53 protein-coding genes, 1 tRNA gene and 1 other annotated feature (1 of these 55 running past the window's edge) are annotated in these 57,671 nt (G+C 26.7%); of the genes, 12 read left to right on the forward strand and 42 right to left on the reverse strand.

The genetic code is table 11. The annotated features are described in order from the left end of the window. The 9 genes from H8923_RS00005 to H8923_RS00045 all read right to left on the reverse strand — a co-directional run. On the reverse strand, positions 1 to 200 hold a 200-nt coding region (locus H8923_RS00005), incomplete at its 3' end, for a rubredoxin-like domain-containing protein (protein ID WP_408639055.1). A 168-nt stretch (positions 201 to 368) separates the two neighbouring features. Continuing rightward, positions 369 to 902: a (Fe-S)-binding protein gene (locus tag H8923_RS00010; RefSeq protein ID WP_153973045.1), complete on the reverse strand. Its 534-nt coding sequence runs from the start codon at positions 900 to 902 to the stop codon at positions 369 to 371. A gap of 13 nt (positions 903 to 915) precedes the next feature. Beyond that, complete coding sequence (locus H8923_RS00015; protein WP_153973044.1) at positions 916 to 2,058, reverse strand: aminotransferase class V-fold PLP-dependent enzyme; 1,143 nt, start codon at positions 2,056 to 2,058, stop codon at positions 916 to 918. 130 nt (positions 2,059 to 2,188) lie between these two features. Continuing rightward, on the reverse strand, positions 2,189 to 2,428 hold the full coding sequence (locus H8923_RS00020; protein WP_153973043.1) for a hypothetical protein: 240 nt from the start codon (positions 2,426 to 2,428) through the stop codon (positions 2,189 to 2,191). Between the two features lie 118 nt (positions 2,429 to 2,546). Further along, positions 2,547 to 3,479 carry a DMT family transporter gene (locus tag H8923_RS00025; protein WP_153973042.1) on the reverse strand — a complete coding sequence of 311 codons (933 nt, stop codon included), beginning with the start codon at positions 3,477 to 3,479 and terminating at the stop codon, positions 2,547 to 2,549. A 182-nt stretch (positions 3,480 to 3,661) separates the two neighbouring features. Continuing rightward, a complete protein-coding gene (locus H8923_RS00030; protein WP_153973041.1) occupies positions 3,662 to 3,946 on the reverse strand; it encodes a BMC domain-containing protein in 285 nt (94 codons plus the stop codon). Between the two features lie 283 nt (positions 3,947 to 4,229). After that, positions 4,230 to 5,510 (reverse strand): conjugated bile salt MFS transporter, encoded by a 1,281-nt coding sequence (locus H8923_RS00035; protein WP_153973040.1) that lies wholly within the window; start codon positions 5,508 to 5,510, stop codon positions 4,230 to 4,232. A 139-nt stretch (positions 5,511 to 5,649) separates the two neighbouring features. Next, entirely contained in the window at positions 5,650 to 6,819 is a 1,170-nt protein-coding gene (locus tag H8923_RS00040) for a PucR family transcriptional regulator (RefSeq protein ID WP_172976759.1), read from the reverse strand. Positions 6,820 to 7,065: 246 nt separating this feature from the next. Next, positions 7,066 to 7,752, reverse strand: a complete 687-nt coding sequence (locus tag H8923_RS00045; protein WP_243139999.1) for a YczE/YyaS/YitT family protein — start codon at positions 7,750 to 7,752, stop codon at positions 7,066 to 7,068. A 415-nt stretch (positions 7,753 to 8,167) separates the two neighbouring features. Here H8923_RS00045 and H8923_RS00050 point away from each other — a divergent pair, with 415 nt between their 5' ends. The 3 genes from H8923_RS00050 to H8923_RS00060 all read left to right on the forward strand — a co-directional run bounded on the left by H8923_RS00050 (position 8,168) and on the right by H8923_RS00060 (position 10,885). Next, positions 8,168 to 10,099, forward strand: coding sequence for an OPT family oligopeptide transporter (locus tag H8923_RS00050; RefSeq protein ID WP_153973038.1), 1,932 nt, complete (start codon positions 8,168 to 8,170; stop codon positions 10,097 to 10,099). Between the two features lie 93 nt (positions 10,100 to 10,192). Continuing rightward, a complete protein-coding gene (locus H8923_RS00055; RefSeq protein WP_153973037.1) occupies positions 10,193 to 10,549 on the forward strand; it encodes a PqqD family protein in 357 nt (118 codons plus the stop codon). 6 nt (positions 10,550 to 10,555) lie between these two features. Continuing rightward, entirely contained in the window at positions 10,556 to 10,885 is a 330-nt protein-coding gene (locus tag H8923_RS00060) for a hypothetical protein (protein WP_153973036.1), read from the forward strand. A 44-nt stretch (positions 10,886 to 10,929) separates the two neighbouring features. On the opposite strand, the gene H8923_RS00065 is transcribed toward H8923_RS00060, so the two are convergent. From H8923_RS00065 to H8923_RS00075, 3 genes are all read right to left on the reverse strand, one after another. After that, positions 10,930 to 12,390, reverse strand: coding sequence for an MFS transporter (locus H8923_RS00065; RefSeq protein ID WP_153973035.1), 1,461 nt, complete (start codon positions 12,388 to 12,390; stop codon positions 10,930 to 10,932). Positions 12,391 to 12,715: 325 nt separating this feature from the next. Then, the gene (gene tyrS / locus H8923_RS00070) at positions 12,716 to 13,921 is read right to left on the reverse strand and encodes a tyrosine--tRNA ligase (protein WP_153973034.1); all 1,206 of its coding nucleotides are present in this window, start codon (positions 13,919 to 13,921) and stop codon (positions 12,716 to 12,718) included. Between the two features lie 62 nt (positions 13,922 to 13,983). Next, positions 13,984 to 14,237 (reverse strand) — a binding site (T-box leader). 117 nt (positions 14,238 to 14,354) lie between these two features. After that, complete coding sequence (locus H8923_RS00075; protein ID WP_153973033.1) at positions 14,355 to 15,323, reverse strand: DUF2232 domain-containing protein; 969 nt, start codon at positions 15,321 to 15,323, stop codon at positions 14,355 to 14,357. A 172-nt stretch (positions 15,324 to 15,495) separates the two neighbouring features. Here H8923_RS00075 and H8923_RS00080 point away from each other — a divergent pair, with 172 nt between their 5' ends. After that, complete coding sequence (locus H8923_RS00080) at positions 15,496 to 15,936, forward strand: GNAT family N-acetyltransferase (protein WP_187127791.1); 441 nt, start codon at positions 15,496 to 15,498, stop codon at positions 15,934 to 15,936. A 136-nt stretch (positions 15,937 to 16,072) separates the two neighbouring features. Here H8923_RS00080 and H8923_RS00085 read toward each other — a convergent pair whose 3' ends face one another. Further along, positions 16,073 to 17,539 carry a UDP-N-acetylmuramoyl-L-alanyl-D-glutamate--2,6-diaminopimelate ligase gene (locus H8923_RS00085; RefSeq protein WP_153973032.1) on the reverse strand — a complete coding sequence of 489 codons (1,467 nt, stop codon included), beginning with the start codon at positions 17,537 to 17,539 and terminating at the stop codon, positions 16,073 to 16,075. 137 nt (positions 17,540 to 17,676) lie between these two features. Beyond that, on the reverse strand, positions 17,677 to 18,135 hold the full coding sequence (locus H8923_RS00090; protein WP_153973031.1) for a metal-dependent transcriptional regulator: 459 nt from the start codon (positions 18,133 to 18,135) through the stop codon (positions 17,677 to 17,679). 152 nt (positions 18,136 to 18,287) lie between these two features. Between H8923_RS00090 and H8923_RS00095 the strand changes: the two genes are divergently transcribed. Then, positions 18,288 to 18,515: a FeoA family protein gene (locus tag H8923_RS00095; protein ID WP_147542599.1), complete on the forward strand. Its 228-nt coding sequence runs from the start codon at positions 18,288 to 18,290 to the stop codon at positions 18,513 to 18,515. Between the two features lie 34 nt (positions 18,516 to 18,549). Next, positions 18,550 to 20,667: a ferrous iron transport protein B gene (gene feoB, locus H8923_RS00100; RefSeq protein WP_153973030.1), complete on the forward strand. Its 2,118-nt coding sequence runs from the start codon at positions 18,550 to 18,552 to the stop codon at positions 20,665 to 20,667. A 57-nt stretch (positions 20,668 to 20,724) separates the two neighbouring features. Here the strand turns inward: feoB and H8923_RS00105 are convergent, their stop codons facing one another. The 3 genes from H8923_RS00105 to H8923_RS00115 form a co-directional block, all read right to left on the reverse strand. Beyond that, positions 20,725 to 22,350: an amidohydrolase gene (locus H8923_RS00105; RefSeq protein ID WP_153973029.1), complete on the reverse strand. Its 1,626-nt coding sequence runs from the start codon at positions 22,348 to 22,350 to the stop codon at positions 20,725 to 20,727. A gap of 133 nt (positions 22,351 to 22,483) precedes the next feature. After that, on the reverse strand, positions 22,484 to 24,001 hold the full coding sequence (locus H8923_RS00110) for a hypothetical protein (protein ID WP_153973028.1): 1,518 nt from the start codon (positions 23,999 to 24,001) through the stop codon (positions 22,484 to 22,486). Positions 24,002 to 24,186: 185 nt separating this feature from the next. Continuing rightward, a complete protein-coding gene (locus tag H8923_RS00115; RefSeq protein WP_153973027.1) occupies positions 24,187 to 24,723 on the reverse strand; it encodes a hypothetical protein in 537 nt (178 codons plus the stop codon). Positions 24,724 to 25,015: 292 nt separating this feature from the next. Between H8923_RS00115 and H8923_RS00120 the strand changes: the two genes are divergently transcribed. Continuing rightward, complete coding sequence (locus H8923_RS00120; RefSeq protein WP_187127792.1) at positions 25,016 to 25,255, forward strand: hypothetical protein; 240 nt, start codon at positions 25,016 to 25,018, stop codon at positions 25,253 to 25,255. A 37-nt stretch (positions 25,256 to 25,292) separates the two neighbouring features. On the opposite strand, the gene H8923_RS00125 is transcribed toward H8923_RS00120, so the two are convergent. From H8923_RS00125 to H8923_RS00145, 5 genes are all read right to left on the reverse strand, one after another. Then, positions 25,293 to 26,366, reverse strand: a complete 1,074-nt coding sequence (locus H8923_RS00125) for a glycosyltransferase (RefSeq protein WP_153973025.1) — start codon at positions 26,364 to 26,366, stop codon at positions 25,293 to 25,295. A gap of 73 nt (positions 26,367 to 26,439) precedes the next feature. Continuing rightward, complete coding sequence (locus tag H8923_RS00130; protein ID WP_153973024.1) at positions 26,440 to 28,128, reverse strand: dynamin family protein; 1,689 nt, start codon at positions 28,126 to 28,128, stop codon at positions 26,440 to 26,442. Positions 28,129 to 28,132: 4 nt separating this feature from the next. Beyond that, positions 28,133 to 29,881 carry a dynamin family protein gene (locus H8923_RS00135; RefSeq protein WP_172976758.1) on the reverse strand — a complete coding sequence of 583 codons (1,749 nt, stop codon included), beginning with the start codon at positions 29,879 to 29,881 and terminating at the stop codon, positions 28,133 to 28,135. A gap of 282 nt (positions 29,882 to 30,163) precedes the next feature. Beyond that, positions 30,164 to 31,048 (reverse strand): sigma-70 family RNA polymerase sigma factor, encoded by an 885-nt coding sequence (locus H8923_RS00140; RefSeq protein WP_153973022.1) that lies wholly within the window; start codon positions 31,046 to 31,048, stop codon positions 30,164 to 30,166. Between the two features lie 530 nt (positions 31,049 to 31,578). Then, on the reverse strand, positions 31,579 to 32,163 hold the full coding sequence (locus tag H8923_RS00145) for a type I restriction enzyme HsdR N-terminal domain-containing protein (RefSeq protein WP_153973021.1): 585 nt from the start codon (positions 32,161 to 32,163) through the stop codon (positions 31,579 to 31,581). 640 nt (positions 32,164 to 32,803) lie between these two features. On the opposite strand from H8923_RS00145, the gene H8923_RS00150 reads away from it, so the two are divergent. Continuing rightward, positions 32,804 to 33,685, forward strand: a complete 882-nt coding sequence (locus H8923_RS00150; RefSeq protein ID WP_243139998.1) for a CAP domain-containing protein — start codon at positions 32,804 to 32,806, stop codon at positions 33,683 to 33,685. Positions 33,686 to 33,780: 95 nt separating this feature from the next. Here H8923_RS00150 and mprF read toward each other — a convergent pair whose 3' ends face one another. The 5 genes from mprF to H8923_RS17790 form a co-directional block, all read right to left on the reverse strand. Continuing rightward, positions 33,781 to 36,303 carry a bifunctional lysylphosphatidylglycerol flippase/synthetase MprF gene (gene mprF, locus H8923_RS00155; protein WP_153973019.1) on the reverse strand — a complete coding sequence of 841 codons (2,523 nt, stop codon included), beginning with the start codon at positions 36,301 to 36,303 and terminating at the stop codon, positions 33,781 to 33,783. Positions 36,304 to 36,576: 273 nt separating this feature from the next. Next, entirely contained in the window at positions 36,577 to 37,284 is a 708-nt protein-coding gene (deoD, locus tag H8923_RS00160; protein WP_187127793.1) for a purine-nucleoside phosphorylase, read from the reverse strand. A 52-nt stretch (positions 37,285 to 37,336) separates the two neighbouring features. After that, positions 37,337 to 38,359: a BMP family lipoprotein gene (locus H8923_RS00165; RefSeq protein ID WP_153973210.1), complete on the reverse strand. Its 1,023-nt coding sequence runs from the start codon at positions 38,357 to 38,359 to the stop codon at positions 37,337 to 37,339. A gap of 250 nt (positions 38,360 to 38,609) precedes the next feature. Then, the gene (gene deoD / locus H8923_RS00170) at positions 38,610 to 39,317 is read right to left on the reverse strand and encodes a purine-nucleoside phosphorylase (protein WP_187127794.1); all 708 of its coding nucleotides are present in this window, start codon (positions 39,315 to 39,317) and stop codon (positions 38,610 to 38,612) included. Between the two features lie 79 nt (positions 39,318 to 39,396). Beyond that, positions 39,397 to 39,594 carry a BMP family ABC transporter substrate-binding protein gene (locus H8923_RS17790; protein WP_187127822.1) on the reverse strand — a complete coding sequence of 66 codons (198 nt, stop codon included), beginning with the start codon at positions 39,592 to 39,594 and terminating at the stop codon, positions 39,397 to 39,399. A gap of 206 nt (positions 39,595 to 39,800) precedes the next feature. Between H8923_RS17790 and H8923_RS00180 the strand changes: the two genes are divergently transcribed. Next, positions 39,801 to 41,162 carry an amidohydrolase gene (locus H8923_RS00180; protein ID WP_153972865.1) on the forward strand — a complete coding sequence of 454 codons (1,362 nt, stop codon included), beginning with the start codon at positions 39,801 to 39,803 and terminating at the stop codon, positions 41,160 to 41,162. A gap of 91 nt (positions 41,163 to 41,253) precedes the next feature. On the opposite strand, the gene H8923_RS00185 is transcribed toward H8923_RS00180, so the two are convergent. From H8923_RS00185 to H8923_RS00195, 3 genes are all read right to left on the reverse strand, one after another. Further along, positions 41,254 to 41,916, reverse strand: a complete 663-nt coding sequence (locus H8923_RS00185; RefSeq protein WP_153972866.1) for a nitrite/sulfite reductase domain-containing protein — start codon at positions 41,914 to 41,916, stop codon at positions 41,254 to 41,256. Between the two features lie 49 nt (positions 41,917 to 41,965). Continuing rightward, positions 41,966 to 42,751 (reverse strand): CPBP family intramembrane glutamic endopeptidase, encoded by a 786-nt coding sequence (locus H8923_RS00190; RefSeq protein ID WP_153972867.1) that lies wholly within the window; start codon positions 42,749 to 42,751, stop codon positions 41,966 to 41,968. A 135-nt stretch (positions 42,752 to 42,886) separates the two neighbouring features. Beyond that, entirely contained in the window at positions 42,887 to 43,738 is an 852-nt protein-coding gene (locus tag H8923_RS00195) for a patatin-like phospholipase family protein (protein WP_153972868.1), read from the reverse strand. A gap of 497 nt (positions 43,739 to 44,235) precedes the next feature. On the opposite strand from H8923_RS00195, the gene H8923_RS00200 reads away from it, so the two are divergent. Next, entirely contained in the window at positions 44,236 to 46,107 is a 1,872-nt protein-coding gene (locus H8923_RS00200; protein ID WP_153972869.1) for an LTA synthase family protein, read from the forward strand. Positions 46,108 to 46,209: 102 nt separating this feature from the next. Here the strand turns inward: H8923_RS00200 and H8923_RS00205 are convergent, their stop codons facing one another. Together H8923_RS00205 and H8923_RS00210 are read right to left on the reverse strand one after the other, a co-directional pair. Then, on the reverse strand, positions 46,210 to 47,163 hold the full coding sequence (locus H8923_RS00205; RefSeq protein ID WP_153972870.1) for an alpha/beta hydrolase: 954 nt from the start codon (positions 47,161 to 47,163) through the stop codon (positions 46,210 to 46,212). 111 nt (positions 47,164 to 47,274) lie between these two features. Further along, the gene (locus tag H8923_RS00210) at positions 47,275 to 48,096 is read right to left on the reverse strand and encodes a hypothetical protein (protein WP_153972871.1); all 822 of its coding nucleotides are present in this window, start codon (positions 48,094 to 48,096) and stop codon (positions 47,275 to 47,277) included. Positions 48,097 to 48,265: 169 nt separating this feature from the next. Between H8923_RS00210 and H8923_RS00215 the strand changes: the two genes are divergently transcribed. Further along, positions 48,266 to 49,678 (forward strand): MFS transporter, encoded by a 1,413-nt coding sequence (locus H8923_RS00215; RefSeq protein WP_153972872.1) that lies wholly within the window; start codon positions 48,266 to 48,268, stop codon positions 49,676 to 49,678. A 74-nt stretch (positions 49,679 to 49,752) separates the two neighbouring features. Here H8923_RS00215 and H8923_RS00220 read toward each other — a convergent pair whose 3' ends face one another. Together H8923_RS00220 and sstT are read right to left on the reverse strand one after the other, a co-directional pair. Then, positions 49,753 to 50,133 (reverse strand): VOC family protein, encoded by a 381-nt coding sequence (locus H8923_RS00220; protein WP_153972873.1) that lies wholly within the window; start codon positions 50,131 to 50,133, stop codon positions 49,753 to 49,755. Between the two features lie 93 nt (positions 50,134 to 50,226). After that, on the reverse strand, positions 50,227 to 51,471 hold the full coding sequence (sstT, locus tag H8923_RS00225) for a serine/threonine transporter SstT (protein WP_153972874.1): 1,245 nt from the start codon (positions 51,469 to 51,471) through the stop codon (positions 50,227 to 50,229). Between the two features lie 221 nt (positions 51,472 to 51,692). On the opposite strand from sstT, the gene H8923_RS00230 reads away from it, so the two are divergent. Continuing rightward, positions 51,693 to 52,418, forward strand: coding sequence for a YwaF family protein (locus tag H8923_RS00230; RefSeq protein ID WP_153972875.1), 726 nt, complete (start codon positions 51,693 to 51,695; stop codon positions 52,416 to 52,418). 140 nt (positions 52,419 to 52,558) lie between these two features. Here H8923_RS00230 and H8923_RS00235 read toward each other — a convergent pair whose 3' ends face one another. The 8 genes from H8923_RS00235 to zupT all read right to left on the reverse strand — a co-directional run. Further along, positions 52,559 to 53,917 carry an MATE family efflux transporter gene (locus H8923_RS00235; RefSeq protein ID WP_153972876.1) on the reverse strand — a complete coding sequence of 453 codons (1,359 nt, stop codon included), beginning with the start codon at positions 53,915 to 53,917 and terminating at the stop codon, positions 52,559 to 52,561. Positions 53,918 to 54,100: 183 nt separating this feature from the next. Then, a tRNA-Asn gene (locus H8923_RS00240) sits at positions 54,101 to 54,175 on the reverse strand. Between the two features lie 142 nt (positions 54,176 to 54,317). After that, positions 54,318 to 54,815 carry a C40 family peptidase gene (locus H8923_RS00245; RefSeq protein WP_153972877.1) on the reverse strand — a complete coding sequence of 166 codons (498 nt, stop codon included), beginning with the start codon at positions 54,813 to 54,815 and terminating at the stop codon, positions 54,318 to 54,320. A 202-nt stretch (positions 54,816 to 55,017) separates the two neighbouring features. Continuing rightward, the gene (locus H8923_RS00250) at positions 55,018 to 55,365 is read right to left on the reverse strand and encodes a dihydrofolate reductase family protein (RefSeq protein WP_330596570.1); all 348 of its coding nucleotides are present in this window, start codon (positions 55,363 to 55,365) and stop codon (positions 55,018 to 55,020) included. Continuing rightward, on the reverse strand, positions 55,295 to 55,543 hold the full coding sequence (locus H8923_RS17675; RefSeq protein ID WP_330596571.1) for a dihydrofolate reductase family protein: 249 nt from the start codon (positions 55,541 to 55,543) through the stop codon (positions 55,295 to 55,297). The genes H8923_RS00250 and H8923_RS17675 overlap by 71 nt, the downstream gene beginning before the upstream one ends. Positions 55,544 to 55,679: 136 nt before the next feature. Further along, entirely contained in the window at positions 55,680 to 56,213 is a 534-nt protein-coding gene (locus tag H8923_RS00255; protein ID WP_153972878.1) for a GNAT family N-acetyltransferase, read from the reverse strand. Between the two features lie 142 nt (positions 56,214 to 56,355). Further along, on the reverse strand, positions 56,356 to 56,982 hold the full coding sequence (locus tag H8923_RS00260; protein ID WP_153972879.1) for a hypothetical protein: 627 nt from the start codon (positions 56,980 to 56,982) through the stop codon (positions 56,356 to 56,358). 282 nt (positions 56,983 to 57,264) lie between these two features. After that, on the reverse strand, positions 57,265 to 57,671 hold the 3' portion of the coding sequence (gene zupT / locus H8923_RS00265) for a zinc transporter ZupT (protein ID WP_153972880.1). Its footprint extends 430 nt past the window's final position; only the last 407 of its 837 coding nucleotides appear in the window; its start codon lies beyond the right edge, outside the window; the stop codon is at positions 57,265 to 57,267.

Below are 57,671 nucleotides of genomic sequence, written 5' to 3' on the forward strand. Positions count from 1 at the left end.
ACGAAGTTTGCTCTTAATCCTTCTATTACTTCTTCATCTACACCTTGTGCTACACCTATTCTGTGCTCATCTGCCCAGTTTAATTCTCCTGACATTTCTTCAAACTTGTCAGCCCCTACTTTACATACTGGACATACAACACCTTCTATAGTTTCTCCTTCGTGGATGTATCCACATACTGTACATACGAATTTTTTCATATTCTTTCTCCTCCAATGATAATATATATTTTGATTATAAATTTTATTTACTTTGTTATGATATCATATATACCCCCAGTTTTTGGATTTAAACATAAAAAGTAAATTTTTATAATCACTAAGTCAAATTTATTTTACCATTTTTTTCATAGAATTATCAATATACTTTTAAATATCATTTCCTAACATTAAACATATAGTTTCTATTTTATCTTTATTATTCTCATTACCTTTTTCATACAAATGAAGACATCTCCTAGGCTTAGTTTCATTTTTTATTAACTTTGTGGCAAAAGCTAAACAAGTTGATTCCTGACATTTCCCGCAATTTAATTTAGGAAGATATGTATAAACTTCTAATGGACTTGGCAATTTTCTCATTTCTTCTGATGGCTCAATCTCATTTCTTTTTTCGTCTACATTGTTTATTAGTTCTTTTATATAATCTAAAGTTTCAAATGCATCAGTTTCATTAAGCAATTTAGACACATTTATTGCTTCTGGATACATAATAATAATTTTAGGTCCTTTGTTGAAAGTAAAAGTATTTGCTTTTTTGTTATATATCCCTGACTTTAAATAAGTGTTTAAAAATGGAAATAAATCACTTATATTTCTTGAAGTTATTGCTTTTATTCTTATCCTTAATGAATCTGTCGTACAAGGTTGAATAAAACTTAAAGTTATTTTATCTAAATACATATTAACTCCCCTTTTAAATTTGAATTTCATTTAAAGCTCTTACTAATATATCTATATCTTCTCTTTCATTAAAATATCCAATTCCTATTCTTAGTGTTCCAATATCTTTTGTTCCTATTAAATCATGAGCACTCGGTGCACAGTGTAGCCCCGCTCTAACCATAATATTATATTTATTATCAAGAGTATAAGCTATTTCCTCCGCCATAGTATTTTTTATATTAAAAGATATTACACTTACTATTTTATCACTATCTTGTGGACCGTATATTTGTATGTTATTTACAGACTTTAATTTATCTAAAGCATATCTAACTAGTTCTTTTTCTTTATTATGTATATTTATAATCCCCTTATTTTTTATAAATTTTACAGCTTCACCAAGTCCTATAATTCCACTTACATTTAAAGTTCCAGTTTCTAATTTATTAGGATAATAATTTGGCTGATATTCGTAAGCTGAATCACCGCCTGTACCTCCTACTTTTAATGGCTCTATATTATATTCGCAGTTAATCAATAGTCCTCCAGTTCCCATAGGACCTAATAAGCTTTTATGACCTGTAAAAGCTAGTATATCTATATTATCTTCTTTAACATCAATAGGTAGTACACCTGCACTTTGTGCTGCATCAACTAAAAAAGGTATTTTGTATCTTCTTGCAATTGCACCAATATCTTTTATTGGTTGAATAGTACCTAATACATTTGAGGCTTGAGTAAATACTATTAAAGATGTATTATCTTTTATATTTTCTTCTATATCTTTTATATTTGTATATCCTTCTTTGTTTGCATCTATTTTTGTTATACTTATGTTTATTTCTTTTTCTAATGTTTTTAAGCATCTCCATACTGCATTATGCTCTAAACTACTAGTAATAACATGATCCCCTCTCTTCAATATTCCTTTTATTGCCATATTTAAAGCTTCTGTTATATTAGATGTGAAAATTACTTTTTTAGGATCATTAAAGTTAAATAATGATGCTATTTCTTTTCTAGTATTGTAAATTAAAAAATCAGATTCCATTGCCTTTTGATATGAACCTCTACCTGAACTTGTCCCGTTGTTTACCATAAAATTATAAACTGCATCTGCTACTTCCCTTGGCTTTGGATACGATGTAGCAGCATTATCTAAATATATGCTCATATATATCCCCCTTTGATTTTACATCTTAGTCCTAGTTTAATATTAGCATATTTTGTATTATTTTACATGTAACTATAAATAAAAGCTGAACTATAAAATATATAGTTCAGCTTTTATTTAACTTTTATATTTAATCATTTAAATCTTCTTTATACTTTGCTTCATGTCTTTTTTTATAAGCTAATTCTCTTCTCTGATCATGCATTCTTTTAGTTGTATCTTTACTGTATTTGCTTTCTCCTTGTGCTGCTAAATCTACATTTACTTCCGCACCAGTCTCATGATGTACTCCAAGTTCTCTTGCTGCCTCAATTTTCATTGCATCTGGCTTTTTATTATATTTAGGTACTCTATTTGGATGTTTAGGCATATTGTCACTTCCTTTTTAATATTTATTTCATATTTATTATTTAACAAATATATTTATTAAATACTAAAAATTATTACAAACAAAAATTATATATTAAAAGCAACATCTTAAATTTATTTTAGCTTAAATTTATATTCTCATCTTCTTTAATTGCACTAATATTTTTTGTACGTTCTACATCTTTTTTATTTTTTAAGAATGATAATTTAGTTTCTGAAACTATTATAGCTGAAAAAATTAGTAAGCACCCTATAACTAATTTCACAGTAACCAATTCATTAAAAATTATTACTGAAAATATAGTTCCAAATAAAGATTCAGTAGACAATATTATTGCAGTTTTAGTTTCACTAACTCTCTTTTGACATATAGTCTGTAGGAAAAAACCAATAGTCGTACTAAATATACCTAAATATATTACTCCTAAATAAGCAATAGGTCCTACACTTATACTCACTTCTTTGGTTATTACTTGCACAATAAAAGAAAGAATAAAGGCTACGCTAAATTGTATTGCTGTTAAAACTAATGGATTATATTTTTTTGCAAACTCGCTAGTATAAAAAATATGAAATGCAAAGCCAATAGATCCAAGCAAAGTTAGAAAATCACCTAAATTAATTGAAAAATCCTTCTCTAATGATAATATTCCTATTCCAATTATTGCTACTATACTACTAATAAGACCCCATTTGTCAATTTTTCTTCTATATATCAAGTATCCTATGAATGGTACTATAACAACATTTGCAGCAGTTATAAATGCATTTTTAGATGGAGTAGTATAAACTAACCCTACAGTTTGAAGTTCAAAAGCTATAAATAAAAATATTCCCAATATAACTCCAGATATTATTGATTTATTATCTATATACTTTTTTACTTGCTTGAAAAATATTATATTTAATAATAATGCTGCTATAAAAAATCTTATTGTCAAAATTTGTATAGGAGTAAAACCTCCATCTAATGCTAGTTGAGTACCTATAAATCCAGTCCCCCATATTATAGCAGTAATAACCAAACCCATTTCATGTAAATATTTTTTCAACTTAACACCCCTTTCTTAGATAAAATAATATATTCTAAAAAATTATTACATATATAGATTATTATATTAATTTCGCTTTGTAAATAATTGTAAATATATTTTATGAAATCAAAAGGAATGTATCAAAATAACTTTATTGTACTATATAAAGTACTAAAAATTATTTTAATACATTCCTTTTTCTAAATTGAAGTATTATTATTTTTTATTATTTCCAATATCTCATTTGGTATATCTTTTATAATGTTAACTGCATATACTTCTCCTAAGCAACCTGCTGCTTCAGAAGCTATATCAAGTGCATCTTTTACATTTTGTTCTTCTCCACTTATAATTACTGTAATCAAAGCTAGACCTATTTTTTTAAAACCTATTAGCTTCACGTCTGAATACTTTAACATAACCGTTGCCGCTTCTACTGCACTAACCAATCCCTTAGTTTCAATAAATCCGATTGCATTTGACATTTTTATTCCTCCTTATTATATTTTCATTATTCATAAAAAATCCTCAGCCTTTCAATTGTTAATTACTTTTATTTAATTATATTTGCATTTCTCTACTTCTTTAATAACATACTCCTATTTCTAATATTTTATGGATTTTATTAATATAATTGCATATATATTGAAATTTAATAAATTAATTATCTCAATACATATATGTAGTTTTCCCAAATAAAAAATGATAGATGTATTATCTATCATTTTTTATTTATTCTATATAAATATTATTCTAATATCATAGCTATTATATTGTTTCTAAATCCATATTTTGCTCTTTTACTTTCTTTATTGATGTAAGTAATAAAGCATAACCTGTGAATATACACACTAACATTAGTATCCATGCGGCACTAAATCCAAAGTTATCTACTACCATTCCGAATAATGTAGATCCAAATGCAAATCCTAAAGCAAATAATAAACTTATAGTTCCAAGTATTACACTTGATTCTTTTTTACCAAATACATCTGTAGCCATAAATGCTGGTGCAGACATATATGAATATACATTAAGCCCATATGCTATTGAGAAGAAAAATGCTAATCCATGTACTTTTCCTGATAATAATAGTGCCACTACTGCAATTGCCTCAAGCACCATTGATATAGTCATAGTTTTTAAAGTACCTATTTTATCAAATAAAGCACCACCAACAACATTTCCTATTAAACAGAATAATGCAAACACTGATCCTAAAGTCCCTACTAATGTAGCACTTAACCCTAGTTCTCCTGTAAAGTAAGTTGCATATTGAGTACTTAGAGCTGATATAGAAATAGCTATTATTGCATATCCTATAGAGAATATCCAGAAAAACTTATTCTTTCTTACAGCCTTAGCTCCAAGTCCTTCAAATGCATTATTACTTTCATGTTCTTCTGTAACTTCATCTTTTCTTACTGTTTCAACTTCACCTTCCTTAGGTAATCTTATTAAAAATAATATAACTGGTAAACTACATGCTATTGCTATTATTCCAAATAATATATAACTGTAACTCGCACCTTTTGATGCTAACATTTGTGAAGTTATTTGTTGTAAAAATACATTCCCTATAGATCCTCCAGAGAAAGCTATACCAAGAGCTTTACCTCTTCCTTTTTTAGGGAACCAATGGTTTATTACAAAAGGTACTCCTAGGCCAGAGAACATTACGCAACCTATTTGTTGTATAGCTGAATAAATATAAAATTCTGGTAAAGTTTTAGAAAATCCAAATCCTATAAATCCAAGACCTGATAATGTAGCTCCTACAATAAATAAAATTTTTATATTTATTTTACCAAATAGTTTACCTAAAAAAGGTGAACATGCTGCAGAAGCCATAGCCCCGAATGTAAATATTAATGAAAATCCAGCCAAAGAAAATCCAAAATCTTTAATTACATAAGGTATAAATAGCGGCTGTATATTCTGTGCTATACCAAATGGTATTGCTTGCATAAACATACACACGAAAACCATAAAATATTTCTTTTTGTTACTAATATCTTTAGTATTATTTATAATTGCTTGATTGTTCATGATGAACCTCCTTCTATGTTTTTGACAATAAATATATTGCCATTATTTAGAAGTAAGCTCAATGTTATTTCATACATTTATATTTGTGCATATGCACAGTTGATTTTTTTTCAAAACTTAGTATAATGAGAAAGTATGCCTATATAAGATACCTTATCATGAGAGATAAATATATCTTGCTCCTATCTCCTATATCAGAAAGATTTAAATCTAATATTTCTTCTATTTTGTTTATCTTATAGTTTACTGTATTTCTGTGTATATATAAGCTATTTGCTGTCTCATTAACTTTACAATTATTTTCAAAATAATTAATAAGTAATTCTACATAATCAGTATTATTCACTTCATCATAAACTTCTAGATCACCTATAGTCTCATCATGAAATTCTTTCATAATATCTTTATTTTCAATTCCTAATAAAAGCCTGTACAGCCCTAGTTCACTGTATCTAATATGAACATTATTATTTCTTAAAAGCCTATTTATCTTAGCTACATTTCTAGCTTCTTCATATCCCTTGTAGAGCTTTTCTATACTACTCGTGTGTTTTCCTATACCAACATAAAAGTTCATACTCTCAAATTTTTTTTCTAAATTTATGTATAATTTTTTTAAAATCTTATCTATTTCTGAATCTGATTTATTTAGAAACAATATAATTATTGATTGACCCACTTCTACACAGAAAAAATTGCTTCTTATATAATTTAATTCATCTTCAATATATTGCTTTATTTTCGTTATAAAATATTCTGTATCTTCTGTATTAATATTTTTATAATCTACCTCTATTATTGTTAATATATATCTCCAGCTAGATTTGAAGCCTGCTTTTTCTAATGTATTTATATATAGTTCTTCATAGGTTGGTAGAAATATAGCATCTTTTATAGCATTTGATATTTCTAAATATGTTTTTTCAGATTCTAAAATGGTTATTGTTAAGTCTTTCATAATTTCTGCTATTCGTATACCCCAAGGCATTAAGAATAAAGGATATTCATTTTCATTACAATAATCTAGTATATCTTGGCTTATATTTTCTATATATTTACCTGTATTTATTATTATCCCACTACTATTTTGTTCCTTAGTTGTTTTTATTAAATTAAATAAATCACTTTGATTTTTTATTGCTATTCCTGTAGTAAATACAATTTCTTGTCCTTGAAGGAAAGTCGCTATTTCTTCACTTTCTACAATATGAGTCCACCTTACCTTATTTTTTAGTCCCTTTTCTCCTGCTATAAGTTTTACTCCATGTTTTTTTATGTCTCTATATAAGTACATTAATGCTACTGACATAATATTCATCCTCCAAAGTTATAATATCAAGTATATTTATTTTTTCATAATGGTATTTTAGCATATAGATTATAACATATATTTTTCATGATTTTTTAGAATTTCATATTACAATGTTTTCTATAATGTAACTTTAATAAAAAGCATATCGTGGTAGATTTCATAAAATACTCAGTGCTGTAAATATAAAATAAATAAAAAATAACTTAAAATATAAAGGGAGTAGATAATCTACCCCTTTATATTTTAAGTTTCTATATTTTCTATACTCTTATGCTTATATTCTCTTATAAATACTTTAGCTAAAGTGTATGTTTCTTTAATTGACCTATGATTTAATAAGCTTACATCTAAATTAAACTTTTTAAATATAAATTTCATACAATACCCTAAACCTAAAGCTATTATAAATGTACCTATACCTACATAACCACCTAATAAATATCCCACTATTAGTGCTCCTATTTCTATAGCTCCTCTTATAGTGCTCACAGGCCTTTTAGTTATTTTAGTCAAAACAACCATTAGCCCATCCCTAGGACCACATCCTAATTCACAACTTATATAAAAATAAGTGCCTAAACTCATTAATAACATGCCTATTATTATCATTATTAGTCCACTTAAAAAGCTATCACAAACTGGTACTAATTCTGTGAATATTATTAAATCCGTAAATAATCCAATAAAAATCATATTAAGAACAGTTCCTACTCCAATTTTCAATTTAAATAAAGTAGTAGTTCCTATGACAATAAACCCAACGATAATACTAGCTTGACCTATTGTTAAGAATGTATGATTTGATAGTCCCTGATGAAAAACATCCCATGGTCCTGCTCCTAAATTAGAATTAAGCATAAATACAATTCCAAGTGCACAAGTAAAAAATCCACTAAATAATCTCAGTAATAATCCAAATATTTTTTTCATAAAATCTCCTAATTTTTACATTAAAATTCTACTAAATTAAAGTATATCATATAATTTATTTTTATTAAAAACTATTATTAAAAAATTCTTTATTTTTGTATTATTCTTTTATTTTTTTCTAATTTTGTCTTAACTTTTTATTTTACAATATTCTCTTCTACAATAAGCTATGTTGATATATTTAAGTAATATCTATATAATCTATTATATATAATTTTATATATACATATTAATCATCAAATTAGCTATTCTATTTTAATTCTTCATCAGTTTAACATTTCAAATCTATTTATATTTATCTACAATACAATAGGTTAGTTATTAGTTTTAATCATATCTGTATATAATCGCAATTGTGTATTTTTACTAGTTCTACTCTGCATAATAAAATTTATTACTTTTAGGGGGGAAAATAATGAATGATGAAAAGACCTTAACTGGTCAAAAAGAATTTAAACCATTTATACCTGCTGATAGAATTTTACCTGAATTTACTCTTACTTCTATAGTATTAGGTTGTTTTCTAGCTATAATATTTGGTGCAGCAAATGCATACCTAGGACTTAGAGTTGGTATGACTGTAAGTGCTTCTATACCTGCTGCAGTTATATCAATGGGTGTTATCAGGGTTATATTAAGAAGAGATTCTATACTTGAAAATAATATTGTTCAAACTATAGGTTCTGCTGGAGAGTCTCTAGCAGCTGGAGCAATATTTACTTTACCTGCACTATTTATATGGATGAAAGATTGGGGAATGCCTAGTCCTAGTTTATTAAAAATTGCACTTATTGCATTATGTGGTGGATTATTAGGTGTTTTATTTATGATTCCTTTAAGAAAAGCTCTTATTGTTAAGGAGCATGGTGTTCTTCCTTATCCAGAAGGTACTGCATGTGCAGAAGTTCTACTTGCTGGTGAAGAAGGAGGTTCTAAGGCTTCTGTAGTATTTGCTGGGCTTGGAATTGCAGCTGTTTATAAGTTTATTGCTGATGGATTAAAGTTATTCCCTAGTGAAATTGAATGGGAAATTCCAGGATATCAAAATGCAGCTATTGGTATTGATGTTCTTCCTGCACTTTTAGGAGTTGGTTATATCTGTGGATATAAAATCTCTGGTTATATGTTTGCTGGTGCGATCGTTGGATGGATAGCTTTAATTCCATTGATTGGTTTATTCGGTGCTGATGCCACTATTTTCCCGGCTACAGTTCCTATAAGCGAATTAGGATATTGGGGAATTTGGAGTAGTTATATTAAGTATATAGGTGCTGGGGCTGTTGCTTGTGGAGGTATTTTAAGTTTAATTAAATCTTTACCTCTTATTATAGATACATTTGCAAAAGCTATGAAGGATTACTCAAATAGAGAATCTTCTAATAATGCTCTTAGAACTGATGCTGACTTACCTATGAGTATAGTTTTAATCGGCTGTTTATTAGTTGTAATAGCTATATGGTTAATACCTTCTATCCCAGTTAACTTCATAGGTGCTTTACTAATTGCAGTATTTGGTTTCTTCTTTGCTACAGTTTCTTCTAGACTTGTTGGTTTAGTGGGAAGTAGTAACAACCCTGTTTCTGGTATGGCAATAGCTACATTGCTTATATGTACTATGATTTTAAAATCTTCTGGCATGACTGGTCAAGAGGGAATGATGGGTGCTATTGCTATTGGTTCTATTATATGTATAATCGCTGCAATAGCTGGTGATACTTCTCAAGATCTAAAGACAGGTTATATAGTTGGAGCAACTCCTAAAAAGCAACAAATAGGTGAACTTGTTGGTGTTGTAATATCTGCTCTTACAATTGGTGCTGTATTATATTTATTAAATGCTGCTTGGGGATTTGGTTCAAAAGAAATCCCTGCGCCTCAAGCTACTTTGATGCAATTAGTTGTAGAAGGAGTTATGAATGGTAACTTACCTTGGGCATTTATATTCGCTGGTGCTGGAATAGCAATTGCAGTAGAAATAATAGGAATACCAGTTCTTCCATTTGCAGTTGGTTTATATCTTCCTATACATTTAAGTGCCGGTATAATGTCTGGTGGAGTTATAAGACTATTCCTAGAAAAGAGAAAATCTAAATCTGAGGAAATTAGAAAAGAAGAAATTAATAGAGGTATCCTTTATACTTCAGGACTAATTGCTGGTGAAGGTTTGGTAGGAGTTTTATTAGCAATACTTGCTATTATTCCATTTAGAAGTACTACTGTTGCAGGTGCTATTGATTTCTCTTCATTTAGCTTAGGTAAAACTGGTTCTGTAATCGCATTCTTACTTTTAGCTTTGACACTATTTAAAGTAACAATTTGGTATAAAGATAAAAATAAAACCGCTTAATATAAAAATCTAGCTATATATATCCCTTAAAACTAGGAGGCTAAAATCCTCCTAGTTTTAAAATATAATTAGTTATAAATAAGGAGTATCTTAATGAAAAAGACAAATAAAAATAATAAAAACTATTTAGACTTTATACCTATTATAAACCCAAATATAAATTGGTATGTAAATGAGAAAAATCTAGTAATTTTAGAAATCAAAAGGAATAATTTTTTTGATAAGATTGCTCAAAAACTATTTAATACACCACATAAAAGCGATATAAAATTAGACAACCACGGAAGCTTTGTTTGGCAATGCATTAATGGTAATAAATCAGTTTACGATATTTCAAAAGAAGTTAGTAATCACTTTGGAAAAGATGCTGAGCCTTTGTTAGATCGACTAGTCGCTTTTTTTAATATACTTGTAGATAATAAATTTATTACCTTCAATAAAAGGGGATAATATCTTATGGAAACTATTTTTTATATACTCTTATTTGCATTTATTACTGTAATAATTAGCTTATGGGGACTTGTTAAAGAGAAAAATAAAACTAATGATTTACTAAATGTACTATATGATAAAGCTGAGAGAAAAGTTATTAAAGAACTAAAAGTTAATAAAAGTTTATCTAGGAAACAAATAGAAAAAGAACTAATAAATCTAAGAGCTTCTTTATTTTACAGTAAAAATAAATTAGTAGTGCAAGATCCTTCTCATTTTACAAAAATTATTATAGGAAGACTTTTAGAAAAAGAAATTATTATTAAAAATAGCAAAGGTTATACATTAAAATAATAGAGCTATCTAAATTGATAGCTCTATTATTTTAATGTATTTAATTATGCATCTATTTTTTCAGTATCTTTTTTCATTTCAGATATTTTTTCTTGAACTTCAGCCATTTTTCTTTCATCTAATGGATAGAATTTCATAGCTATTAATGAACATATCCATCCTAATATAGGCAGTCCCATAAATAAACCAGTTGTTACCCAGAATAATTCTTGAGTGTAAGCATCTGTTGCTTGCGGCATTGCAGTAGTAAAACCTATTGCTGCTACTGCAAATCCAATTATTGTAGTTGCAAATGATGATACCATTTTATCAACAAAAGAGAATAAAGTCCCCATCATCCCAGGTACATATCTGCCAGTTAAATATGTTTCATAATCAGCGCAATCTGCTATCATAGGTATAACTATTCCACTTGATATTGAAGATATACCTTTTGCCAAAGAGAACGTTCCAATCCATAATGCTGTCATTATGCCAAAGTTTTCTAGAGATATTTGATTTGGATCTCCTAAGAATAATACTAAAAATAATGCTACATATCCTATTATTGATAACCAAGTTGATACAACTAAAGCTTTTTTAGAACCAAATTTACTTGCATATCTAGTACCTAATAATATTATTATAAAACTAGGTATCATTGTTATCATTGACATTTTTCCATAGAGTGCATAATTACCCATAACGATTCCATATAACATAACCATAACTACTGAGTTATTTGCTGTTTGTAATGCTAATTTATCTGTGGATGCCGCAACTATAAGCATTTGCATAGCACGATTGCCCTTTAATACACTCAAATAATCTCTAAACTTAGTTTTTACTGTCTTTCCACCTAATCCAAAATACTCTTCTCTATCTTTTGACCATATTGAAATCACAGCTACAAGGGTACCTATTCCTGCTAAAATTACAAATGTTGTAGAAAACTCTTGCATTGCTTCAGCTGTAAATCCACCATACTTTGGTGATAAGTATGATGATGTATATTGAGCTATAGCTGCAAATAAAAATAAATTAAATATACTATCAAATCTTGTGAATAATGGTCTTTGTGATGGATCATTAGTCAAACATGCTTGAGCAGCTTTTGTACAAGCAGTTTGGAAAGTATATCCTACTATATATAATCCATATGTAACTATAAAGAAAATTAATCTTATATTCTCAGGAACTACATGAGTAAAATTATATAATACTAGTACACTAACTGACATAATAGCATATCCTAATATGATAGATGGTCTAAACTTACCAAATTTAGTACTAGTTTTATCTATTATAAATCCTATTATTGGATCTGTAACTGCATCAAACATACGCATTGATGTTAATAAGGATGAAATAAGTATTACCGATAATCCTGCTACTCCAGTAGCATAAAATGAAACATAAGTCATAAGCATCATAAATAAATTTGTTGCAGTGTTATTTAGAGCAAAACCTGCTATCTGCCAAGTTTTAGCTCTGTTGTAAGTTATTTGGTTTGTATTTGTAAACATGATCTCCCCCTTGAGTTTAATATTTTTAACGAAGGATTTTGTTACTTTTTTGTCATTATTTTTTATAATTGTTATAATTTCTCAACAAATGGATTAATTATTTTTATCTCTAATTCCCTTTTTAATCCCCCTGCTATCGTTTTCCTTCATCTTACTAAGATATTAGCATACTAGTTTTCTAAAAGCAATTAGTTTTTTGATATTTATTTATTCGATAATACAATTTCCATTTGTTAATATTTTGATATAAATAAATCATAATAAAAAACTATCTTATAAGCTAGAATATTTTAGATATACTCTTGATATAAGATAGTTTTTATAATTACTTAACTATTAATTTTATAAACTTTTTCTTCCCTATTTGTATTACTAATTCACCTTCAGCAATCACCTCTTGTAAATTACTAATTTTCTCTTGATTTACCTTAACTCCACCTTGGTTAACTAGTCTTCTTAATTCACTCTTTGATGGAACCATTTTATTATCAACTAAAACACCTGCTATATCTAAATTTTCTTTAGATACCTCTACAGTTAATATGTCTGTTGGTATTTGCCCTTTTTGGAATACAGACTTGAATCTTTCTTCAGCCGCTAATACATCTTCTTCACTATGGTATAATCTTACTATTTCTCTTGCTAATTCCATTTTTATATTTCTTGGATTTTCACCATTTTTTAATCTTTCTACTACTTTAGCTACTTCATCAGGGTGAACATCAGTTACTAAATTGTAGTATTTTATTATTAACTCATCAGGTATTTCCATTGCTTTTTGGTACATTACAGATGCAGCTTCATCTATACCGATGTAGTTTCCTAAACTCTTACTCATTTTATTGACACCATCTAAACCTTCAAGTAATGGCATCATTATAACTACTTGAGATTCTTGTCCAAACTCTCTTTGTAAACTTCTTCCCATAAGTAAGTTAAATCTTTGGTCTGTTCCACCTAATTCTATATCAGCATTTAATGCAACTGAATCATATCCTTGCATTAATGGATAGAAGAATTCATGAACTGATATTGGTTGTTGGTTTTCATATCTTTTCTTAAAGTCTTCTCTTTCTAACATTCTTGCAACAGTTATAGTAGCAGCTAATTTAACAACTTCATCAAATTTTAATTCTCCTAACCACTCACTATTAAATCTTACCTCTGTCTTTTGTGGGTCTAAAACTTTAAATATTTGTTCTTTATAAGTTTGAGCATTTTCTAAAACTTGTTCAGTAGTTAAAGCCTTTCTTGTCGCAGATTTGCCAGTTGGATCTCCTATTTTACCTGTGAAATCTCCAATTAATATTACAACCTTGTGTCCTAAATCTTGTAATTGCTTCATTTTTCTAAGAACAACAGTATGTCCTAAATGTATGTCTGGGGCACTTGGATCTAATCCTAATTTTACTGTTAATTGTCTTCCTTCTTTTTCAGCTTTTTCTAGCTTTTCTTTTAGATCTTTTTCATCTATGATTGAGTCTACACCCTTCATTATTATCTTCATTTGATCTTCAATAGTTTTCTTCATAGTTATACCTCCTATATGTTTAATATCTAACTTTTTTATAAATAAAAAAGCCCTCATCCTATAAAAAGGACGAAAGCTATGCTTACGTGTTACCACCTTAGTTTATTAATACTTCACAGTATTAACCTCTTTAAGTACACAAAATAGTATACTTTAGCACTATAACGTGTGCTACTACGATAAACTCCTACTAGTTGTTATCTTTGGGAGATATAGCTCTGAGATGTATTCAAAAAAACTTGTTTAGCCCCTCTCACCTACCGGGAACTCTCTGTTAAACTACATTAAATTTACTTCTTCTCTTCATTGCTTTATTTAATATAATTGTTAATTCTAATATATGGCGATTTTCAAAATTTGTCAACCTTTTTTATTATTATACACAAGATTTTATATATTATTCAATAGTACGATTTTATTTCTATAAAATAGATTATCTGTAAATTAATTGGTTCACATAGTTGTTAACTAATTTAGTTTGATTTATTCTTATATTTACTTTTTTATCTAAAATAACATTAAAAATTACTAATACTGCTGTAGTTATTTTTAATAAAAATACTAAAGCTACCGCAATTATTATTGAAAAAATTCTTATATATATGTTTTTTTTGTATTTTAGCAAAATATAATTTTGAACTAATACAAATGCATCCCTTATTACAAAATATAAACATATATACTCTGAGGATATTAATATTGTTTTAATATAAGTTTGTTCAAATCTAACTCCTATTAGATTTAATACTTCTATAAATAATATATAAATAACACAAGAATAAAATACTTTTTTCGAAGAGCATATATATCTTCCACAATTCTTAAAGTTTTTCATCATATATAATTTCTTTTTAGAGTTTTCTTTTAATATATTTAACTTCTTACCTAAAATTAGTGATAAGAAATAAATACTAAATATCGTTCCCATAGGAAGCAGTGCTATTAAAATATAATATATTAAGTCTATGTATCTTTTATTTGTAAACATATTTGCATAACCTTGAAACTCACTCATAAAGCTATATCCAATTAATGTGGATGCATAAATATCTACAAATACCATAAGTATAACACCTAGTATTGATCCAAAAATAAAGTCATCTATTATTGTCGTAGATTTTGCAAGCAGTACACCGCAAGTTAATCCAAGTATAATACTTTGAATCATCCATATTGCTGTTCCTATGTTCCCTAAAACTAATGATACTATTAATAATGAACTTACACTTGATAATACTGTATATTTAAAGTCACATTTTAAATATATTATGCAAAAGAATATAGGCACCGCAAAATCCAGATACACTGCATATCCAAAACCAGTACTCACAGAAATTATTGTAATAACTATAAATAAAGATGTTAATAGTGCAGCTTCAGTCATCTTTTTTGTAGAGTTCAATTTTATAACCTCCATCCTCTTATATTGATTTACAGCAATTATATATATTAATCAAAATAATGGAATTTTATTATTTAAATTTAAGTATACCACTTTTTTTAATAATGTATATTCAATAGATTAAAAAATATTATTTTGTTATAATAAATTAAAAAGTTTTTGGAGGTTTGACGTGTTTAAAGTAAAGCATTTTAACGAATTATCAATCAATGAATTGTATGAAATTGCAAAATGTAGATACGAAGTTTTTGCCTGTGAGCAAAAAATATTTAGTGAGAATGATTTTGATGATATAGATAAAAACTGTTTTCACCTTTTTCTTGAAGAAAATGACCATATTATCTCTTATTTAAGGATAATTCCTAAAGAGTTTAGTTCCTATGGAGAGGCTTCTATTGGAAGAGTTTTAGTGATGCAAAGTCATAGAAGAAAAAATCTAGCTAAATCAATGATTATTCATGCTATAGACTTTATCAAAAATAATCTTAATGAAATTCATATAATTTTATCTGCTCAGATGTACATAAAAAATCTTTACTTATCTTGTGGATTTGAAGAAATCTCAGATGTATATGATGAAGCTGGAATCCCTCATATTAAAATGAAATTATAAGTTTCTTTAGTTAAGGCATAAAATTAGTGAGCTAAGTTTAAATACAGTACTTATTATACTAATATATAGTATATTCATATATTAAATATTAATTGATTATGTATTTATACTTATGCTCACTTAATCTTGAGATTTCTTAATTATTTATATTTATTGTATCTATAAATTTTTTAGCAATTTCTCTATCGTCAAAGTCATATTTAACTTTTCCAATTATTTGATAAGTTTCATGTCCTTTTCCTGCAATTAAAACTATGTCATTTTTTTTAGCTATATTTATAGCTTTTTCTATTGCTTTTTTTCTATCTTCTATTACTATGTAGTTATTTATTTTATTATTAATTCCATGTAATATATCATTAATTATTTCTTTTGGATTTTCAGTTCTTGGATTATCTGATGTTATTATAGCTACATCTGAATTTTCCTGTACTATTTTTCCCATTATAGGTCTTTTTTGTTTGTCCCTATCTCCACCACATCCAAAAACAGTTATTATTTTGCCTTTAGAAAATTCTTTTACTGCACTTAAAATATTCTTTAGAGCATCTGGTGTATGTGCATAATCAACGATTATATTATATTCTTTATCATTTTTTACAAGTTCAAATCTTCCTTCTATACCTTCTGAATTTTCAAGTCCTTTTTTTATTGTCTCTATAGGTATATTTAAAACATAGCAAGCACCTATAACCGATAATGTGTTGTATACTGTAAATTTTCCAGGTACTGGCACTCTAATTTTAGCTTCATATGTAGGTGTTACTAATGTGTAATATATTCCATTAGAGTCCATTTCTATGTTTTTCGCCATAAAATCTGCATCTCTTTCTATACCATATGTATAGTATGGTGTATTTAAATCTTTTATATGATTTAAAATAATTCTCCCTGATTCATCATCTATATTTATAATATTTGCTTTACTTGTTTTGTAGAATAATTGTTCTTTTACATTCCTATATTCATCTAAATTCTTATGAAAATCTAAGTGATCTTCTGTTAAGTTAGTAAATATACCGATTTTGATATCAACCCCATCAATTCTATTTAATGCTAGAGAATGAGACGATACCTCCATAGAACAATATTCACATTTATTTTTTGACATATTATAAAGTGATTTTTGTAAATCTAGGGACTCAGGAGTAGTATTTTGAGAAGGTATCTCATAAATTCCATCATATATTTTTATTGTCCCTATCACACCGCACTTATGATCTATATTTAATATTTGACTTAAAAATGTAGTTATACTCGTTTTTCCATTTGTTCCCGTAACCCCTATTATATCTAAATTTTCACTTGGATTATTATAAAAATTACTAGCTATTTTAGCCATTGATTTTTTTATATCCTTTACTTTAATAAAAGTATATCCTTCTACCATATGTACATCTTCACTTATTAAGAATGCTTTTGCCCCATTATCTATAGCTTTATTTATAAACATATGCCCATTAACATTAGCTCCATTTACGCATATAAATAACCCATCATTTTTAACTTTTCTTGAATCAAATTCAACGCTTTTAATATCTATATCAATGTCTCCATATATGTCTAATATATCAACGTTATCTAAAATCTTACCAAGATTCATAATACACCACCCATCCAATTCTTCTATATGATTATAGATATGCCGCTTATTTTCAATCTTGTACTAATTTTTGAAAAAAATCATAGTAGTTTTCATCATTTATTTTTACAATATATTCTAATAGCTCATATCATTAGCTATAAATTTTGATATTCTCTAAATTTCTTCAGTAATGATTCATTTTCTCCAAAGAAATTAATAAGTTCATCAATCCTTAAAAGTGTTTCTATGCTAATAGTATGTTCTATTTTTTCTGTTTCCTCATGAATATATTCCTTTAGACCTATGGTTTCCAAAAAAGAATAGACTACGTTATGTCTATCGAATAGCCTCTTTCCTACTATTTCTCCTATATCAGTCAACTGTATATAATCATATTTTCTATAAATTAATAAGTTTTTACTTTCTAACTTCTTTATCATTTTTGTTACTGAAGGAGGTTTAATATTTAGAGAAGTTGATATTTCTTTTAACTTTATTTTATCTTCATTTAAAGACAATCTATAAATCATCTCTATATAATCCTCTTCACTTGGTGTTAAAGAGTTATATTTCATATACTCATTAAATGTGTAATACTCTTCTCTCTTATTCAAAAAATCACCTCAATATCTACTTATATTAATGTATATTTTAAAAACTTATATTAATTACTATTTTTTAAATTTTAGGTAACAAACCTGTCTAATAATGCATAAATTAAATTAAGAATGTTAGCTTAGGCTAAAATTTAACTTGGAGGTGTGTCATGAAAAACCTTGCTGATATTCAAGCTAAAAATACAGTAAAAGTAGAAGGACTTTTATCTGATGGAAATTTAAGAGAAAGAATGCTTGCACTTGGCTTAACTGAGGGTGCTTTAATAGATGTTGTTAGAAAAGGACCAAAAAATAACTTGACAGTTTATAATATCAGGGGTACTAAAATAGCCCTACGTCGTGAAGAAAGTAGTCTAATATTAGTGTCATCTATTTAATTTTACTATCATTTATTTAAGGGGGATTATAAATATGGGCCTAACTCATCAAAGTACTAAAACAAAATCTTTAAAAGACATGTTTGATATAGAAAAAAAGGAAGATCAATATGTTATAGCTTTGGCTGGAAATCCTAATACAGGAAAAAGTACTGTGTTTAATTATCTAACTGGGCTTAAGCAGCATACAGGTAATTGGCCAGGTAAAACTGTAGCTACAGCTAGAGGAGATTTTAAACATAATAATAAGGATTATGCTTTAATAGACTTACCTGGCACCTATTCTTTATTTGCTTTATCTCAAGAAGAGGTTGTTGCAAGAGATTTCATTTGCTTTGGTAAACCTGATGCAGTTATTGTAGTATGTGATGCTAACTGCTTGGAAAGAAATTTAAACTTAGCATTTCAAGTAATGGAGTTAACTGATAAGGTGATTTTATGCATCAATTTAGTAGATGAAGCAAAAAAGAAAGGTATACAAATTGATAAAACCATACTTGAAAAAGAACTTGGAATTCCAGTCGTTTTAACCGCAGCCCGATCTGGTTACGGTATGAATGATTTGCTTGAAGCTATAGATAAAGTATCATCAGGTAAATATAAATTTAACAATAAACCTATAACATATGGAGAAGAAATAGAAAGTAGTGTTAATTTAATAAAAAATGACTTACATGAGTTAATTCCAGATCTTAATCCTAGGTGGTTAGGTCTTAGATTATTAGATGGGGATAAAAGTATTTTAGAATCTATGAATGAATATATAACATTTGACTATAATGAATCTCTTGAAGAAATAAAACATAAGTTACCAAAGATAAATTCTATTAAAAATATAAGAGATGAATTTACTAAAGTAAACTACGACATTGCTAGTTCATTAAGTAAAAAGTGTACTATGATAAAATCTAAAAATAAAATAGATAGAGATGAAAAAATAGATAAAATACTTACTTCAAAATATTTTGGTATGCCTATAATGCTTATATTACTTGCCTTAATACTTTGGATAACTATAGAAGGAGCTAATTATCCATCTGAGCTGTTAGCAAATTTCTTATTTGGCTTACAACCTCATTTGACAGATGCTTTAAACTCAATAGGGGCTCCAGTTTGGTTAAGTGGTATGTTAGTAGATGGTCTTTATAAAACTTTAGCTTGGGTTATATCTGTAATGCTACCTCCTATGGCAATATTCTTCCCTTTATTTACTTTGCTAGAGGATTTAGGATATCTACCTAGAGTTGCTTTTAATTTGGACCATTTATTTAAAAAAGCATGTTGTCATGGTAAGCAATGTTTAACTATGTGTATGGGATTTGGTTGTAATGCTGCTGGTGTTATTGGTTGTAGAATAATAGACTCTCCTAGAGAAAGACTTATTGCTATACTTACTAATAACTTTGTTCCATGTAATGGTAGATTTCCAACTTTAATTGCTATTTCAACTATATTCTTTACATCTATGATTACTAATTCTGCTTTTGCAAGTGTATCTACTGCTTTATGCATTACCTTATTAATAATACTTGGAGTTATTACAACTTTAATTGTATCTTATATATTATCTAAAACTATGCTTAAAGGGGTTCCATCTACTTTTACTTTAGAGTTACCACCATATAGAACTCCTCAAATAGGTAGAGTAATTTATACTTCTATAGTTGATAGAACTATATTCGTATTAGGTAGAGCCATTACTATTGCAATTCCTGCAGGTATAATTATTTGGATATGTGCAAACATATACATTGGTGATGTTAGTATATTAGTTCATGTCGCAAACTTTTTGGATCCTATAGCTAAAGTAATTGGGCTCGATGGATTTATATTATTAGCATTTATATTAGGATTTCCTGCTAATGAAATTGTTATACCAATTCTTTTAATGGCCTATCTTTCTACAGGCTCTATGATTGAAATGGATAACTTTGCTTTAGGTAGTGTATTAATTGAACATGGTTGGACTTATTTAACAGCTCTTAATGTAATGTTATTTAGCTTACTCCACTGGCCTTGTGCTACAACATTATTAACTATTAAAAGAGAAACTGGTAGTTTAAAATGGACTGTTGTTGGTTTTTTACTTCCTACTTGTCTAGCCTTTATAGTATGTTTCTTAACAACTACTATTTATAATATATTTATATAATAAAAAAAGTCTGGTAATTTCCAGACTTTTTTATTATATTTTATCCTTAAAATATTATTATGCTTTATATATAGTATTTCCTTCTTTTATTGTTTCAAGAACTTTTATATCCTTTATTTCTTCTGGTTTTACTTCTAATATATTTTTATCAAGAATTACAAAGTCAGCATATTTTCCTTCTTCGATGCTTCCCTTTATGTCTTCTTCAAAGTATTCATAGGCACCATTTATCGTTACTGCCTTTAATGCTTCTAAAGGTGATATCTTGTGTTGTTCTCCTAGTACTCTTCCAGACTGAGTTTTTCTGTTAACTGCATTGTGCATACCTAGTATTTGATTTGGTAATTTTACTGGTGGATCTTGGTGTAGAGTAAACTTTAATCCTTCTTCTAATGCCCATCCAAGTGGAGATATATTTTGAGCTCTTTCTGGACCAAATACTGATTCATAGTGATAGTCTCCCCAGAACCAAACATGATCATTGAAAAACGTTGGTATAGCACCTAACTCAGCCGCTTTCTTAACTTGATCTCTTCTCATAGCTTGACAGTGAACTATTACTGGTCTTAACTCTTTTTTACTTCCAGTTAATTCTAAAGCTTTTTCATAACATCTGAAGAATTGATCCATTGCCGCATCACCATTAGCATGTGTATGAACTTGCCAATTATTTTCTATACAAGTTTTGTAGTATTCTATCATAGTTTCATCAGTTTGAGTTCTATATCCACAATAATCTTTTGGTTCCCCTTCTGGAACCTCATAGTAAGGCTTAGTTAACCAAGCAGTTTTACCTTGAGGAGATCCATCTAGCCAAGTTTTTCCCCCTCCTATTTTATAATGATTTTTATACTCTCTTTTTGGAGTTCCTTCGTTTTTCATCATTTTAGCAGTTAGATGTTGTATTGCATATCCTAATATATCTATTTTTAATTTACCCATGCTTCCTGCAGTTGTTAACATTTGGTCATATCCTTCATCTAAGCTAGCATCTTGAGCAGTTGTTATCCCTAATGATGCATATAAATCTTGAGCCTTGACTAAACTATCTAAAACTTGCTCAAATGCAGGTGCAGGTATTATACCTTTTTTTTCTGGAGCCATTATTGCATTTTCTTCTAATATACCATTCGCTTCTTTTGAATTATCACTTACAGTCCTAACAACTCCACCTTCTGGAACTTCATAATCAGTTCCTCCATATCCAAATAAATCTAATCCTAACGTGTTAGCAACAGCTAGATGTCCTGATGCATGCGTAACATAAACGGGTATTTCTGTACTTACTTTATCTAAATCAACTTTAGTTGGATGCTCTTTATCATCAAATTTTGAGTTATCATATCCAAATCCTATTAACCATGATCCTTCAGGTAATGTAGTATTATTCTTGAAATTAATTAATTTTTCTATCATTTCTTCTCTTGAAGTCACTTCTGCTAATTGAACTAGTAGTAATGTTTGAGATATCGCCACTATATGACCATGAGGATCTATAAATCCTGGAACCATAGTTTTTCCTTCTAAGTCTACTAATTTAATATCTTCATCTTTCATGGATAAAACATCATCGTTAGTCCCAACTTTAGCTATTTTACCATTTTCAACTAAAACAGCTTCTGCTATCGTATTTTTATCATCTACTGTTATAATTGTTCCATTAAAATAAATAGTTTTCTGCATTGTGTTTCCTCCTAAGTATCCTTAATAAATCTATAATATATATTCATAGATAGCTATTTACAGACATAGTTTATTTTTATTTTTTACAAGAGTCAACATAGACGTTAACTAAAATTCAAGTTATTCATTAAAATTATTGTTTCATAGATTTCTTAAAATTTTCATTAACTATCTTTGTGTAACTTAAAAACTCTATTATATTTTCTATTATTTCTTCTTTATTATCTAAAGTTACATCATTTCTATTATCCCACATTTCTTCAAACATATTATTGCATATAGATTTAAATTGATTGTCAGCTATCACCGCATATTCATTTATAAAGTTGTTAGAGTTAATTGTTGTTAATTTAACATTCTTAGACAAATACATTGATGGATTTAACTTATCTTTAAATTCATTGATAAAATCTCCTTCAATAAGTTTTATATTTAAATAAGGATTTTCTTTTAATATTTTTACCATGTATTCTATATGTTTTTCTATTTGTTTAAAACTTAACTTAACTGGAGTATTAAAAAATCTAAGTTCTCCAGATGATATATATCTTCTAAGTTCATTTTCATATATCAATACTTTTAATTTCGATTTATATGTCTTATTATTTAAAAATATATTAATCTTCCTTAATTCATCCATTATGTCTTTATTTTCACCAAATATACTCTCTGATATTTCAATAAATAGTTCTTCTGGCATAAATAATTCGTTCATAGATCCAATTAACCACTTCAAGTCATTTCCTAATATATATTGAGCATATATATTATTCTTAATAATAGATGTACTCATTTTCCTTTCATATATAGGCTTACCTTGTAATTTTAATGAATCTTCAATACTATAATACAATTCATCTATAGTCTTTTTTTCTTTTGATAATGTGCTAAATATACATTTACCATCCTTAGTAAATATAGATGAATTTATGATTCTATCCTTAATTATAAAAAACTGAGCATCACTTGTAATCTCGCAATTATATATTTCTAAATTTACTTCAGGATGTGTAGATATCATGTTAATAATTAATATTGAATCCATTATAATATTCTTGCTTTTTCCCATAAAACTAGTTATAAACTTTACTCTAACATTGCTATTGTTTTTCATATTGTGTATAGTTTTTTTCATGTCAGATAAAGATATCTTTTCACTATTATTTAATCTAAATAAATCAGCAACTATTGTAATATCAATATCTTTATTTTCTTTCATATATATATCCATTTCATTTTCTAAATAAAGCTTTCTAAGTTTTGTATTTATACTAGCTAAACTATTATAATTCATTTCTAATTGAGTATCTTTAGGTATTTTATGAACCCTTTTAGTTGGAGTTTTTATATAAGATTCTTTTAATTCTCTGAATATATATTTTGATAAAAATTCCTTATCACATTCGTCTATATTTAATCCAAAGTAGTTTATCATATCTTCATACGATATAGTATCTAAAGACTTAACTATAAAATTCGATATAGACTTACATACCTTGTTTATATTTTTAGATGTTGGCAAGTTCTTTCCCGATATCCATTTACTGATATAAGAGATATCATAACCTAATTCTTTTGCGATAGTGCTCTTTTTCTGATTAGATATATACAATAACTGATCTAATAGTATTCCAAATGTGTCATTATTCAATATGTAATCCTCCCTTAAAAGCTCCTAATTTTTCTAATAAAAAATTATATCATTATAAAAATCATTGTACAAACCTGTTTTTTATATGCAATTATACTTGAATTTTTTTGAATAAATGAGAATTTATATTTTTCATTGCTTATAATATTTTTTTAATAAAAAAAGTCTGGATTTAATCCAGACTTTTATATTACTTTTACTTTTAGTAAAGTGATTATATTGTAATTCAACTTATATGGTATATTTAACATTCTATGAAGTAATTGTTGCCTCTTAATAGTGTTTCTCATAAATTTATTAAAATTATTATAGTGTTTTCTTTTCTTTACAAATTCTATTGTTTCTTTTTCATTCATTAAAAATATATCTGGCCTATAAAAGTACAAAGTTTCTTCTTGCGGTAATCTAAAATGTTTTTTTAGAGAATATACAACTTCCTTTTTATAATTACACACATTTATAAAATACTTATATGATTTTGGATTACGTTTTATATCATCAACTTTTCTAATTCCAAGTTTATATCCATTATCTATTTTCTCTACAATATCTAATTCAAAAAAGTTTGTTATTGAATCAATACCCCCTATGACTGTTATCTCTTTATTTTCTCTTAATTCAAATTGTAAACGAACAGTATTTCCATTTATTTTAGGATTAATTATTATTGTTTCTACTATACTGAAAGAAGGTATCTTCTTTTCTGATGTTTTATTACTCACTTTCTTATCCTCCATTTATTTGGTTAGTCTTAATAAAAACTAACTACTCGTAAATAAAATACTATATTATAGTTTTATCAGTCAATAATATTCTATTTTTTTATACAATAAGTATTATTTTTTATCTTTTTTATCATAAAAAATACTATGTAGTTTGTATTTTTTTGTAATATTTCGTTTTATTTTGTCATTATTGTTAATATTTTATATTTTTTTTTATAGTGATATAAAACAACGAATATAGTAGAATTAAATTAAAGGGAATGTATTTCTGTTCCATTGGGGGGATATTATGGTTATTTTCACTCTTATTAGTTTGTCAATCATTAGTCTTTGCCTAATATATTTTTTATCTATGGTATGTATTCAACTTAATCGAATTATGAGTATAAATTTACTCTTAGGAATGGATGTTACAAAGCTATACTCAGACGAAGATCTTGATAAAGACGAAGATTACATTGACTCATTAATAAAAAGTTGTGCTATGTTTATTTATAAAACTACAAATAAATTTAAAAAACATATTTAAAGCCTAGGAAAATTACCTAGGCCTTTATTTTATGAGTTTAATTTTTTGTTATTATATTTCTAAAAATTTCATCATTTTTTATAACACATTGATTTAAAGGGTTTATTTCTTTACATTTCAGATGATGATAATAAGATTTATTTATACAACCCAATTCAAAATTACATACACATAGACTTAAATTGACATTAAAGTTGAGATAATCTATATTTTCACAGCACATAAACTTTTCACTTTCCTCTAATTTAAGGATAGCTTCATACCATGTTGTTGCTTTTAAATATTCCTTTTGAAGTTCAAATGATTCTGCTATATTATAGAATATATTAATATTTGGGCAAGTATATTCAAAACATTTATAAAAATATTCCCTTGATTTTTTATGATCATTTAAAAATAAATAACATTTACCTATTTTGCATAATGAATCAATTATTTCTTCTACCCATATTGCTTTAGTTGTAAATTCTTCTAATACTTTTATTGCTTCTTCATAATATCTGTTGCAATATAACTCTTTTCCATAATAATATAAATCTCTATCACTTAATTTATTACCAGCTTCTACATTCTTTCTATATAATTTAAGATTTCTATCACTTACACTTTTTACTTTATGGTGTATAATAGCAATATTACTATCTAAAATTTCTCCACTTATATCTATATATTCATGGACAAATCCTATCCATCTAAAATCTTTACCTTTTTTGACTATTCTATTTCTTCTACCTATAAAAGTAATACATGTATTATTACAATCTAACATATTAGTCTCAAAAGTTACTGCATCTATATTATTAGATAAGTTGTTCTTTAATTTAATTAACTTTTCTTGATTTTCCTTGTCAAAATACTCATCTGCATCCATCCATAATATATATTCTTTACTTGCCTTACTAAATGAAAAGTTTCTAGCTTCTGAAAAATCATCTATCCACTTAAAATCATATACTTTTCTTGTATATTCTTTTGCTATTTCTTTTGTTTTGTCAGTTGAACCTGTATCTACAATAATAATTTCATCCACTATATTTATTACGCTATCTAAACATCTTCTTATAACCTCTTCTTCATCTTTAACTATCATACATAGACTTAAGCTTATCATTATGACATTCACCTTACTTTATAGTCGTATTTTAGTATATGATGAAATGTAATCTTTTGTTAAATGAATTTACTTACTCTTTTATATATTGTTTTAATTCTTTAATATATGTCTCAATTTCTTTTATAAATTCCTCCAGTCCATATTTACTCATAGTTATTCCTTTTTCTTTTTTAAATATCTCACTAGCCGTAGTTACTATTTCTTCACTACACTTATAGTAATTTGATTTTAGTTCTGATTTTACAGACTCTTTAAGTTCTCCTATAAATTGTTCTATATCATTTAGTATATTTTTACTTCTATTATTAATTTTAACCTTTTCATATATTAACTTTCCTACTGCTCCACTTATAGTTCCTGCAACTAATAACGGAGGGCAATACACCATAAGCGCTGTCCCTATCGTCATTGAAGCTGCACTAGAACCTACTGCTGCTGCATAAACGGATGCTATTCCTCCTGATGTCACCCCTAAAAGTGCTCCTGTTCCTACTGTAGCTAGTACTTCATTTATATTTATATCTTCTTTATCTACCTTATAATGTGTAGAATTTAAAAATTCATTTTTATAATATACACGCTCTACATTCTTATTAATATTAGTGTTTATTTCATACTCAACTTCATTTAAACACTCTTCCCATTCTTCAAAGAATAATTTATCTAATTCATCTTTCTTTTCATTTATATATTGATTTATATAATTCTCATTTATATAATCACTGGCACTGTCTAGATTTTCTTTTATTTTACCAAGCTGATTACACAAAAAAACTCTATCTATCCAATCGTCAATTTCATAATTCATTTTTGAACTTATATAATCTAATTTATTTCTAAGTATTTTTTCATATTTATTAGTTTCCTCTTCTATCATTAATATACTCTTGAAATAATCGTAATTGCATAACACTTCTTTTTGAATTATCCCTTGAAGGGAGTAATTAATACTTTCATACTTTACTTCTTGCGAATCTCTATATAAATCTTCTATATACTTTATAAAATTTGAGAAATCTTCTTTAAGTTCTTCATAGTTATTTATTATTTTATTTTCATTTTCTTCAACTTTATTAGAATTAAGTTTCTCCTCATACTCTAAATAAGAAGATATTAAGAAAAACTTATCTATATAAATTCCATACTCTTCTTGTATGTAATCCATTAATTCCATTTTATCACTATCTAATAAATCACATTTGTTTATTACTCCAATTATCGGCTTTTTAAAAGATTCTATTAATTCTAAGACATCTATTATATCTTCTTGACCAATATGAGTTGCATCTATTACAAATATTATAAAATCTGCATTTTGTATATAGTTTAATGTCTTATTTTCATTTTTAGTAGTCATACTTCTTAGACCGGGTGTATCAACTATATTTATTCTTTTTAAAATCTCTAAATTTAATGATATATTTATAGCTCCATCTACTATTTTTGATTCATATTCATCTCCATAAGATATTTCTATTATAGATGATGTTGCTTCTAACACATCAATTTCGCTTATATCCTTTTTTAACAATGCATTTACAAGTGTAGATTTACCTGATTTTACTTCTCCTACAACTACTACTTTTAAAGGCTTAGACTCACTTTTATCTAATATTTCAATATTTGTCATATTATCATGTAAATCATTTATAACTAAATTTTTAAAAGGTATTCCCTCTCCTTTTGCTAATTTGTCTCTTAATGGAGATTTTAAAAAATACTCTTTTACTTCATATATACTTTCCTTTACATCTTTCATAATATCACCTCAAACTCTTTAGAATATTGTAAACCATATCTAAATTTTTAATATGCTTTTCTATATTTCTGTAATCCATATACTTTTTTTTAAAACTACTTTCCCTAATCTCCTTAATTATAGTTTCGATTTGACTAAATTTTTCATTTACTTCATTTATAGATTCTTTAATTAATGTATTGAATTTAGCTTGAATTTTGCTTTTTATGAATAGTTCATTATCATATAATATCTTAGAATTGTTTGACTTTCTTGTATCAATAGATTTAATCAATTTCTCTCTTAGAGATTCTTTTTTATATAGATGATTTAAAGACTTTATTAGACTGTAATCTGCTATTAAATTTTTATTTTTAGTCAAGTGGATATTAATAGATAAGTAGTCATCTTCTAGTTGATTTGTAAAATTGGATTGTTTATAAAAGTTTTTCCATAATTTATTTAGTTCATTATTGCAAATTATCTCAATTTCTTTTAATTGTTTTTCTAAATCATTTATATTAATTTCTTTATAATAAGATGTATTTTTCATATCTAATAACAAATGATTCACATATTCTTTACTATAATTTACTTTTTCATTTAATTCTAATTTAGATTTATTATATTTAGATATATCTTTATATAGTTCTCTTTTATAAATTTCTATAGTTTTTATAATTTGATCTGACATTAAACTTAAATTTTTCTTCTTAGATTCTACTTGTTTTTTTTCTGAATTCTCCTTGAAATATTTATTAATTGAATTTATTAAATTATTAATTTTACTTTTATTTATTAAATCTTCATCTTTTATATTTCTTCCTTTTACAGCTTCTTTTGCTGAAATAAAAATTATATCATCAAATTTATCCCTATAAATTTCATTTACTTTTTCTTTTACTTTAGTAACATTATCTTCGTTATTATCTTCAATTATATCCATTTTGTTTACAGCTAAAATCATATTCTTTTTGCAATCGTGCATATTATTTAATTTATTTATATCATTGATAAATTCATTGCTTTTTTTAGAAATAATATTTTGAGCATCTATTACCCAAATAATACCATCTGATTTTTGATAATAATATTCTATTGAATTCAAAATACTTTTATTCAAAATTTGATTTAGACCTGGCGTATCTACAACAATAAAATCTTTAAGTATTCCATTTTTATTAAAGTAATACTTTACTTCAACTATATCAGAAATATATAAATATTTTTCTTTTAAAATATTTTTATATTCCTTTAGTTCTGAAACTGAAGCTTTATTATTATCCTTATACTCTTTAAGAACCTTTAAAATCTTTTTTCTAGACTTATTAAACTTCTCTTCCTCCTTATCTAAATAATTAATTCCATCTTCTAGCGTCATTTCTATACATGTTTTATTAGCATAAGTTATCATAATCTTTTCAATTTTAGACTTACAAAATAAGTCTAACTTCCAAGTATTTGGTAAATCCTTTGTCTTTACTAAATCTTCTTCAACCAGAGCATTAATTAAGGTGGATTTTCCATAATTGCCTGAACCTATGATAAATAACAAGAATGGTTCAAGAAGCTCCTTCAAACTCTCTAAACTCTCTTCAAGATTGATATAAATATTATCTAAACATTTATATGTTTTATTTTCTGAAGTTTTGACGGTGTTCTTATAATTATTTGCATCTTGAATGTCATTTTTCATAATTTCTATATGGTTCATTAAATTCTCAATTACTTTCTTTAATCTGTAAAACTCTGCTTTTCTGTTAATAGAATACATTTTCATCAGTCTCCTACATAACTAAAATCTCTACTAAATTATATGATTTTAGTGTATTATATATCTCTATTAAAATACTTAAATATATTTAATCATAAAATATGCATATTAAATCACAAAAGAGCTATGATTCAAATTAATAAGATGATTAATCTATGAGTTTTGTATAAAAATATATATTTTCTAATATCTTTAGCACTCTATATGCATATATAAAAGAAATAATATACTTTATACAAAACTCTTTAAAGTTAATTCATCATATTTTTAAATCTAGCTCTTCTAATAAAAATGCTTTAATTGTTTTAGACGACTCGGATGTCTAAGTTTTCTTATTGCTTTTGCCTCTATCTGTCTAATACGTTCTCTAGTAACCCCAAATACCTTACCAATTTCTTCTAACGTTTTTGGATCGTCATCATCTAATCCAAATCTCATTCTTAAAACTTTTTGTTCCTGTTCACTAAGACCTGTTAATAGTTCTTCTATCTTCTCTCTTAAATTATGTTGTTCAACCTCATGTATTACTACATCAGCAAAATTTGCATCAGATGGAATAAATTCAACTAAACTGCTATCTTCATCTTCTTTAATCGGAGTATCTAAAGAAACTATATTCTTATCTCTCTTTAATATATCTATAACTTTTTCAACTTCAAGATCGCATACTTCTGCAAGTTCTTCTAATGAAGGTTCTCTCTGAAGTATATTAGATAATTCTTGTTTTTTTCTTTTTACAAAATTTATTCTTTGATGAAGGTGTACCGGTATTCTAATTGTATTTTCACAATCATCAATATATCTTGTTATACTTTGCTTTATCCACCAAGTTGCATAAGTACTAAACTTATATCCTTTTGTATAATCATATTTTTCTACAGCTTTTATTAGTCCAATATTACCAGCTTGAATTAAATCAAGCATATCTACACTCTCTTTTCTATATTTTTTAGCTATACTTACTACAAGTCTGTAATTTGCATTTATGAATTGTTCTTTAGCTTGTGGTGTAGAATCACATATCGCCTTTGCTAATTCTACTTCTTCCACTGCAGACAACATTTTATACTCTTCAATTTCCTTCAAATACATTTTCATTGCATTAGATGAACTTGATGAGTCCCCATAAATATAATTTTCATAAGTATTTTCTCTTTTAGCCCCCATAATCTAACCCCTTCTATACATATAGTTTATTAAATTCCATATTAAAGTGCCTGTAGTCCTATTTATCTATATAATATGATTGAAATTATGAAAAAATACCTCTTCAATACTTTGAGAAGTTTAATTTTATTTAATTGTCAATTACTTTATTTATCAATAATTCTACACATAAATGAAAAAACCTTCTTATTTTTTTAAATTACATTATATTTTTCTAAAAATTTTTATTATATTTTGTAATTTATATACCAGACATATCTAATAGTAATATTTACACTCGTATTTATATTTTTACTGCTTTTTTGTAATTCTACTTCTAATCACAAATTCCCTTTTTTTTATGTATATATTGCATTTTAAACAAAATAAAAGACCACAAAATTTGTGGCCTTTTATTTTCGAACGACGTTATAAATCCCACTGTTAATAAATCCTTAGCATTTTTGCCCCAACACTGACGGTTTTATTAGTGAATTTTAACCATTTAATAATAACATCATTAAAAATTATAGTCAAGTTTTCTTATCTAATTATTCGTGATGATGTCCGCATCCACACTCATGATGTTCATCATGATTATGTCCACCACAACATCCACCTTCACTATCATGTCCACCGCATCCACACTCGTGTCCTTCTTCATGATGGTGACCATGATCATGTCCACATCCACATCCATCTCCATGATGATGCTCAGCTTCTAATTCTTTTATCTTTTCTTCCATTTCGAAGAATTCTTTTACCATTTGATCATATGTAGGAAGCTCTGCTTCTGTATCGTATTCTTCTCCAGTCCAATCTGCATACATCATTTCATTTCCATTAGTTAATATCATTCTTCCAGCCATAGTTATATTATCTACATCTTCTAAGAAATCTACTTGTTTTTGAACAGTTTCGCCTTCCATTTCAACATCTTCATCTAAGCATTTTACTATTAAAACCGGTGCATAGTAATCTTCGCTATCCTTTACATTTACAATTATATCTAAAACACCTTCTGCACCTTCTTCAAATTCTGATAAAGGTACATCTGTATCTATCATATCATGTGGAACTAATAAGTCTTCCATTAGATATTTAATAACTCTCTCTTTTACTAATTGTTGTGACATAGTATTTATTCTCCTTTTCACTCTAAAATTACAGTAAATCCAAACTTTACCTTTTTATAGTATAATACATCAAAAAATATTTCAATCTTTAGATTAAAATATTTTTATTTCTATAATTATAATACCCATTTTAATATTTTCTAAATTGTTATTTTTCAATATTTGTCTTTTATTTTAATATCTCATTCAAAAGTAGATTTAAATAGTTTATATCTGTAAATTTTCTAATTAATTTTTTCTTAAACTTAAGTTTGCAATTTTTTCTTCATTATTTCATATGAAATTTTCATTTATTTAAACTTTTTACTTTTTCTTAATTTTTTGTTACTTTTATAGCTATTATTTCTATTTTTTCAATTCACTAAAAGTAAAAATATAGATCCTCAAAATCTATAAAATCTTATTTTTTCTATGATTAACATTATTTTTTGTTCATTATTTTATATCTTTAATAATAAATAAAACCATTAGAATCACTGAATTTCATCATATCTGCCATATATTTTACATTTATTTACATGATAATTCGACAAAATTCTATGTTATGATAGATTTGCAAGGGGGGAGACCCCTAAATAAAAGGTTACAAAAACGTAACATTGTCTCAATATTTAAACTAATGAAAGAAGAGGTGTTTTTTATGATTAAAAAATTAAAAACTTTATTAGCTATAGGAGCTATAACTGTAATTACTGCAGGTAGTGCTGTTCCTGTTAGTGCTTTAACAACTAAAACTACTACTAAATCAAAAGGCGTTGTTTACTTATGTATTAACGGGAAAAAATATAAATTCAATATAAACTCAAATTGTACAAATAAGCCATCAGTTCCTGATACTGATAACAACAATGGTTCTACATCTAAACCAGATAACAATACTGGTTCTAACAATGATTCTACATCTAAGCCAGATAACAATACTGGTTCTGACAATGGTTCTACGTCTAAACCAGATAACAATACTGGTTCTAACAACGGTTCTACGTCTAAACCAGATAACAATACTGGCTCTAACAATGGTTCTACGTCTAAACCAGATAACAATACTGGTTCTAACAATGGTTCTACGTCTAAACCAGATAACAATACTGGTTCTGATTCTAATAACTCAGGATCAACTAATCAAGGTTCAACAAGCTTCACAGCTTATCAACAAGAGGTTGTTAACCTAGTAAATAAAGAAAGAGCTAAATATGGTTTAGGCGCTCTTAAATCTAATTCTTCTTTAGCTAATGTAGCTACTATAAAATCTCAAGATATGGTAAATAAAAATTACTTCAATCATACTTCTCCAACTTATGGTTCACCATTTGATATGATGAAACAATTTGGAATAAGCTACAATACAGCAGGAGAGAATATAGCTATGGGGCAAAAAACTCCATCTGAAGTTGTTACTGCTTGGATGAATTCTGAAGGTCACAGAAAAAATATATTAAGCTCTAACTTCACTCAAATAGGTGTTGGTGTTGCTAAAAATGCTAGCGGTCAATTATATTGGACACAAATGTTTATAGGGTAATATATAAATTAATATAACTTATATATTTTAACTTTATAATTTTAATAAAAGAAGGCTATAATATACATAAAATGTATATTATAGCCTCTTCGTATTTATTTTGTAAATAATAGCATTCCCTGAAGAATTGTAGTTACAACTGAGCTTTGTTTTCTATAAGCCATATATAGCCCATCCCATTCTTCACAATACTTTTCTTTAAATTTTTTCAACCCTTGGAATGAATGTATTTTTTCACAGTATGTATACATGTATCCACCCACTCTTTCTAAAAATCTTGAATATTTTGATTGACCTACCCTAGATAATGGAGCTAATCCCATATTAAATTTAGAGTATCCTTGTTCTTTTGACCAATTAAATAAATTCACGAACATAAAGTCCATCACACCATTACACGTACTATGTGAAAATCTCATCAAGTCAATTGACAAAGTTTCATTGTCATACATAGGCATTAAGTTTGCAAAACCTTTTATTTTATTTTCTTCATCTTTTACAATAGCTATAGGAGAGCGACTTAAGTAATCTTCTTTGAAAGAACCTATAAAAAAGCTTCTTTCTTTTCTATCTCCTAACCATTCATCTGATACTACTTTTAAACTTTCTATAAAATCCTCACTAAAAGGTGGATAAATCACATCAAAAGTATACTTTTGCTTTGTTACCCTAGCTATTGCATTCCTTACACTCTTCATTTTTCTACCTTCTAAAGTAAATTCATTTAGATCAACTCTTGCCTCTTCGCCTAATTTCATAAATTCATATCCACTTTCATGAAGACAAGGAATTAAACTTTTATTTATTCCACAAAAAACAGGTGTGTATCCATATTTATCACCTAAATTATTTAATTCTTGTATTGTTTCTTCAATTTTATCTTCATTTCCTATTGGATTTCCTAAGATAAAAATTTTATCTGAGCATATTTGATATTGCATAAGCACATCTTTATCCTTATTTAAATAAATATATTTATCATCTAGGTATACATAATGTATCATAGGTGAACCTTCATATTTATTTAATATTATTTTTATATCTTCCTCACATTCTTCTAATTTCATTTTAGGTAAGTCATTAGATTTATTAGTATAGTACATTATAGCTAAGTATAATATTGCTATAGTAAATCCTATTAAACTAAATCTTAAAATCCCTTCATTATAATAGCTAATTTGCCAATATGAATTATTATGATTTGTAAGTATATATAATATTAAAAATGTTGTTAATATTATAATATCACCTACTAACTTCTCCCACTTCATTATAAAACTATCTCTATAAAATTGACCTTTACTTATATAAAGAAATATTCCTAGTATAATTAAATATATAATAGTTGAACAGCCCAAATTTTTTGCTATCGCTACAATACTTGCTAATATTACTAGCGCTAATGTAGATTTATATACTTTCTTTGATCTATAACTTATAAGTCTAGAAATAGCAATTAATAAAAATCCTACTACTATAGATTCTTTATTTAAAAGTCGTAATTCTCCTTTGTTCATCATCAATAAATGAGTACTATGTCTTAATATACCCACCTTATCAACTACATTAGGTATTGCTGCATGTATCAATAAAAGAGTACCTGTTAAAAATACTAAAACTGATATTGATCTATAAGCAAATTTTGATGAAACCTTCGAAATCATATTTGTTGTATTATTCTCCATTTTTTCGTACATTTCATGAGCATATAGTATAAGTCCTATTATAAGTGGAACTATATAATAAGATACTCTATATAAAAATATAACTAATAAGACTTGTTCCCCCGGTACGTTAAGTGCTTGTAAACCTAACATAAAACTTAAATCAAAAGAACCAATTCCTCCAGGAGACATGCTTACCATAGCGACTACAATCGATATTACAAATGTAGGAAACAATTGAGTTAAAGTAATATTTATACCTAAAATAACTAGTATTCCATAAATTAAATTTATTGTTGTTATCCATTCCAGTGCTGATATTAGCATTATTTTAACAGCATCCTTAATATCTACTTTTTCATCCTCTGTAGAATTTAAATATTTATATATAAAGTATGTACAAAGACCAGGAAGATATAAACTTATAAATATTATTCCTATATTTTTTAGATTATTTATTTCTAAATTCCCCCAATTTATTATTACATAAATAAAACAAATCATTGAAAATCCTGTTAAATTTAATGCTATTATCTTAGATATCTCTTTTAATAGTAGCTTATTATCTTTTACGTACGCTTTATAAAAATGTGTCTTTAAAGCTAACGCAGTACTTCCTCCAAAACCAGCAATACTTACTATTGAACTCGTTATCCATGAATATTTATATAATTTTTTGTTATTTAAATTAATTTTTACTCTTTTCTTTAATACAAAATCATAAAAGCTCAATGGTAAGTAAGATATAACGCCTAATAATACTATACTAAATATATCAATTGCTGATAATTTCTGTGTATATACTTTAAATTTATCTGCATCAAATGATGATATTATGCTTATTAGCTCTTTAAACACCAAAATAAAGATAATTGACATAACTATAACTTGAGCTATTTTCTTTATTTTTTCTTTGTTTTTGTTTACCTCTGAAGTCTTAACTCCTATATCCATAACTTCATCCTCCTTACTAACTTATTTCCCTCTATCTTATAATACCATTTCTTTCTAACATATCACCTTACAACTCTCTTACATTTTCGTAATATTTTATTAATTAATATTACGAAATTAATTTGATTTTTCTGTTTTATATTTATCTATAATTCCATTTAAATAAAAAATAATCTATAAAATGAATTATCTTTTTCATACTTCATTCCATAGATTATTTATATTTTAATCATATTTAAATATTGTTCATTATATATTAATTATATCTACTTGCTAAGCTAACTCTAAAGCTACTTCCATCATTCTTGTGAAAGCAGTTTGTCTTTCCATAGCAGTTGTTGCTACACCTTCAAATGGTAAATCTGATATTGTCAGCATACAAAGAGCATTAACACCAGCTCTTGCAGCATTCATATAAAGAGCGGCCGCTTCCATTTCTACTGCTAATATATTCATCTTACTCCATGTTTTTAAAGATTCCATTCCATTGTCACTATAGAAAACATCACTAGATAATATATTTCCTACTTTTGCATCTATTCTTTTTTCTTTAGCTATATCATAAGCTTTTTTTACAAGATCAAAGCTTGCTGATGGTGCATAAGTCCCTGGTAAGTTGTATTGAGCTCCAAAATTAGAATCAGTACTTGCTGCCATACCTATTACTAAATCTTGTATTTTTAAATCTTTATTTAAAGCTCCTGCAGATCCTATTCTTATAAGATTTTTTACTCCATAAAAATGTATAAGTTCGTATGAATATATTCCCATAGATGGCCCACCCATACCTGTTCCTTGAACAGATATTCTCTTACCTTTATAGTATCCTGTGTACCCATACATTCCTCTTACGGTATTGTACTCAACTGCATCTTCTAAGAAGTTTTCTGCTATAAATTTTGCTCTTAATGGATCTCCTGGTAATAATATAGTTTCTGCTATATCTCCCATATTTGCATTATTGTGTGCTGTTAATCCCATTTATATTACCTCCAATTAGTCATATTATTACTTGATGTTGTGATTTTATTTGTTATTTTAATTTATTATATTGCTCTTCATTTACTGGAACAATGATTTCTCCAGATTTTATTTTTTCAGCTTGTTCTTCTACAAATGCTAATACTTCTTCACTTATAAAGTTTTTAGTAGTTGGCGCTATACCTACACCATCTTCTTTTAATCCGAATACACTTACTTCTCCACCTTTAAAGTTTCCTTCTTTTAAATCCTTTACAGTATTATATACTACATTATCAACTCTTTTTATTGCTGATGTTATAACATTTTCTGGCGCTACAAAGTTCTGGTCCATATCAACACCTATAGCTTTTTTGTTATTTTCCCTTGCTGCTTCTATTGCTCCTGAACCTGTGCTTCCTGCAGCTGTAAATATTATATCTGCATCATTTTTGTGCATTTGCTTAGCTATTGCTTTACCTTTTGCTGCATCAGCATATGTATCTGCATATTGTCTTAATACTTTCACACCGTTTCCTACAGATTCTACTCCTGATAAGAATCCATATTCAAAACTTTCTATTATTGGAACCTTAGTTCCTCCTATGAACCCAACTTTTCCTGTTTCACTTGTCTTAGCAGCTATTAACCCAACTAGATAAGATGCTTCCTGCGCATTGAACATTATTGAGTTTACATTTGATGGTTGTTCTTCAAATGCATGGTCTATTATTGCAAACTTTTGCTCTGGATAACTTTCTGCTGCATTTTTTATAGCCGCATCCATTTGAAAACCTATACCTATAACCAAATCTGAATCCTCATCTATTGCAGTTTCTACATTCGCCTCATAATCTGATACTTGTTTAGATTCTATAACATTAACTTCTACTCCTAATTCCTTCTCTGCTCTTTGTAAACCTTCCCATGCTGATTGATTAAAACTCTGATCATTTATTCCTCCTAAATCAGCTATCATCGTAACTTTCAATGTATCTGATTTATTAGAATCTCCTTCACTTGAACTACACCCTACTAAAACTGAAGATGTTATTGATAATATTATCCCTAATGATAGTAATTTTTTTATTGTCATATTTCCCTCCAATATTATACACTTTTCTTCATTGTACAACCTTTTTTTATTAAATGCAACATTTTATTTTTATTTATAGTATACTTTTTATAATTTAGTGTATCACTTTAAGTAAATAACCCTATTTATAATATACTTTTATAAATATTACTAATATATTTTTCTACTCATATTAGATTTAGAATATAAAAATAACCTATAAGATAAATTATTTCATTTATCTTATAGGTTATTTTTATATTCTAAGTTATTAAACTAATTCTAAAGCTACTTCCATCATTCTTGTGAAAGCAGTTTGTCTTTCCATAGCAGTTGTTGCTACACCTTCAAATGGTAAATCTGATATTGTAAGCATACAAAGAGCATTAACACCAGCTCTTGCAGCATTCATATAAAGAGCGGCCGCTTCCATTTCTACTGCTAATATATTCATCTTACTCCATGTTTTTAAAGATTCCATTCCATTGTCACTATAGAAAACATCACTAGATAATATATTTCCTACTTTTGCATCTATTCCTTTTTCTTTAGCTATATCATAAGCTTTTTTTACAAGATCAAAGCTTGCTGATGGTGCATAAGTCCCTGGTAAGTTGTATTGAGCTCCAAAATTAGAATCAGTACTTGCTGCCATACCTATTACTAAATCTTGTATTTTTAAATCTTTATTTAAAGCTCCTGCAGATCCTATTCTTATAAGATTTTTTACTCCATAAAAATGTATAAGTTCGTATGAATATATTCCCATAGATGGCCCACCCATCCCTGTTCCTTGAACAGATATTCTCTTACCTTTATAGTATCCTGTATACCCATACATTCCTCTTACGGTATTGTACTCAACTGCATCTTCTAAGAAGTTTTCTGCTATAAATTTTGCTCTTAATGGATCTCCTGGTAATAATATAGTTTCCGCTATATCTCCCATATTTGCATTATTGTGTGCTGTTAATCCCATGTCTATTACCTCCAAGTAGTCATATTCATATTATTATTTATTATATACCATTTATTGTAATTTTTATATAATTAAATGATTATTTTAGTTTATTATATCCCACTTCTACAAATCTTAATATATCCTTATTTACAAGTTTTTTAGTTGTTACTGCTATACCTACATCATCTTCTTTTAATCCGTATACACTTACTTCTCCACCTTTAAAGTTTCCTTCTTTTAAATCTTTTACATTGTTATATACTATATTATCGACTCTTTTTATTGCTGATGTTATAACATTTTCTAATTCAACAAAGTTCTAATCCATATCAATAGTTATATATTTGTCTATATTTTTATTTATAAAAAATTAACACACCCTCGAAAAATTCGTACATATTCGTACTTTAAAAGTATTTTTTATATTTTAATTCATTTTTTATTGATTCACCAACTGTTTTTCTGTATAATACATATAAAATACGTTCGAGGTGGTAATTTATGACACAATTATTTATAAAAAATTCTTACTTAATAACTATGAACAACAATAGAGATGTATATAAAAGCGGTAATATTTTAATAGAAGATAATATTATAAAAGCCGTAGGTCACTTTGATGAAAGTATAGTAAATGAGGATGCTGAAATTTATGATGCCAAAGGCAAAATACTTATGCCTGGTCTTGTTAATACTCATGTTCATTTATCTCAACAGTTAGGGCGTGGGATTTCTGATGATGTAGATTTATTAACATGGCTTAGAGATAGAATCTGGCCTTATGAAAGTAGTTTTAATTACGAAGACTCATTAATTTCTTCAACTGCTTGTTGTATAGAATTAATACGTTCTGGGGTAACTACTTTCCTAGAGTCAGGTGGACAATATGTCGATGCAATGGTTGAAGCAGTTGATAAAACTGGACTTAGAGCTTGTCTTGCAAAATCAGTTATGGACCAAGGTGAAGGACTTCCAGAAGCTTGGCAAAAAACAACGGAGGAGGAATTAGCTACACAAATAGATTTATTTAATAAATTTAATAATTCTTCAAATGAAAGAATTAAAATATGGTTTGCCTTAAGAACTATATTTAATAATTCTGATGAGTTAATAGTAAAAACAAAAGATTTAGCTGATAAATATAATACTGGTATACATATGCATATTGCTGAAATTGCAGATGAAGTAGACTTTGCAAAACTTCGTAATGGCTTACCTACTGTTGAACATTTAAATAACTTAGGTGTTTTAGGCCCTAATTTATTAGCAGTTCATACTGTTTGGCTTACTAATAGAGAACTTGACTTATTTAGATTAAACAATGTTAAAGTTTCTCATAATCCAGCTGCTGCTATGAAAGTTGTTTTAGGATTTGCCTCTATTCCAGAAATGCTTGATAAAGGTATCCCTGTATCAATAGGTACTGATGGTGCTCCTTCTAACAATAGAATGGATATGATGAGAGATATGTATTTAACATCTTTAATTCATAAAGGAAGGACATTAAACCCTACAGTTGTTAATGCTGAAAAGATTTTAGAAATGGCAACTATAAATGGAGCTAAATGTGCTTTACTTGATGATGTAATAGGTAGCTTAGAAGTTGGAAAGAAAGCTGATATGATTATTCTAAATCCAAACACTATACACTCATTGCCAATGCATAACCCAATAGGAAATATAGTTTATTCTATGAGTAGTGAAAATGTTGAATCTACTATTTGTGATGGTAAATGGCTAATGAAAGAAAAAGAAATTTTAGTTTTAGATGAAAATGAACTATTAATAAAAGTAAAAGAACAAGCTGAAAAAATAAGAGAAAAATCAAATATTAAATTAACTTCTAATTTTAATATAATATAGTCTTATTTATCTTAAAATATTTTAAATAGAATTATAGTCGAAATAAATATAACTTAAGATAAAACAAGGATCTAATTTACATAAACTGTAATTAGACCCTTGTTTTATATATATATTTAGTCAATTTCTCTATAGTAATCCTATCTATAAAGTTAGTAAATTTCTCATATTCTATAGATTTTTCCTTGTATAAGTCAAGTAAGTTTTTAATAATAGACATAACTTCATATTCATTTAAATTTTCAGCTAATATATCATATTTCCTAGGATTTAATCCACCTTTTCCACCTACTACAATAAATAATTTCCCACTAGAATCTGATAATATGCCTATATCTTTAATATATGCATTTATACATGCATTTTTACAACCTGCTACAGCAATTTTAACTTTACCCGGTAGTTCCATACCATGAAATTTTTTAGTGATTTTCATCCCTAAACCTATTATTGGATATTTTGATCTCCTACAAAAATTTGCTGAACACATTTCTATATTGATTACTGAGCATATGTTCTTTATTGCTGGTTCCATATCTAATTCTTCCCAAATTTTATCTATATCTTCTTCCTTTAAATTTCCTATAGCTATTTTTTGAGCTGAAGTTATCCTTAAAGATCCATTATACTTTTTTGCTACTTTACCTATTTTTATAAGTTTTTCAGGTGTTATATAACCACCTGGTATTTGTGGTGTAATTACATACTTATCTTTTCCATCTATATTCTTTTGTAATTTAGCATACTTAGGCATATTTATCTCCTTAACTTTCTTATTCTCTACTTAATTATGATATATTTAACTACCACGTGATAACTTTATCAAGGTTATATTTAAGCTTGTTCTTTTTTATTTGATTCCTTATAATTATAATCCATAAAATAGCTCCTATTATAATATTTACAGGGTTACATAATAAAGCTACTTTAGATATTTCTACATTTATTGATGAAGATACCATAAGAATAAAATTCCATATTACATGAAAAATTACAATTGGACATATATTATTTAACTTTATAGCTAAAGCAACAAATGAAAACCCTAATAAACTTGAATATATAACATTTGCAATAGCTTCAATCAATGATTTCCCCATAAATATAGTTGTAATATGTACAATTGAAAATCCTATACTACTAATAATCATCGCTCCTATTATAGACTTATCTGATTTAAAAGAATTTAATATCATTCCTCTAAATATTACTTCTTCAGAAAAACCTGCTAATGAAGTTCCTACCAAAGTTAGTATAATAGTCAACCATGTTTCATAGCTAAATGAACCTATATTTTCACTAATACTTTGCACAAGACTAAATCCCATAGCTATTAATATAAGTGCATAAGGTAAAAACCAAACTAAACTTTTAGAATTAAGTTTGCCAAAACCAATATTTTTCCATCCGTAATATTTTTTTATTGTATAAAATATATAAGCTGATGATACCACTTGAATTACTGAAAGGCTAATTAATCTACCTATATTATTTTCCATACTAAAGAAGTTATTATTTATACTTACTCCAATTATCATAATAAGTAAATATATAATTATAGCTGCTATTGCCCTTTTCTTATTATTCAATACAATTCCTCCAATTCTAGTATAATTCACTATATTTTACCATAAAAAAAGAGCAGTTAAAATGCTCTATTCTAAATAAAAATACTATATAATTCAATAATGTGTTTTTAATTGCCGTGGAAATATTTTCTTCACCTAATTTTTATTCATAAATTCTAAAATTTTATCATATGCTTCTTTTGCATCATTGTAGCCATATTCATATAAGTTATTAAGCTTTATCACATTTTTTTCTATTTGACTGATTTGAACTGGATTTTTAGGTCTAATTACAAAAGCATCTCCAGATTGGACTAGTTTATTCACTAGATCTAAACTTTTATTATAATTAATATATCTATTTTCTATAGCTTGTATAAGTTTAGGATATCTTCTATACTTCCTTTTTACCGCATGAATAAACTTAATATTGCTTTTTCTATAGGTTTTATCTCTTGTTAGTATTACTATATTTTTCTTATATCCATTATTTATAGCATATTCTATAGGTATAGAGTCAGCTACACCTCCATCTAAAAGTTTATATCCATCAACTTCTACTATGTTTGCAAACATAGGTATAGATGAAGATGCCTGTAAATAAATAATCTCTTTTTCTAAATCTTTTAGCTCAAAATATTCAGCCTTACCAGTTTCACAATTAGTTGCTACTGCAATAAATTTTGCCTTTGATTTTTTAAAGGTATCATGATCATAAATGTTTAATTCATTAGGTATTTTATTGAATAAAAAATCCATTCCAAATATAGACCCTGTTTTTATAAAATTTCTAAAACTTAAATAGTTCTTATCATTCAAATAATCTATATTTACATGGTATGCTCTTTTATATTGCTTAGATAAATACGAAGCGCCATTACAACTACCTGCAGAAACACCTACTACTAAGTCTACCTCTATATCCTTTTCTATAAAAAAATCTAGTACGCCAGCAGTATAAATACCTCTCATACCGCCACCCTCTAATATTAGCCCTATTTTTTCCATATAACACCTTTCTATATATCATTTTTAACTTTTATGTAATATATCCCTTTATTTAAAATCAACTTTTAATTTCTTTTATCACAGTTTTTCAAAGTAAATAACGAAATATACTTTTTACATATTTAGTAAGTAATAAAACAACTCTTATAATTAATTATAAGATATCTTTTAGTTAAAAGTAAATTATTTATCTCAATAATATCAACAGATTATATTTCTTTATAAAAATCATAGGATTATCTTTCATATTTATGTTAATAGCTCTTACTTACCATGTACAGCTGCATAAAATACATTACTATTTATATCATTTTTATTACAGTTTTGAAATTTTTTTCACTTTTCTACAAAATATGATATTATATTTCTATATTTACACATTTTATGTTATTTAAATAAGTATATATAACTTATTTATACTTAATATTCAAATTGTTTAAATATATATTATATTTTTATTAAACATAGTGTTAACTTGCATGTTAGAGGGAGGATTTATGCAAATAATAACTTATTTAGTCGCGGGTATTATATTAGCTTTGGTAAATTATTTTTTATTTGAAAGAAATAAAAAAACTTTAACTATTGTAAATGATCTATTATTTTTTATTGTACCATTTAATATAGTATCATTAAGCTTACTAAAATATCTTTTCAACAAATCTAATATACTTGAAAGTTCTATATACACGCCTGTATTTAGTCTTACGTATATTGGTTTCACATTAATTTGTGGTGTAATATTTTTATTTATAAAATTAATGTTAAACTCGAAAGTTATTTTAAGTTCGAAAATTAATTTTTCAAAATCTACAGATAAACTAACTAAAAAAGCTTCATTAATAAAAGTTACATCTATTTTATTCTTTATAATAGGAGTTACTTTTATATTCTTTTCAAATTGGTTTATTGATTACTTTGGAATAATCACACCAGAACAATTTTTATTCAACTTAAAGTCACCACTTAAAGGTACAAGTACTGATATGTTTAAAGAAATTTTTATGACTCCAGTATTTGCTATTGTAGCTAGTACCACTGTATTTTTAATCTTTATGAATTTTTCATATGATATATCTTTGACTAAAGATAATATAAAAAAGAAAATATTATCAAAAAGAATATTAAACAGAATGTCATTTATATTAGCCTTTATATGCCTTATAGTTGGTGTGCCATACGGTTCTCATAAACTTAATTTATCAAAAGTAGTTAAGGCATATTATTCTAATTCGAATTACTTTGATGAAAATTATGTTGATCCACGCGATGTGAAAATGTCATTTCCATCTAAAAAAAGAAATTTAATTCATATTTATCTAGAATCTATTGAGAACACATATCTTTCTAAGGAATTAGGGGGATATATGAATTATAACCTAATGCCTGAGTTAACTGAATTATCTAAGGAAGGTATTTCTTTCTCAGATAATGATAAATTTGGTGGCCCATATCAAACATATGGATCATCATGGTCAGTTGCGGGTATGGTAAATATGAGCGCAGGTATTCCTCTGAAGATACCTATAGGAGCTAACTCGTATGGAAAATCTGGTAGCTTCTTACCTGGAACTATTACTATAGGTGATATACTAGAAGCTCAAGGGTATAACCAAACTATAATGTTTGGAGCGGATTCTGATAGTGGGGGATTAACAACATTCTTCAATACGCATGGTAGCTTTAATATCTTTGATTACAAAGCAGCAAAAGAAAAGGGCTTAATTCCTAAGGATTACAATGTATGGTGGGGATTTGAAGATGATAAATTATACGAATATGCTAAAGATGAGTTAACACGTCTACATAAGGAAGGTAAACCATTTAACTTCACTATGGAAACAGCTGATACTCACTTCCCTGATGGATATTTATCTAAAAATGTGGAAAATAAATACCCTGAACAGTATTCAAATGTTATCGCTTATTCAACAAAAGAAGCGGTTAAATTTATAAGATGGATTCAAAAACAGCCGTTTTATGAAAATACTACAATCGTAGTAACAGGTGACCATTTAAGTATGGATAAAAATTACTTCAAGGAATTTGACCCTTCATATCATAGAACTATATTTAACTTAATACTTAATGCGCCTATAACAACTGATAATATTAAAAATAGAGAATTTGCTCCATTTGATATGTTCCCAACTATTTTAGCTAGTATGGGTGTACAGTTTGAAGGAGATAAGTTGGGATTAGGTACTAATCTTTTCTCAGATAAAAAAACCTTAATCGAAGAAGAAGGATTAGAATCTCTTCAAGATGGATTAGAAAGAAATAGTAATTACTTTAATGATAGATTCATATCAGAAAAAAGAAATAGTATTTTTAAAAACACATTAGTAACTTATAGGAAAACTAATTAAAAATCATTTTTAATATAAAAAGGTAGTGTATTTAAATATCAATTATAATACACTACCTTTTATCATATATTATTAAAACTTTATTTTTTCACTTAGTTGCTTTTAAATCTCTTGTGCTTTATTTACCTTATTCTTTTCATTTAACCAGTTTAATATATCTCTAATTACTTCATCTTTATTAGTTTCATTTAGCATTTCATGTCTACCACCATCGTAAAGTTTACATAAAACATCTTTTACTCCTAATTTAATATATTGATTTCTTAACCTTAAAACACCTTTTCCATTTTTACCTATAGGATCTTTGTCTCCAGACATTATGTATATTGGTAAATCTAGTGGCACTTTTTTCAAGTTTTCTTTATCTTCTATTTCTTGTAATCCCTTTATGAAATCATAAAAAAATCCACAAGTGAATAAAACTCCACAGAAAGGGTCTTCGATGTATTTATCTACCTCTTTTTCATCTCTACTTAACCAGTCAAATTCAGTTCTTGGAGATTTGAATTTTTTATTATTTCCACCAAATATTAAACTATCTAGTGCTTTACTTCTATGTAATCTTCCCTTTTTCTTTATTTCATAATTTATTATTTTCTCAGCTATCTTTAAAATAAAACCATGTTTCCCATTAGAACCTGATAAAATAAGCCCATCTATGCTATTACCATATTTCATAATATATCTTTGACTAGCAAATGACCCCATACTATGCCCAAATAAAAATATAGGTAAATCTTCATTCTCTTCTTTGATTATGTTAGTCAAAGTATTAATATCTTCTACTAAATATGTAAATCCGTTTCTATCTGCTAAATATCCTACATTATCTATTGTTTTGGCTGTTAATCCATGCCCTCTATGGTCATTTATATAAACAGTATATCCATTATCTGTTAGATTTTTTGCAAAGTATTCATATCTTATTGCTGTTTCAGACATACCATGAGATATTTGTACAATACCAATAGAATTTTTATTTTCAGGTTCATATTTATATACATGTATATCTAAATTATCTTTAGTACTTTTAAAATAAAACTCACTACTTTTCATTAGTTATTTATTTCCTTTCCAAATTATTGCTAAATTTATTATACATTGTATATACTTATATTTCTATATAAGTATACATAATGACCTATTATAAACGTATAAATTTATACTCTATATTTGTACAACTTTGCTTATTAAGTAAAATATAAATAAACTTAGTAATGAAAATACTATTCCAATAAATAAAAAGTAAAAAAAATATATATTGTATATTAATATTAACTTAGCTATATTTTGTAAATTTATATTTAATATGTATCCTAATAAAGAAATAACAATCGATAATATAAATATATACCCTATCCCACTTCTTGAATTTTTAAGATCTGCAGAACTCAGTGACATATGAGAAGTTATCGAGCACATTATAAAAATAAATATCCAAAATCTAAAATTTAAGAAATTGTCTATTGATAAAAACATTCCAATAAATAATGCTAAAATTTCTTTAATTACTAAAAAAACTCTATTTATACTATATCCTTCATTATATTTAATCAATTCTATAACGTAACCTGAAAGTTCTATATATATATCTGGAAAAAATAATTTAAAACATAATGCTATAAAAGCACCTCCTAATATCATAGGTGCTATACCTATAAAAAAGTTTCCTATATTCTGATAAATACTCTTAGGGTTATAGCTATGATATACATAACCTAATATTCCTTCTCTTTCATACTTATATGGTGTAAATAGCTTAACCTCTCTTACTTTATGAGCAAATATTTTGCACATAATATAATGGCTTAGTTCGTGAATAGTAGTACCTATTATTCCAGTTATTAAAATTCCTTTTGTTCCAAAAGTGTAATTAATATACTTAAGATTCTTATTTTCTATAAGATTATAAATCAAGCCAAAAATAATAAATATTCCAACTGTTGAAAATGTTAATAATATACTTGAGAAAATTATTTTTAAAACCATTCATTTCCCTTTCTTATTACCAATTTTTATATTTATATATTATCATATCATGATATTTACTAATCTATAATAAAATAATTTTTCGTAAAAAGTTATATATAGATTTTGTATATATACACTAGATTTTGCAAAACTTATTTATAATAAAAGTTTGGAGGTTTGACTAAAAATGAATGAAAATAATAGCTCGAATATATGGTTAATATTAGTAGCCACATGCTTATTCACATTTATGTCTACTCTTGATGGAAGTATAGTAAATATAGCAATGCCTATGATATCAAAGAGTCTTAATATAGAAATGAGTATAGCAGAGTGGATAGTATCATTATATATGCTTACAATCTGTTGTTTACTAATATTTTGGGGTAAATTAAGTGATTCTATTGGAAAAATTAAAATTTTTAGAATCGGAACCTTTGTATTTATTATAGGCTCTTTACTTTGTGGAATAAGTAAATCCATAGAGATGTTACTTTTGTCAAGAATTATACAAGCATTAGGTGCTAGTATGACAATGGCTACAAACTACGGTATAATTACTGAGTATTTCCCTAAAGAAATGAGAGGAAAAAGTCTCGGCATACTTGGTAGCTTTGTTTCTCTTGGTAGTATAGCTGGGCCAAGTTTGGGAGGTCTAATACTTCAAAACTATTCTTGGCATTACATATTCCTAATCAATATTCCAGTAGGCTTATTTGCAATAATTCTTGGCTACTTTGTGTTCCCTAAAAAATCCGCTGAAAATGTGAATTTTAATATTGATTACTTAGGATTTATACTATTCGCAACAAGTATAATTTCTTTATTCATGGGTATATTTATAGGTCAAGTAACTGGATTTAGAACAGTATTAGTGATAGGACTTTTTATTTTATTCGTAGTTATGTTTATTATATTCTTATATGTCGAAAAGATGATTGAAAATCCTTTAATTGATATGACTATATTTAAGAATAAATCATTTTCTCTAGGGTTATTAAGTGCATTATTGGTATTTTCATCAAATTTATTTTTAAATACCTTAATACCTTTTTACTTAGAAGATACATTAATGCTATCGCCAATGGTATCTGGATTAATTCTTATGAGTGTACCATTAGCTATGATAATAGTAGCACCATTAAGTGGGTCTTTATCTGATAAGATCGGTGCTGAAGGTTTAACTTTTAGTGGTTTAGGGATTGTAAGTATATCTCAGGTTTTATTTATATTTTTAAGCCAAAGCACACCTATATATTTTATAGTATTCCTATCGACCCTTACTGGTGTAGGTGTTGCTTTATTCCAATCTCCTAATAACTCTATAATAATGTCTTCCGTTGAACCAAAATATTTAGGTATCGCTGGTAGTATAAATTCATTAGCTAGAAACTTAGGTATGGTTATAGGGTTATCTTTGTCTACTACAATACTATATTTCTCAATGAGTAGTAAGGCAGGATATACTGTTACCGGATATATTAAAGGCCGTGATGACTTATTTTTATATGGAATGCATATAGCATTTATAGTCTCTTTTATACTTTGCTTTATTGCATTTCTAATTACTGGATTTAGATTGTTTTATAAAAGAAAATAAAATTGAATTTCTTAAATATAATTTAAAGCCTTCATATTATGAAGGCTTTTATATCTATTTAACAATATAATTTATTAGAATTTATCTTCACGTAATAAATATTCATTGTTATCTTGGTCTTTAAATGTAAATAATCTAGCATAAGGCATAGTTACTATATCAGTTACCTCTACTCCTTTACTCTTCATTTCATTATATGCATTATCTAAGTTTTCTGTACTTAGTATTACTGTCTTATAATCTACATTAGCTGATGGATATTGACTTTTCATAAGATTCTTATCATATAAAACTATAGTTACCCACTCACTTTCCTGTGGAGCAACTTCTATCCATCTAAGAGGTCCTTCTGTCGCATCTATTTTAGTTACAAAATTTAATTTTTCTGTCCAAAACTTTTTAGCTTCATCTTGGTTGTTTACATATACAGTTACTTTAGCTACTTTGTTTATCATTATTATTTCTCCTTTTGATAATAAATTTTAGTCACTTCATAATAATTTCCAAAATAACAATATCATAATTTTCTCTATCAGTCTACTTATAAATTAATTAGTATCCTTTGAATACTTTACATTTTTAATTTCTTTTTTTCGACGCTTTGCTAATTCAGCTACAGCTGTAAAAAGTACATCTGTAGATGAGTTAAGAGCAGTTTCACAAGAGTCTTGTATAACCCCTACTATAAAACCTACTCCTACAACCTGCATCGCAATATCATTTGGAATTCCAAATAAGCTACAAGCTAGTGGAACTAATAGTAATGATCCTCCAGCTACACCTGAAGCTCCACAAGCACTTACTGCTGATAATAAACTAAGTACTAAAGCCATACCTCTATCTACTTGAATATCAAGAGTATGAACTGCTGCAAGTGTTAATATTGAAATTGTAATAGCCGCGCCCCCCATATTTATAGTAGCTCCAAGTGGAATTGATACAGAGTAAGTATCTTTATCTAAACCTAGTTCATGACATAATCCCATGTTAACTGGTATATTTGCAGCTGAACTACGTGTGAAAAATGCTGTTATACCACTATCTTTCAAACATTTTAATACTAATGGGTATGGATTTTTACGTATTGCTATAAAAACAATCAGTGGATTTACAACAAGTGCTATAAACGCCATTGAACCGACTAATAAAATAATTAATTGACCATATCCAAGTAAAGTTTCTAACCCCTGTGTAGCAATACTATCAAATACAAGTCCCATTATACCGAATGGTGCAAAACTTATTATCCACCTTACTACTTGTGATAATGCGTCTGCTACATTACTTATCATTCTTTTTGTAGATTCTGCAGAATTTTTAAGTGCAAGACCTAAAACTAAGGCCCACGCTAATATACCTATATAGTTTGCATTAAATAATGCTTTAACTGGATTATCTACTATATTCATAAGTAAATTTTTTAATACTTCTACAACTCCTCCAGGAGGTGCAATATCATTAACTTCAGCCCCAAGTGTTAGTGTTATTGGGAACATAAAACTTGCTATAACTGCAACAAGTCCTGCTAAAAATGTACCTAAAAGATAGAGACCAATAATTGAACTCATATTAGTCTTTTTACCACTCTTATGTTGAGAAATAGCAGTCATTACTAAGAAAAATACAAGTATTGGAGCTACTCCTTTTAGTGCTCCTACAAATAATGATCCAAATATTACAATTGGGCTAGCATATGTAGGAACTGTTAAAGCTAAAATAATACCAATAATTAATCCAATAACAATTCTTTTAACTAAACTTATATCATTCCATTTCTTAAATAACTCTCTCATTCTTACCTCCCTTAGTATTTAATAATAAAAATATATTACAATACTTATTCTACACTTTAACAAGGCAATCCTTTTAAAATATGCGATTTTTTAGAATTTTCTATATTTTTTATCAAAGTATTTTTGCAAAATTAGACATAATAGTATATTATAATACAATGTTATAATTATTTTATAAAGTACATAAAATGTACATAATAATTAATTAGAGGGAGATTAATATGAAAAATTTTTATTACTTTTTTAGAAGTGCACCAGATAAAAGCAACTTTATTATATTTGGAAAATTGCATCTAATTATATTATTTGTAGCTGTATTAGTAAGTGTTTTTATTTTTGCTATGAAATTAGAAAATAGAATACTAGAATTATTTATAGGATCTACATTGATAATCCAGCAAGTAATTTTATATACTTGGTATTTTACAGGTAAATATAATCTACTAAAAGAAGGATTACCATTATTTCATTGTCGGATTGCCATTATCTTTGTGGGAATTGGTTTAGTTTTTAATAAAAAATCTTTAATGAAAATAGGTTCTTATTGGGGTATATTTGGTTCAATATCAGCTTTATTACTTCCTGGAATAGATCCTTTTTTATTTCCACATATAACTCAATACTCCTATTTTATTGGGCATTTGTTTCTTTTATGGGGCTCTATTTACTTACTGCATGTAAAGAAAATAGGTATGTCAGAAATGGATTTAAAAAATCTGATAGTATTTACAACTACCTATCATTTATTAATGCTAATAGTAAATACAATATTAAATTCTAATTATGCTTATATGAACGCACCTCCATTTAATATAGGTGATGGATTAAATCCTTTAGTATACTCTTTAGCTGTAATTATGACTTTCAATATAGTATTGTTCATAGAATACATTTTTATTAATAAAAATACAGTTGTAAATGAAGATTGCGAGGCTCAGTATAATTAATCAAAATAAAGCTTATGATATTATAAATAGCATTATTTTATAATATCATAAGCTTTTATATTATATCTATATGTTATTTCATTCTTATCCTATTAATATATCATTAATAAAGTATTTAATAATCTTAATAATTATTAAACCTATCTATCACCTAATGTCACATTATTTATCCAGTTACCTTTTTTAACTCTTATATAAGCTGCTATTCCTTTTAATATTTCATCACTTTTTAATAATAAAAATACTATAGGTATACTAAACTTAAAATAGAATACTCCAATAAAGCCAAGTGGAATAGCTACACACCACATGAATATCATCTCATATTTAAATACAAATTTATTATCCCCTGCTCCTCTAAGTATCCCCATCATAATAGTTGATCCTAATGATCTAAAAAATATGCCTATAGATGTTGCTATCATTATATCTTTTGCAATTAATTTAGTCTGTATGCTTACATTATAGATATCCACTATAAATATTCTTATTACATATACAACTATAGCTGCAATAATTCCGCAAATTAAACTCAAAATAGCAATAGTATTTGCATATTCTTTTACCTTTTTATATAGTCCTTTTCCTATTGTATTTCCTATTATCACCGATGACGCGCTAGATAAACCTTGTATAAATAATAATGCAAATTGATACACTATATTGTTTATACTATTTGCTGCTACAACCTTTGTTCCCATTCTTGCAACTATTATTGATATTGTTGAAGATCCAATTGTCCAAAATAACTCATTAAAAAAAATCGGAGTAGTTACTCTTATAAACTTATTTCTTATATCTTTATTATTATTTTTAATTAAGTTAATTTTATATTTAATTTTTTTCTCAAAAAATATCATATATATTATTACTAGCAAGAATTCAGAACATCTTGATATTACAGTAGCAATAGCTGCTCCTTGTATCCCTAAAGGCCTAATACCAAACCTTCCAAATATCAATATATAGTTAAAAGTTATATTTATTAATAAAGACATTGAATTTATTACCATAGGAGCCTTTACATTTTTTACTGCTCTTAATACGCTGTTTGTTGAAATTGTCAGTGAATAAAAAATATAACTAATACTTACTATTCGTATGTATTTTATACCTTGATTTATAACATATTTATCATTAGTAAATAGCTGCATAAACTCTTTAGGCAAAAGAATGGATATTAGAAAAAATATTATTGATAATATAATAGCTATTTTATAAGTTACATTTAATATACTATGTATTGAATTTATATCTTTTTTACCATAGTACTGAGCAGACATTACACTAGCTCCTCCACCTAAACCAAACATAAGAATAATTAGCATAAAAAATAAATGCCCCCCTATTGACGATGCTGATAACTGTATTTCTCCTAACTTACCTAACATAACAGTATCCGCCATATTTACTGATACTGTTATTAGATTTTGCAACGTTATTGGTATAGATATTTTTATAATAGTTTTGTAAAAGTTTTTATCTTTCGTTAATTGCATATTTTATCTTTCCTTTTCAAACTTTATATATCTTATGTTTTCTTATTTTTCTTAATATTATTCTATAGCATATTGAATATCTTAATATTAGCTCCTGTATACTTTTCAATAATATTCTTTTATTTATTTTTTTGCATAAAAAAAGCTATTATTAAAATATTAATAGCTTTTTAGTACTTATATTGGCTCCTAGGGAGGGTCTCGAACCCTCAACCTACCGGTTAACAGCCGGTTGCTCCACCATTGAGCTACCTCGGAATACTTTAAATTTCTCATGTCAACACTTTTTATAAATAAATATATATGTACTTGTCCAATTATGTATTCTTAATAATTTATTCATAATATTAAAACAGAGAAGATTCTCTACTTCAAGTATCTTCTCTATTTTAATATCAAGTTATTTATTATTCTTTAAAATATTATTTACATATCCAATTGGTCTATATACTTCACCATTTTTATACATAAGAACTGGGGAAATCTTCACACCACCTATCGGGTATGCCATATCATTAGCAGATTGTATAACTTTACCTTTACCTATATACATAACAACATGTCCAGGAGTGTAGATTAAATCACCTGGCTGTAAATCAGATTTATCTATCCTATAATTCTTTAATACTTCTTTTTGTTGTAATGTAGAATATCCTATCTCTACCCCTGTTATTTTTTTATAGGTCCAATAAGTAAGTCCAGAGCAGTCAAATGCTTGATTTTTAATATACTTATCCCTTTCTAAAGGATAATGCTTTATTCCATATTCAAAGATAAGCTCATCTAATCTTTCATTAGTCATTATTTCTCCCTTACCACCCCAGACGTATTCAAGCCCTATTTTTTCTTTAGCTAGCAATATTACTTCATTCACTAATTTTAAATCATGTTCAGTCATATTTTTAGTTTCATCAATATACTTTTCTTCTATATATTTATTATAAAATAAAAAACTTAATGCAATTATTATAAGTACTAAAGATAATTTTATTAGCTTCTTGATTTTATTTATCCCCTTTCACACTTCATAATTATAAAAAATCATACTAAATACATCATTATTTCACCATAAAGCAATAAATATATTTTTAATTTGCATTTTATCTTTTTGAATATCTTAATATTGTAATTCCATTATCTACAATATAGTCATCTAACTTCAAATCTATTTTTGGATTATTACCTAAAAATAACGATCTTCCATTTCCTAATATAGTAGGTATTATTCCTATTATATACTCATCTATAATGTCTGCCTTAATGAAATTATCTATTACAATTCCTCCTCCAAATAAGAATATATCCTTGCCTTCTTTTTTTCTTTCTTCTTCTATAACTTTACATATATCACCATTTATAAAAGTTATATTATCATAATCAGCTATATTTTTTGAAGTAGCTATGTATACTTTTTTTATTTTTAAAATCATTATGAAAATTTTGCTCATAGCACTTTCTACCCATTACTACCGTATCTATTCCTTCTAAAAATTTATTATAATCCCATGTCTTTTCAGTATCTAGTTTATCACTTCCATCTCCAACTATCCAATCATATCCTCCATTATTTGAAGCTATATATCCATCAATGCTCATCGCCAGATTTAATATTATTTTTCTACTCATATTTTAATTCCTCTTTTCTATATCTATTGTTTAAATTACTTATTCTTATTTATAAAAACTCTCTTTATTTAAGCAACCTATTTAATATTAAATCAAATTAAATAAGAGCATAATAATATGCTCTTATTCTTCATATCTAATTACATTCTGAGTATGTCATGATGACATTTCTTAAAAATTCATTAAATACATCATACTCATATTTCTCTAAATTTTTATTATAACACATAACTTTTAAACTATGACCTTCATATCCTTTTCTATATGGAGGGTGTACATGATTAAATTCTTGTAAAATAAACCCTATTTTCGAATAAAACCTAAGTCTTTTAATCCCAATTTCGTCTATAGGTGGATCAATTTCTAAAATTATTATGCTATTGTCATCACAGAATTTCTCTAGTATCCTTGAACCATAATTTTTACCTCTTAATTCAGAAGATATGGCTAGATGTTCAATATATTTATATTTATCAAATTCCCAATATAATAATATACCTACAACTAAACCTTCATCACATATAACTATACAATTATATCTATCATCTTTTAATGCTTCTATTTGATTTTCTAAAGTTCTCTGTTCAAATATAGGAAAACTACTTGTGTATATATTCCATACATCGCTCCAGTAATTATTATTTGTATCATTAATTCTTATACACTTCATACTTCACTCCTAAATTAACTATATTTCATATATTATACAAAATAAATTACTGACTTAGCTATGATTTATTAAAAAATATTATAATTATTTGTTTTAATATAAATAATTATAATATTTTATTTTTTATTTAAATGTTCGATTATTAAACCCTTTCTATCTTATTTACGCCATCATCCTCAACATATTTAAATTCATTATTTACAGTATTAATGAAAGATTTAATCCATAAGCTTCTTAATTGATAAAATAATTCAACTTCATCATGCCAGATATCCTTATGAACACAGATTCGTCTTTTCCAACTTACAATATCTTCATTCGATTCTATAATTTCATTAACTCTATCACATGGCATTCCATCTAAAATATAGTCATTTATTTTATTATATATATTTTTTGCATTTAATAAGTCTATTTCTTGTGATAAACATTCTTTACCTGCCTTAAGTCCTTGGTCTATATATACTTTTTCTATTTTACTAATACTATTTTTATCCTTGTCAAGAATTAGCCTTATCCAATATGCCATTCTTCCTTCAGCAGAATGAATTCTTTCTTGAAGCCATCCATGTATATTATTAGTATCTATAATTTCCTCTAAAGGTTTATTAGGTAGTTTTTCTCCAAAATGTTCATTAGCATTTTTTAATAATTTGTTAATATCTAACTTCTCTTGTTTAGCTATCTTTATTATTTCCTCCTCTAGTCCTTCAAACCATAATATTTTATTATATAACCAGTAATGTATTTTTCCTAAATATAAGCTCATAATGGCCTCCTAAATATAACAATTTTATTTTAGTTATTTATTAAATTAGATTTCCTTAAATTTCATTAAAAAATACATTATGTTTTTACATTAGTAAAATATTTTTATATGAAATATTATTAATGCTTTTGACTATATCAATCTCTATAATTCCTATTCAAAAATAAACTAAATCATAATATTTAATATCTAAAAAGAGTAAACTCTAAATAGAATTTACTCTTAACTTTATTAGTATCTTTCTAATATTAAAATTATACTAAAGTAATTAAATCTTACTTTCTACATAAACAACCATAAACTTATAGCCATAACTGCCATTCCCGCTACTAAACCGTAAATAGATAAATGTCCTTTTCCATATTCTCTAGATAGTGGCAGTAGCTCATCTAGAGATATAAATACCATAATACCAGCAACACTTGCAAATAAAACACCAAATACTGTATCATTCATAATCGGCATCAATATTAAATATCCAACTAAAGCGCCAATAGGCTCAGCAAGGCCAGATATAAAAGAATATATAAATGCCTTTTTCTTACTTCCTGTTGCATAATAAATAGGAACAGATACTGAAATTCCTTCTGGAATATTATGTATCGCAATTGCTACAACAATAGGAATTGCTATAGAAAAGTCTTGTAAGGCTGATACAAAAGTTGCTATTCCTTCTGGAAAGTTATGTA

The organism is Romboutsia faecis (genome assembly GCF_014323405.1).
Lineage (GTDB): Bacteria > Bacillota > Clostridia > Peptostreptococcales > Peptostreptococcaceae > Romboutsia_E > Romboutsia_E faecis.

What these genes read in the sequence shown, in the direction of transcription:
- H8923_RS00010 (WP_153973045.1), bottom strand. Translation starts at nt 902, where the DNA reads ATGTATTTAGATAAAATAACTTTAAGTTTTATTCAACCTTGTACGACA.
- H8923_RS00015 (WP_153973044.1), bottom strand. Translation starts at nt 2,058, where the DNA reads ATGAGCATATATTTAGATAATGCTGCTACATCGTATCCAAAGCCAAGG.
- H8923_RS00020 (WP_153973043.1), bottom strand. Translation starts at nt 2,428, where the DNA reads ATGCCTAAACATCCAAATAGAGTACCTAAATATAATAAAAAGCCAGAT.
- H8923_RS00030 (WP_153973041.1), bottom strand. Translation starts at nt 3,946, where the DNA reads ATGTCAAATGCAATCGGATTTATTGAAACTAAGGGATTGGTTAGTGCA.
- H8923_RS00035 (WP_153973040.1), bottom strand. Translation starts at nt 5,510, where the DNA reads ATGAACAATCAAGCAATTATAAATAATACTAAAGATATTAGTAACAAA.
- H8923_RS00040 (WP_172976759.1), bottom strand. Translation starts at nt 6,819, where the DNA reads ATGTCAGTAGCATTAATGTACTTATATAGAGACATAAAAAAACATGGA.
- H8923_RS00045 (WP_243139999.1), bottom strand. Translation starts at nt 7,752, where the DNA reads ATGAAAAAAATATTTGGATTATTACTGAGATTATTTAGTGGATTTTTT.
- H8923_RS00050 (WP_153973038.1), top strand. Translation starts at nt 8,168, where the DNA reads ATGAATGATGAAAAGACCTTAACTGGTCAAAAAGAATTTAAACCATTT.
- H8923_RS00055 (WP_153973037.1), top strand. Translation starts at nt 10,193, where the DNA reads ATGAAAAAGACAAATAAAAATAATAAAAACTATTTAGACTTTATACCT.
- H8923_RS00060 (WP_153973036.1), top strand. Translation starts at nt 10,556, where the DNA reads ATGGAAACTATTTTTTATATACTCTTATTTGCATTTATTACTGTAATA.
- H8923_RS00065 (WP_153973035.1), bottom strand. Translation starts at nt 12,390, where the DNA reads ATGTTTACAAATACAAACCAAATAACTTACAACAGAGCTAAAACTTGG.
- tyrS (WP_153973034.1), bottom strand. Translation starts at nt 13,921, where the DNA reads ATGAAGAAAACTATTGAAGATCAAATGAAGATAATAATGAAGGGTGTA.
- H8923_RS00085 (WP_153973032.1), bottom strand. Translation starts at nt 17,539, where the DNA reads ATGAATCTTGGTAAGATTTTAGATAACGTTGATATATTAGACATATAT.
- H8923_RS00095 (WP_147542599.1), top strand. Translation starts at nt 18,288, where the DNA reads ATGAAAAACCTTGCTGATATTCAAGCTAAAAATACAGTAAAAGTAGAA.
- feoB (WP_153973030.1), top strand. Translation starts at nt 18,550, where the DNA reads ATGGGCCTAACTCATCAAAGTACTAAAACAAAATCTTTAAAAGACATG.
- H8923_RS00105 (WP_153973029.1), bottom strand. Translation starts at nt 22,350, where the DNA reads ATGCAGAAAACTATTTATTTTAATGGAACAATTATAACAGTAGATGAT.
- H8923_RS00120 (WP_187127792.1), top strand. Translation starts at nt 25,016, where the DNA reads ATGGTTATTTTCACTCTTATTAGTTTGTCAATCATTAGTCTTTGCCTA.
- H8923_RS00125 (WP_153973025.1), bottom strand. Translation starts at nt 26,366, where the DNA reads ATGATAAGCTTAAGTCTATGTATGATAGTTAAAGATGAAGAAGAGGTT.
- H8923_RS00130 (WP_153973024.1), bottom strand. Translation starts at nt 28,128, where the DNA reads ATGAAAGATGTAAAGGAAAGTATATATGAAGTAAAAGAGTATTTTTTA.
- H8923_RS00135 (WP_172976758.1), bottom strand. Translation starts at nt 29,881, where the DNA reads ATGTATTCTATTAACAGAAAAGCAGAGTTTTACAGATTAAAGAAAGTA.
- H8923_RS00140 (WP_153973022.1), bottom strand. Translation starts at nt 31,048, where the DNA reads ATGGGGGCTAAAAGAGAAAATACTTATGAAAATTATATTTATGGGGAC.
- H8923_RS00145 (WP_153973021.1), bottom strand. Translation starts at nt 32,163, where the DNA reads ATGTCACAACAATTAGTAAAAGAGAGAGTTATTAAATATCTAATGGAA.
- H8923_RS00150 (WP_243139998.1), top strand. Translation starts at nt 32,804, where the DNA reads ATGATTAAAAAATTAAAAACTTTATTAGCTATAGGAGCTATAACTGTA.
- mprF (WP_153973019.1), bottom strand. Translation starts at nt 36,303, where the DNA reads ATGGATATAGGAGTTAAGACTTCAGAGGTAAACAAAAACAAAGAAAAA.
- deoD (WP_187127793.1), bottom strand. Translation starts at nt 37,284, where the DNA reads ATGGGATTAACAGCACACAATAATGCAAATATGGGAGATATAGCAGAA.
- H8923_RS00165 (WP_153973210.1), bottom strand. Translation starts at nt 38,359, where the DNA reads ATGACAATAAAAAAATTACTATCATTAGGGATAATATTATCAATAACA.
- deoD (WP_187127794.1), bottom strand. Translation starts at nt 39,317, where the DNA reads ATGGGATTAACAGCACACAATAATGCAAATATGGGAGATATAGCGGAA.
- H8923_RS00180 (WP_153972865.1), top strand. Translation starts at nt 39,801, where the DNA reads ATGACACAATTATTTATAAAAAATTCTTACTTAATAACTATGAACAAC.
- H8923_RS00185 (WP_153972866.1), bottom strand. Translation starts at nt 41,916, where the DNA reads ATGCCTAAGTATGCTAAATTACAAAAGAATATAGATGGAAAAGATAAG.
- H8923_RS00195 (WP_153972868.1), bottom strand. Translation starts at nt 43,738, where the DNA reads ATGGAAAAAATAGGGCTAATATTAGAGGGTGGCGGTATGAGAGGTATT.
- H8923_RS00200 (WP_153972869.1), top strand. Translation starts at nt 44,236, where the DNA reads ATGCAAATAATAACTTATTTAGTCGCGGGTATTATATTAGCTTTGGTA.
- H8923_RS00205 (WP_153972870.1), bottom strand. Translation starts at nt 47,163, where the DNA reads ATGAAAAGTAGTGAGTTTTATTTTAAAAGTACTAAAGATAATTTAGAT.
- H8923_RS00210 (WP_153972871.1), bottom strand. Translation starts at nt 48,096, where the DNA reads ATGGTTTTAAAAATAATTTTCTCAAGTATATTATTAACATTTTCAACA.
- H8923_RS00215 (WP_153972872.1), top strand. Translation starts at nt 48,266, where the DNA reads ATGAATGAAAATAATAGCTCGAATATATGGTTAATATTAGTAGCCACA.
- H8923_RS00220 (WP_153972873.1), bottom strand. Translation starts at nt 50,133, where the DNA reads ATGATAAACAAAGTAGCTAAAGTAACTGTATATGTAAACAACCAAGAT.
- sstT (WP_153972874.1), bottom strand. Translation starts at nt 51,471, where the DNA reads ATGAGAGAGTTATTTAAGAAATGGAATGATATAAGTTTAGTTAAAAGA.
- H8923_RS00230 (WP_153972875.1), top strand. Translation starts at nt 51,693, where the DNA reads ATGAAAAATTTTTATTACTTTTTTAGAAGTGCACCAGATAAAAGCAAC.
- H8923_RS00235 (WP_153972876.1), bottom strand. Translation starts at nt 53,917, where the DNA reads ATGCAATTAACGAAAGATAAAAACTTTTACAAAACTATTATAAAAATA.
- H8923_RS00245 (WP_153972877.1), bottom strand. Translation starts at nt 54,815, where the DNA reads ATGACTGAACATGATTTAAAATTAGTGAATGAAGTAATATTGCTAGCT.
- H8923_RS00250 (WP_330596570.1), bottom strand. Translation starts at nt 55,365, where the DNA reads ATGAGCAAAATTTTCATAATGATTTTAAAAATAAAAAAAGTATACATA.
- H8923_RS17675 (WP_330596571.1), bottom strand. Translation starts at nt 55,543, where the DNA reads ATGAGTAGAAAAATAATATTAAATCTGGCGATGAGCATTGATGGATAT.
- H8923_RS00255 (WP_153972878.1), bottom strand. Translation starts at nt 56,213, where the DNA reads ATGAAGTGTATAAGAATTAATGATACAAATAATAATTACTGGAGCGAT.
- H8923_RS00260 (WP_153972879.1), bottom strand. Translation starts at nt 56,982, where the DNA reads ATGAGCTTATATTTAGGAAAAATACATTACTGGTTATATAATAAAATA.